At 66.3% G+C, this 56,269-nt stretch carries 51 protein-coding genes, 1 other RNA gene and 2 pseudogenes; 14 read left to right on the top strand and 40 right to left on the bottom strand.

Features of this window, described 5'->3' with window-relative positions:
• Positions 1-237: 237 nt before the first annotated feature.
• Positions 238-621 carry a YkgJ family cysteine cluster protein gene (locus A7D17_RS04060; RefSeq protein ID WP_064507932.1) on the top strand — a complete coding sequence of 128 codons (384 nt, stop codon included), beginning with the start codon at positions 238-240 and terminating at the stop codon, positions 619-621.
• A gap of 78 nt (positions 622-699) precedes the next feature.
• Positions 700-948 (top strand): hypothetical protein, encoded by a 249-nt coding sequence (locus A7D17_RS23895; RefSeq protein ID WP_153041890.1) that lies wholly within the window; start codon positions 700-702, stop codon positions 946-948.
• 270 nt (positions 949-1,218) lie between these two features.
• On the opposite strand, the gene A7D17_RS22490 is transcribed toward A7D17_RS23895, so the two are convergent.
• The 5 genes from A7D17_RS22490 to A7D17_RS04080 form a co-directional block, all read right to left on the bottom strand.
• Entirely contained in the window at positions 1,219-2,373 is a 1,155-nt protein-coding gene (locus tag A7D17_RS22490) for an AAA family ATPase (RefSeq protein ID WP_082861722.1), read from the bottom strand.
• An 89-nt stretch (positions 2,374-2,462) separates the two neighbouring features.
• Positions 2,463-3,365, bottom strand: coding sequence for an alpha/beta fold hydrolase (locus tag A7D17_RS04065; RefSeq protein ID WP_064507933.1), 903 nt, complete (start codon positions 3,363-3,365; stop codon positions 2,463-2,465).
• 169 nt (positions 3,366-3,534) lie between these two features.
• Positions 3,535-4,704 (bottom strand): Fic/DOC family N-terminal domain-containing protein, encoded by a 1,170-nt coding sequence (locus A7D17_RS04070; protein WP_193395309.1) that lies wholly within the window; start codon positions 4,702-4,704, stop codon positions 3,535-3,537.
• Between the two features lie 115 nt (positions 4,705-4,819).
• Positions 4,820-5,836, bottom strand: a complete 1,017-nt coding sequence (locus A7D17_RS04075) for a 3-oxoacyl-ACP synthase III (protein WP_029218373.1) — start codon at positions 5,834-5,836, stop codon at positions 4,820-4,822.
• A 101-nt stretch (positions 5,837-5,937) separates the two neighbouring features.
• Positions 5,938-6,258 carry a DUF4156 domain-containing protein gene (locus A7D17_RS04080; RefSeq protein WP_064507935.1) on the bottom strand — a complete coding sequence of 107 codons (321 nt, stop codon included), beginning with the start codon at positions 6,256-6,258 and terminating at the stop codon, positions 5,938-5,940.
• A gap of 386 nt (positions 6,259-6,644) precedes the next feature.
• On the opposite strand from A7D17_RS04080, the gene A7D17_RS04085 reads away from it, so the two are divergent.
• Together A7D17_RS04085 and A7D17_RS04090 are read left to right on the top strand one after the other, a co-directional pair.
• The gene (locus A7D17_RS04085; protein WP_064507936.1) at positions 6,645-7,106 is read left to right on the top strand and encodes an XAC0231 family protein; all 462 of its coding nucleotides are present in this window, start codon (positions 6,645-6,647) and stop codon (positions 7,104-7,106) included.
• Positions 7,107-7,132: 26 nt separating this feature from the next.
• Positions 7,133-7,609 (top strand): tRNA (cytidine(34)-2'-O)-methyltransferase, encoded by a 477-nt coding sequence (locus tag A7D17_RS04090; RefSeq protein ID WP_064507937.1) that lies wholly within the window; start codon positions 7,133-7,135, stop codon positions 7,607-7,609.
• A gap of 314 nt (positions 7,610-7,923) precedes the next feature.
• On the opposite strand, the gene A7D17_RS04095 is transcribed toward A7D17_RS04090, so the two are convergent.
• The 6 genes from A7D17_RS04095 to poxB all read right to left on the bottom strand — a co-directional run bounded on the left by A7D17_RS04095 (position 7,924) and on the right by poxB (position 15,468).
• On the bottom strand, positions 7,924-9,147 hold the full coding sequence (locus tag A7D17_RS04095) for an MFS transporter (RefSeq protein ID WP_064507938.1): 1,224 nt from the start codon (positions 9,145-9,147) through the stop codon (positions 7,924-7,926).
• A 104-nt stretch (positions 9,148-9,251) separates the two neighbouring features.
• Positions 9,252-9,908 carry a hypothetical protein gene (locus A7D17_RS04100; protein WP_064507939.1) on the bottom strand — a complete coding sequence of 219 codons (657 nt, stop codon included), beginning with the start codon at positions 9,906-9,908 and terminating at the stop codon, positions 9,252-9,254.
• Between the two features lie 98 nt (positions 9,909-10,006).
• Positions 10,007-10,750 (bottom strand): hypothetical protein, encoded by a 744-nt coding sequence (locus tag A7D17_RS04105; protein ID WP_064507940.1) that lies wholly within the window; start codon positions 10,748-10,750, stop codon positions 10,007-10,009.
• Positions 10,751-10,935: 185 nt separating this feature from the next.
• Positions 10,936-12,282 (bottom strand): sigma-54-dependent transcriptional regulator, encoded by a 1,347-nt coding sequence (locus A7D17_RS04110; RefSeq protein WP_064507941.1) that lies wholly within the window; start codon positions 12,280-12,282, stop codon positions 10,936-10,938.
• Positions 12,267-13,709 carry a sensor histidine kinase gene (locus A7D17_RS04115; RefSeq protein ID WP_064507942.1) on the bottom strand — a complete coding sequence of 481 codons (1,443 nt, stop codon included), beginning with the start codon at positions 13,707-13,709 and terminating at the stop codon, positions 12,267-12,269. Before A7D17_RS04115 ends, A7D17_RS04110 begins: the two co-directional genes overlap by 16 nt.
• Positions 13,710-13,758: 49 nt before the next feature.
• Positions 13,759-15,468: a ubiquinone-dependent pyruvate dehydrogenase gene (gene poxB / locus A7D17_RS04120; protein WP_064507943.1), complete on the bottom strand. Its 1,710-nt coding sequence runs from the start codon at positions 15,466-15,468 to the stop codon at positions 13,759-13,761.
• A gap of 365 nt (positions 15,469-15,833) precedes the next feature.
• Here poxB and A7D17_RS04125 point away from each other — a divergent pair, with 365 nt between their 5' ends.
• Positions 15,834-16,430: an OmpO family porin gene (locus A7D17_RS04125; RefSeq protein WP_064507944.1), complete on the top strand. Its 597-nt coding sequence runs from the start codon at positions 15,834-15,836 to the stop codon at positions 16,428-16,430.
• Between the two features lie 430 nt (positions 16,431-16,860).
• Here the strand turns inward: A7D17_RS04125 and A7D17_RS04130 are convergent, their stop codons facing one another.
• The 6 genes from A7D17_RS04130 to A7D17_RS04155 form a co-directional block, all read right to left on the bottom strand.
• Positions 16,861-17,886 carry an NAD(P)H-dependent glycerol-3-phosphate dehydrogenase gene (locus A7D17_RS04130; RefSeq protein ID WP_064507945.1) on the bottom strand — a complete coding sequence of 342 codons (1,026 nt, stop codon included), beginning with the start codon at positions 17,884-17,886 and terminating at the stop codon, positions 16,861-16,863.
• A 15-nt stretch (positions 17,887-17,901) separates the two neighbouring features.
• Positions 17,902-18,414 carry a protein-export chaperone SecB gene (secB, locus tag A7D17_RS04135; RefSeq protein ID WP_010370592.1) on the bottom strand — a complete coding sequence of 171 codons (513 nt, stop codon included), beginning with the start codon at positions 18,412-18,414 and terminating at the stop codon, positions 17,902-17,904.
• A gap of 109 nt (positions 18,415-18,523) precedes the next feature.
• The gene (locus tag A7D17_RS04140; RefSeq protein WP_064507946.1) at positions 18,524-18,958 is read right to left on the bottom strand and encodes a rhodanese-like domain-containing protein; all 435 of its coding nucleotides are present in this window, start codon (positions 18,956-18,958) and stop codon (positions 18,524-18,526) included.
• 75 nt (positions 18,959-19,033) lie between these two features.
• Positions 19,034-19,456 (bottom strand): hypothetical protein, encoded by a 423-nt coding sequence (locus tag A7D17_RS04145; protein WP_064507947.1) that lies wholly within the window; start codon positions 19,454-19,456, stop codon positions 19,034-19,036.
• A gap of 28 nt (positions 19,457-19,484) precedes the next feature.
• Entirely contained in the window at positions 19,485-19,955 is a 471-nt protein-coding gene (locus tag A7D17_RS04150; protein WP_064507948.1) for a YiiD C-terminal domain-containing protein, read from the bottom strand.
• Positions 19,956-20,219: 264 nt separating this feature from the next.
• Positions 20,220-21,029, bottom strand: a complete 810-nt coding sequence (locus A7D17_RS04155) for a glycosyltransferase family 25 protein (RefSeq protein WP_064507949.1) — start codon at positions 21,027-21,029, stop codon at positions 20,220-20,222.
• A gap of 188 nt (positions 21,030-21,217) precedes the next feature.
• Here A7D17_RS04155 and A7D17_RS04160 point away from each other — a divergent pair, with 188 nt between their 5' ends.
• From A7D17_RS04160 to A7D17_RS04170, 3 genes are all read left to right on the top strand, one after another.
• Positions 21,218-22,012: a uroporphyrinogen-III synthase gene (locus A7D17_RS04160; protein ID WP_082861724.1), complete on the top strand. Its 795-nt coding sequence runs from the start codon at positions 21,218-21,220 to the stop codon at positions 22,010-22,012.
• Positions 22,013-22,115: 103 nt separating this feature from the next.
• Positions 22,116-23,093, top strand: coding sequence for a uroporphyrinogen-III C-methyltransferase (locus A7D17_RS04165; RefSeq protein WP_064507951.1), 978 nt, complete (start codon positions 22,116-22,118; stop codon positions 23,091-23,093).
• The gene (locus A7D17_RS04170; protein ID WP_064507952.1) at positions 23,090-24,355 is read left to right on the top strand and encodes a heme biosynthesis protein HemY; all 1,266 of its coding nucleotides are present in this window, start codon (positions 23,090-23,092) and stop codon (positions 24,353-24,355) included. Before A7D17_RS04165 ends, A7D17_RS04170 begins: the two co-directional genes overlap by 4 nt.
• A gap of 215 nt (positions 24,356-24,570) precedes the next feature.
• Here A7D17_RS04170 and A7D17_RS04175 read toward each other — a convergent pair whose 3' ends face one another.
• Entirely contained in the window at positions 24,571-25,116 is a 546-nt protein-coding gene (locus tag A7D17_RS04175) for a hypothetical protein (protein WP_064507953.1), read from the bottom strand.
• Between the two features lie 185 nt (positions 25,117-25,301).
• Positions 25,302-26,597, bottom strand: coding sequence for an acetyl-CoA C-acetyltransferase (locus A7D17_RS04180; RefSeq protein WP_064507954.1), 1,296 nt, complete (start codon positions 26,595-26,597; stop codon positions 25,302-25,304).
• 88 nt (positions 26,598-26,685) lie between these two features.
• On the opposite strand from A7D17_RS04180, the gene A7D17_RS04185 reads away from it, so the two are divergent.
• Both A7D17_RS04185 and A7D17_RS04190 read left to right on the top strand, forming a co-directional pair.
• Entirely contained in the window at positions 26,686-27,570 is an 885-nt protein-coding gene (locus A7D17_RS04185; RefSeq protein ID WP_064507955.1) for a hypothetical protein, read from the top strand.
• Positions 27,567-28,004, top strand: a complete 438-nt coding sequence (locus A7D17_RS04190) for a VOC family protein (protein ID WP_064507956.1) — start codon at positions 27,567-27,569, stop codon at positions 28,002-28,004. The genes A7D17_RS04185 and A7D17_RS04190 overlap by 4 nt, the downstream gene beginning before the upstream one ends.
• A 428-nt stretch (positions 28,005-28,432) precedes the next feature.
• Here the strand turns inward: A7D17_RS04190 and A7D17_RS04195 are convergent, their stop codons facing one another.
• The 7 genes from A7D17_RS04195 to glnA form a co-directional block, all read right to left on the bottom strand.
• A complete protein-coding gene (locus tag A7D17_RS04195) occupies positions 28,433-29,080 on the bottom strand; it encodes a superoxide dismutase family protein (protein ID WP_064507957.1) in 648 nt (215 codons plus the stop codon).
• Between the two features lie 46 nt (positions 29,081-29,126).
• Positions 29,127-29,735, bottom strand: a complete 609-nt coding sequence (locus A7D17_RS04200; RefSeq protein WP_064507958.1) for a superoxide dismutase family protein — start codon at positions 29,733-29,735, stop codon at positions 29,127-29,129.
• A gap of 806 nt (positions 29,736-30,541) precedes the next feature.
• Positions 30,542-31,969, bottom strand: coding sequence for a nitrogen regulation protein NR(I) (ntrC, locus tag A7D17_RS04205; protein ID WP_064507959.1), 1,428 nt, complete (start codon positions 31,967-31,969; stop codon positions 30,542-30,544).
• Positions 31,962-33,017: a two-component system sensor histidine kinase NtrB gene (locus A7D17_RS04210; RefSeq protein ID WP_064507960.1), complete on the bottom strand. Its 1,056-nt coding sequence runs from the start codon at positions 33,015-33,017 to the stop codon at positions 31,962-31,964. The genes ntrC and A7D17_RS04210 overlap by 8 nt, the downstream gene beginning before the upstream one ends.
• 268 nt (positions 33,018-33,285) lie before the next feature.
• A complete protein-coding gene (locus A7D17_RS04215; RefSeq protein ID WP_064507961.1) occupies positions 33,286-34,728 on the bottom strand; it encodes an ammonium transporter in 1,443 nt (480 codons plus the stop codon).
• Between the two features lie 22 nt (positions 34,729-34,750).
• Complete coding sequence (locus tag A7D17_RS04220; protein WP_002808480.1) at positions 34,751-35,089, bottom strand: P-II family nitrogen regulator; 339 nt, start codon at positions 35,087-35,089, stop codon at positions 34,751-34,753.
• Positions 35,090-35,363: 274 nt separating this feature from the next.
• Positions 35,364-36,773, bottom strand: a complete 1,410-nt coding sequence (gene glnA, locus A7D17_RS04225; RefSeq protein WP_064507962.1) for a type I glutamate--ammonia ligase — start codon at positions 36,771-36,773, stop codon at positions 35,364-35,366.
• 222 nt (positions 36,774-36,995) lie between these two features.
• Between glnA and A7D17_RS04230 the strand changes: the two genes are divergently transcribed.
• A complete protein-coding gene (locus A7D17_RS04230) occupies positions 36,996-37,790 on the top strand; it encodes an undecaprenyl-diphosphate phosphatase (RefSeq protein ID WP_064507963.1) in 795 nt (264 codons plus the stop codon).
• Positions 37,791-38,067: 277 nt separating this feature from the next.
• Positions 38,068-38,736 (top strand): annotated as a pseudogene (locus tag A7D17_RS04235) (META domain-containing protein); the annotation flags it as partial.
• 292 nt (positions 38,737-39,028) lie between these two features.
• Here the strand turns inward: A7D17_RS04235 and A7D17_RS04240 are convergent.
• The 14 genes and pseudogenes from A7D17_RS04240 to A7D17_RS04300 all read right to left on the bottom strand — a co-directional run bounded on the left by A7D17_RS04240 (position 39,029) and on the right by A7D17_RS04300 (position 52,021).
• A non-coding RNA gene (locus A7D17_RS04240) (sX9 sRNA) lies at positions 39,029-39,102 on the bottom strand.
• 43 nt (positions 39,103-39,145) lie between these two features.
• A complete protein-coding gene (locus tag A7D17_RS04245) occupies positions 39,146-39,766 on the bottom strand; it encodes a YbhB/YbcL family Raf kinase inhibitor-like protein (protein WP_064507965.1) in 621 nt (206 codons plus the stop codon).
• 304 nt (positions 39,767-40,070) lie between these two features.
• Positions 40,071-42,143, bottom strand: coding sequence for a tetratricopeptide repeat protein (locus A7D17_RS04250; protein WP_064507966.1), 2,073 nt, complete (start codon positions 42,141-42,143; stop codon positions 40,071-40,073).
• A 57-nt stretch (positions 42,144-42,200) separates the two neighbouring features.
• Positions 42,201-43,187: a YheT family hydrolase gene (locus A7D17_RS04255; RefSeq protein WP_064507967.1), complete on the bottom strand. Its 987-nt coding sequence runs from the start codon at positions 43,185-43,187 to the stop codon at positions 42,201-42,203.
• A 63-nt stretch (positions 43,188-43,250) separates the two neighbouring features.
• Positions 43,251-44,150 carry a 1-acyl-sn-glycerol-3-phosphate acyltransferase gene (locus A7D17_RS04260; protein WP_193395310.1) on the bottom strand — a complete coding sequence of 300 codons (900 nt, stop codon included), beginning with the start codon at positions 44,148-44,150 and terminating at the stop codon, positions 43,251-43,253.
• A 21-nt stretch (positions 44,151-44,171) separates the two neighbouring features.
• A complete protein-coding gene (locus A7D17_RS04265; RefSeq protein ID WP_064507969.1) occupies positions 44,172-44,600 on the bottom strand; it encodes a hotdog fold thioesterase in 429 nt (142 codons plus the stop codon).
• 256 nt (positions 44,601-44,856) lie between these two features.
• Entirely contained in the window at positions 44,857-46,887 is a 2,031-nt protein-coding gene (locus tag A7D17_RS04270; RefSeq protein WP_064507970.1) for a phospholipase D family protein, read from the bottom strand.
• The gene (locus tag A7D17_RS04275) at positions 46,884-47,456 is read right to left on the bottom strand and encodes a YceI family protein (protein WP_005992686.1); all 573 of its coding nucleotides are present in this window, start codon (positions 47,454-47,456) and stop codon (positions 46,884-46,886) included. The genes A7D17_RS04270 and A7D17_RS04275 overlap by 4 nt, the downstream gene beginning before the upstream one ends.
• Positions 47,457-47,459: 3 nt before the next feature.
• The gene (locus tag A7D17_RS04280; protein WP_003488452.1) at positions 47,460-47,936 is read right to left on the bottom strand and encodes a SixA phosphatase family protein; all 477 of its coding nucleotides are present in this window, start codon (positions 47,934-47,936) and stop codon (positions 47,460-47,462) included.
• A gap of 15 nt (positions 47,937-47,951) precedes the next feature.
• Positions 47,952-48,584, bottom strand: coding sequence for a ParA family protein (locus tag A7D17_RS04285; protein ID WP_064507971.1), 633 nt, complete (start codon positions 48,582-48,584; stop codon positions 47,952-47,954).
• Positions 48,585-48,732: 148 nt separating this feature from the next.
• Positions 48,733-49,683, bottom strand: coding sequence for a hypothetical protein (locus A7D17_RS04290; protein WP_239692136.1), 951 nt, complete (start codon positions 49,681-49,683; stop codon positions 48,733-48,735).
• 184 nt (positions 49,684-49,867) lie between these two features.
• Positions 49,868-50,785 carry an AEC family transporter gene (locus A7D17_RS04295; RefSeq protein ID WP_064507973.1) on the bottom strand — a complete coding sequence of 306 codons (918 nt, stop codon included), beginning with the start codon at positions 50,783-50,785 and terminating at the stop codon, positions 49,868-49,870.
• 108 nt (positions 50,786-50,893) lie between these two features.
• Positions 50,894-51,005 (bottom strand): annotated as a pseudogene (locus tag A7D17_RS25175) (penicillin acylase family protein); the annotation flags it as partial.
• Between the two features lie 380 nt (positions 51,006-51,385).
• Positions 51,386-52,021 carry a tetratricopeptide repeat protein gene (locus A7D17_RS04300; protein ID WP_064507974.1) on the bottom strand — a complete coding sequence of 212 codons (636 nt, stop codon included), beginning with the start codon at positions 52,019-52,021 and terminating at the stop codon, positions 51,386-51,388.
• 194 nt (positions 52,022-52,215) lie between these two features.
• Between A7D17_RS04300 and A7D17_RS04305 the strand changes: the two genes are divergently transcribed.
• Positions 52,216-55,923 (top strand): indolepyruvate ferredoxin oxidoreductase family protein, encoded by a 3,708-nt coding sequence (locus A7D17_RS04305; protein ID WP_064507975.1) that lies wholly within the window; start codon positions 52,216-52,218, stop codon positions 55,921-55,923.
• A gap of 197 nt (positions 55,924-56,120) precedes the next feature.
• Positions 56,121-56,210 (top strand): helix-turn-helix domain-containing protein, encoded by a 90-nt coding sequence (locus A7D17_RS24780; RefSeq protein ID WP_239692137.1) that lies wholly within the window; start codon positions 56,121-56,123, stop codon positions 56,208-56,210.
• The last annotated feature ends 59 nt before the right edge of the window (positions 56,211-56,269 follow it).

A 56,269-nucleotide genomic window follows, 5' to 3' on the forward strand; every position in this document is an offset into this window, starting at 1 on the left:
ACCTCGCGCCGTGTCTGCTTGCGCTTGCCGTTGTACTCCGCGTCGCCAAAGCTCAGCTGCATCGAGATCGTCCGCTCGGTTCGTTGATCCATTGTGGCAGTATCAGATGGAGTTGTTCAGACCTTCCTTAGCGGCAGCGGCCTCCTGCCTCTTGCCTCTTGCCTCTTGTATCGCGGCACGGTTCGGTCAGAATGCCGCGCTCCCCACGCGATTTCGCCGCGCCAGGCCCGGCATTCCATGGCACACCCCTGCCTTACCTGCGGCGCTTGCTGCGCCTATTTCCGCGTCAGTTTCCACTGGAGCGAAGCCGATCCCGCATTGGGCGGCAGGGTACCAATCGAACTGACCGACTCCTTGCGTACGCACGAGCGCGTGATGCGCGGCACCTCGCAGTCGCAACCGCGCTGCATCGCGCTGGATGCCGACATTGGCCGCTACAGCCGCTGCAGCATCCACGATCGCCGCCCGTCCTCCTGCGCCGCCGTGCCGGCGTCGCTGGAATTCGGGCAGCGCAGTGCGCAATGCGACAAGTCGCGCCTGGCGCATGGCCTGCATGCGCTGACGCAGGACGATTGGATCGGCGTGGACGATGCGCAGCGCAATCCGCTGCCGGAGGGATAGAAACCAGTATTCAAACTGCTAAGTTGCTAAGACTATCTATTGCTCGTGAAAGACTCGGCGACACTCTTGCAGCCTCTAATGGCCGCCAATACTGGGCTGCAAAGTCACAGAGATGAACGTTGTACCCCGCCCCAGACTTGGAACTATCGCGATCTGAAACCATTTCTTGCCGAATTAACCGTTTGGACGATCTTGATGCCAGATGTAAAACCATTTCCTTTGGATTATCTATTTCGTCAGGTGATTTCGGCATTTTCGATTGAGGAACGTGAAGAAAATCTGCAAATGCTTCCGAGTCTGCCAATAACCAACTCTCTGCCTCCCTGACAGCAAATCTTAGCAAAAATCCAGAAGGTGTTCCGTGAGGAATCCAACGCTGGATTATATCAACAACGCATTTCCCGTCCGTGTCAGCGACACATAAGACGGGAGATATATTTACAAGCCCAAAATATCTCTTCAAAGCGGATTGCAGCTTGGTCACTCCATGCGTGTTTATAACCGGTAAAGCGGGGATCCGTTTAGCAACGTCGGTGACTAGCTTGACCCCCAAAGCGCAACTAAGGGCATCTTCGCCTATTACATACATCTCTGCCATCAGAACAAGCCCATCTGCTCGATTCGTTCGGGCCTTGTTTTAGGCAACAAGACCTCAGCTGGATTCAATCCATTTTCCATGGCTATAACTTCTTCGGCATTGGGCTCACGTATCGTGGTTCCATTTTCGCCGATTTCAAGCAAGAGTACCCAACCAGGATCACTGACTGCCGCTATTAAATTGTCACTATGGGTAGTCACAATTACTTGGCGAGCAGCTTTTTTTCTACTACGCAGAACTCTATCGATCATCAATGGAATATATTCGACAATTGCATCGTTCAGCGATAGTTCGGGCTCTTCTAAAAGAAGCATTCCGTCGCCTTCTTGCAATGCCCAAAGTAGTCCAATTAGGCGTAATGTCCCATCAGAAAATTGCTCTTCGCGCTGCCAAGCGCCATTGACGCGCCAATGGTCGAAGCGCGCCTCCAAATGTGGTGCGCCCGTAACATCATCTTTTCTGAACTGTAGTTGTGAAAACTGAGGAACTGCCACTTTTAGTGCTTCAGCAATACGCTTCAACCGAGCAGTCTGAGTTTTTTGAGGAGTTCTGGCTATCCGCTGCAATAATCCTTGACCGAAAGGATCACTTTCCACCATTCTCCCACTGATTTCCTCTCCAAACTTTAAAAGTTGAGGAACCAAATGGAGGTATGTCGTGGACCCGAAAAATTCGGCAAGCTCACGAAACTTGGCATTATTGTTAATTTGTTCCATATGAGTTTGCGTTAAACGCACCTCATCAGACAGATCATTTGAATCGGGACGCACAATTATTTCCCGATCATTACAAGTGACCACTTCTCTTGTAATAAATACTCTCTGCGCTCCCTTACCCTCTGCCTTGAATGCGAGCGCATAAGTCCATCGCCTTGCCTCAGGATCAAGTGATTCCGCTAACTCGACCTCAATACTAACTTCCGGATCTCGTCTTGCGTGGAGACTGCGGAGCTTAGACATGAATCCGCGCTCCTTAAGTGCTTTTTGCAGTCCGCCACCTTCAACTTGCGCAATCGTCCTCAAAAATCGAAAAACGTCCAAGATATTAGACTTCCCCGAAGCATTTGCACCAATTAAAAATGCGCGCGAAGAAAGGCCAACATCCGCCTCACGGAAATTTCGCCAGTTCTTCAGCTTCAGTCTTGAAATAAGCACTATTTCCTCCGGGCTTCTTCGACTAAAAAATCAGAATACAACTGTCATCTTGTATCCAATTGACTAAAACTTGCAATCACTTTGAAGAATTACAGCGGATTGCGCTCCAGAAACGCACGGATCGCCGGCACCAGCACTTCATGCGTGTCTTCCAGCACGTAGTGATTGGCATCGTCGAACGCGGTGACCTCGGCATTCGGCAGTGCCTTGCGGAAGCCAGCCAGAAAATGCTTGTCGAAACAGATATCGCGCAGGCCCCAGGCGATGAACGCAGGGCGGTCGGCAAACGACGGCAAGGCCTGTGCGGAGCGCTCCAGCAACGACCAGCCCCGGTCGGCCGGCGACAGCGGAATGTCCTGCATGAAACGGATCGTGGAGATGCGATTGCGCCAGTTGTCGTAGGGCGCGACATAGGCGCGGCGCACGGCCGCCGGCATGCGGCGCGACACGCCAAACCATGAAGCACCGGACGAAAACGCATTGAAGGTACGGATGAACCATTCGCCCGGTCGCCAATGGCGGCCCATCGCGATCTGCCAGGGCATCGGCTTTTCCGGCGGCAGCGGGAAGGCCGCGGTATTGGTGATCACAAGGCGTTTGACCCGCGCATGGTGCGACAGCGCCCAACCGAACCCGATCATGCCGCCCCAGTCGTGCACTGCCAGCGTGATCGGCCCGGTGATGCCCAGGTGCCGCAGCAGCGTGTCCAGATCGTCCACGCGCGACTGCAGGGTGTAGTCGTAGCGCGGCTGCGCATCGGGCGCATCGTCCGGCTTGTCGGACAGGCCCATGCCGATATGGTCCGGCACGATGCAGCGGTAGCGATCGGAAAGACCGCTGACCAGATGCCGCCACAGATAGCTCCACGACGGATTGCCATGCAGCATCACGACCACCTCGCCATCGCGCGGGCCTTCGTCCAGATACGACATCGCAACGCCGGGCCGCACATCGAGCCGTTTGGGGGTGAAGGGGTAGCCTGGGTAGTTCATTGATTTCTCGACTGTGTTGAATCCGAGGCAATGTGCCCTGTCGCAGCATCTGCAAATGCAGCGGGATCTCTCTCATGAATACGTTGACGTGCGGCCGTTACGCTCGGCCACGACAGTGACACGCGGACCCCACCGGCGGCGGCGCAACAGAGCGCGCACGTTACATCCGTCATAGCGGCTGCGCGCCTTCGCTGAGGATGTTGAGGTAGGCCTGGTACGCAAAGATGCGATGCCGCTGCTGTCCGGTGAGTTCGTTGACGATGTCCAGTTGCTCAAGGGTGCGTATTGCCGCGCGGATGGTCGGCGCGCTCAGCGACAGCTGCGGCGCAACCTGCGGCACGGACAAGACGACACGGCGTGCAAAGTGCTCGAACACCAACCCGACGTTGCCGGCACGCTGACCCAGCGCCGTGATCCGTGCGCGATCACGTGCCAACAGCGCGAGCAGCCGCTGCGCCGTATCGACAGCCTGTTGCGCTGTTTCCGCGACCCCATCCAGAAAGAAGCCCAGCCACTCTTCCCAATCGCCACGTGTCCTGACCGCATTGAGGCGGTCGTAATACTCGGCACGGCGACGTTTGAAGTACAGGCTCAGATACAGGCTAGGTGCGCGCAATACACCTTCGCTGCAAAGGATCAAGGTGATCAGCAGACGCCCCAGGCGCCCGTTGCCATCGCTGAAGGGATGGATGGTCTCAAATTGCACATGCGCAAGCGCTGCCTTCACCAACGGCGGCATCTGCCCGGGCAAGGCGTGCAGAAACTGTTCGAGCGCAGCCAGCGCTGCAGGCAATGCATCCGGTGGTGGCGGGACGAACTGTGCCAATGCGGGCGACACGCCACCGATCCAGACCTGATTTCGGCGAAATTCTCCCGGCTGTTTGCCAGCTCCGCGTCCGCCCTGCAGGAGCAAGGCATGCACTTCGCGCAACAGCCTCAGCGATAGCGGAAAGTCGTCCTCGCGCAAGCGTCGAAGTCCATGATTGAGCGCGGCAACGTAGTTGGAGACTTCTTCGACATCGTCGATGGGCACACCGGGCGCGGCGTCCATTTCGAACAACAACAGGTCCGACAGCGACGACTGCGTCCCTTCGATCTGGGACGACAGCAATGCTTCCTTGCGCACGTACTGATACAGAAACAGTTCCGGATCGGGCAGCATCAGTGTGATGCCGTCCAGCCGCCCCAGCGCCTGGTCGGCGCGCTCTTTGCGCGCGACCAGCTCGGCCGCGCTGAAATCCAAGGCGGGCTTTGGCGGTAACGGATCCGGGATGAAGGCCTGATAGCGGCTTGCGGCTAAGGCCCCGGAGACGTAATGACCCGTCGTGCGATGTGGCATCGTTTTCCTTACAACCGAGGGCCGGGCCAATAAGGAAACTTTTCTACCACTTTCTTTCCTAAGTGGCGACTCAGTGCGGCAACCAACGCTTATGCCGCGCCTGAGCCAGCAACACTCACCAAACCACTTCCGCCATCGAGCAGTTCAGGCCAGAACCAATCCCCATCAGGGCGATGCGGTCGCCCTTCTTCAGGCGGCCCAGTTCCTTGAGCTTGCTCAACACGATCGGCACCGAGGCCGGACCAATGTTGCCGTGCTCGCCGAAGATGGTCATGACCTTGGCCGGGTCGATGCCGAACGACTTCACGAATGACGCGGTGTGCGGGCGGCTGACCTGGTGGATCACGAACTGGTCCACTTCGTCCACTGCCCATCCCAGCACCTGCTTGGCGGCCAGGAAGGTCTTCTGCGCCAGCTTGATGCCTTCGATCAGCAGCAGGCGGGTGTCGGTGACCATGCGGTCCAGGTTGCCCCGGCACAGTTTGTTCCACTCGGTGGCCGAGCGGGTCACGCCGCCCTTGTAGCGCGGTGCGTCCGGCACCAGCTCCGAGCGCGCCATCACCATCGCAGCGGCGCCGCAGCCCAGGGTCAACGCGGCCAGTTCGTTGCGGAATTCCTCTTCGGTGACATCCGGGGAGGTCATGCGCTCGAGGGTCTTTTCATAGACCAGGTTGGCGGTCTCGCCGTCCACGATCAGGGCGTAGTCGATTTCGCCACGCTCCAGCATGCGCGCAGCGATATCCATGCCGTTGATGAAGGCCAGGCAGGCATTGGCCACGTCGAAGGTGACGCAGTGGTCGCCCACGCCCAGGTTGCCGGACACGATGGAGGCCGTGGACGGCTCCAGGTAGTCGCGGCTCACCGAGGTGTTGACCAGCAGGCCGATCTTCTCGATGCCGATGCCGGCATCGGTCAGCGCCTTGCGCGCGGCCTGGGTGGCGGCGTCGGAGGCCTGGACATCCTGGTCCCACAAGCGCCGTGCATGGATGCCGGCAACGTCACCCAACACGTCGGTCTTGATCCCGAGGCGGTCGTAGGTCGGTTGCAGGCGCTCGTTGATTTCCTTGGAAGTCAGCGTGTGCGGCGCATCAATATGCGCCAGTCCCGCGATGGAGACATTCTGGAAGAGCATCGAAGTAGCGCCATGGCGTCAGGCGAGGGGGCGCTAGTCTAGCTGCTGGCCGGTTTTACCGCATCTTTACAATTGAATCGCCCCCGCCCCAGCCCAACGGTTCAGCGCGGCGGGCAGCGGAAGGCGGTGAAGCGCTGGCTTCCCTCGGCGGGCTGGCCCTGCGCCTGCACGGCATTGGCGTTGGCGCCCGGCGCTTCGTTGCGGGCCAGGGTTTCCAGTTCTTCCTGCACGCGCAGCGGGTTGCGGTTGTAGAAGCCGACCTTGCTCTTGACCGACACCACCACCTCGCCCTGCTGCTGGCAGCCTGCCGGCACCGGGCCTGCGGGCAGCACCTGCACGCCCTTGCCGCTTTGCTCGATCGGCACCCAGGTGCACGCCGCGGTGGTGGTGGCAACCAGAACAGACAGCATCAACACGCGCATAAGTCGTCACACCTCAGGGCAAAGCCGGATTGTGCCGCAGTTGCCCGGCAGCGAAGCGCGTGCCCGGCATGGTCCACACGCCTCATTCAGCACGCCGCAACCGCCACGCGGTCGCCCGATGCCCGCGGCCTTGGGTGCTATCCGGCGTCTGCCGCTGCGTCCGGGTGTCCGGACGCGGACACCGGCGAATCCGAAAAAATCCTTTTAAAACAATGCATTCGAGATGGCATGCGGCTTGCTCTAGCTAATTGGCAATCGATACGCGCGTCGAAAGGCTGACCGGATGCTGAACGAATAAAGAGAAGTTTCGAAACTTCTTGCGCATACCGAAACGGTGTACTACCTTACTACCACACCACTTATCACCCACACCAAGAGACCTCGCCATGAACACCCAGACCCTGCGCATCGCCCTCACCGCCGCCCTGCTTGCCGGCACCTCCCTGGCCGGCTTTGCCCAGGCCGCCAGCCTGACCACGCTGGACACCGTGCAGGTGCGCCCGGCTGCCGACCAGATCGCCCAGCAGACGCTGGAGCGCAACAGCGACATCCGCACCCTGTCTGCCGTGCAGGTACGCCCGTCGGCCGAACAGCTGGCCGCACTGGCAGCCGAACAGGCCGGGCCGCGTGTCGTCACCCTCGCTGCGGTGCAGGTGCGCCCGTCGGCCGAACAGCGTGCCGCGCTGGTCGTGCGCGGCACGGCAGCGACCGCCCAGACCGCCTCCGGTCAGGCGGCCGCCGCGATCGGCGCGCTGATGGGCCAGGTCATCGTCAACCTGCCGGTGCCGCAGCTGCAGCCGTCGCCGGCCGAACTGGAAGCCCTGGTCAGCGCCGCCATCAACCTCTGAGCACGCGCGCAGCTACACTTGCGCGCATGCCAGCACCCGTCCTCGATGTCATCCTGTTTCAACCGGAAATTCCGCCCAACACGGGCAATGTGATCCGCCTGTGCGCCAATACCGGCGCGCGCCTGCACCTGATCGAGCCGCTTGGTTTCGACCTCAGCGACAAGCAGCTCAAGCGCGCCGGCCTGGACTACCACGAATACGCGCCGCTCAAGGTGTATGCAGACCTGCCTAGCGCACTGGCCGCAATCGCGCCCACGCGCGTGTTTGCACTGAGCACCCGCAGCACGGTGCGCTACGACACCCCGCAGTTCGCCGATGGCGATGCGTTTTTGTTCGGCCCGGAAACCCGCGGCCTGCCGGCAGAGGTGCTGGAGTCGATCCCGCCGCAGCACCGGCTACGGCTGCCGATGCGCCCGGACAACCGCAGTTTGAACCTCTCCAACACCGTGGCGGTGATGGTGTTCGAAGCCTGGCGGCAATGGAATTTTGCCGGCGGTCAGTAGCCACGCACCGCACCACCGGCCAGCACGCGGCGGCTGGCGTTGGCATGCATCACGGCCCCGCGCCGTTTCAGTGCACCACGCATAGTACGCAGAGCGTTGCAGACCACGGCTGGAAGGGCACCCGCAGGGTTGCCCCTGCATGCCGCAGCACGTGCTGGCCCTTCGCGATTTTCCCGCGCGAATGCGTGCCCGCCGCCGGTCGCCACCAGCATCGGATCGACGCTGACCAGCGTTAGCGTCGCATTGCCTTGATCAGATGCTGGCCGCCGCGCATGCCTCTCCAACGTTGCGCCCTGCGTGACCGCACGCGCGCATCACGCTGCCGGCTGCAGACCGGTGGCCGCCTGCAACATGCCGCGGCAGCCGGCCCATAGCGCCACCGCCAGCAACGCGATCGCGCCCAGGGTCAGGAACGCGATGCGATACCCGAAGGCATGCGCCAGCCAGCCACCGAACGCCGGGCTCAGTGCTGCGCCAACTCCCTGCACCGTCATCACCGCGCCCTGGCCCACATTGACCCGGCCGGTGCCTTGCAGCAGACGCGCCACCAGGGCTGGCACCACCACGCTTTGCAGCCCGGCGCCCAGGCCATCCAGCACCTGTACCGGAAACACGCCCCAGCCATGGATCACCGAGGCAGCCACCAGCGCGCGCAGCGGCAAGGCCATGAAGGCGATCAGCAACACCCACCAATGCCCGTGCACCCGGATCCAGCGCATCGCCAGCAAGGCCACCACCACCATCGTGGCCTGCGCCACCACAATCGTGGTGGCGGTCAGCGCGCTCGGGTCGCCGGCGTGCGCCGCCACGATCGCCATGCCGTAGAGCGGTAGCATCGCGGCGTTGCCCAGATGGAACAGCCCCAGCGTGACGGCCAGTAGTGCCAACGGGCGGCAGGTCAGCAAGACCCGCCAGCCGCCCAGCGCGTCTGCGCCGTCGGCCTGGCGCAGGCCACGTGCGGCACGGTGATCGATGGCATCGGCCGGAATCGCCAGCACCGCCGCCAGTGCCAGCGCGCCAAACACCGCCGTCAGTGCAAACACCGCCGCAAATCCGTAGCGCCACCCCAACCATCCGGCCAGCACCGCGGCCAGCATGTTGCCGGCATGGTTGGCAACCTGGTTGCGTGCCAGCTGATGGTCAAACCCGCGCGCGTGCACCAACCCCAAGGTAATCCCGGTCAATGCCGGGCCGATGCCGGCCGCCGCAAGCGCCGAGGCGATCTGCGCGGCGACCACACCGGATGAGGTGGGCCGCAGCCAGATCAACGCGGTGGCCAGCAGGATCGCCAGACAGCCGATCACCACCACCGCGCGCTTGCGCCGAGTGGCATCGACCAGCGCACCGGCCGGCGTGGTGGCGAGCATGCCGGCGATGCCGCCCACGCTCATCACCGTGCCGATCGCCGCCACCGACCAGCCCCTGGACTGCAAAAACACGCTCAAAAACGGCCCCAGCCCGTCCTGCACATCGGCCACGCTGAAATGCAGCGCTTCCAGTGCGCGCGTACCACGCGGCCTGGCGTTGGTCATCGGCATGGCAGTGCTCCGCCATGCGATGCAGCGCCGGCACACAGGCCGGCGTGCGCGACAGACCGGCAGGCAACCATCTCAACCGCACACGGTGGCTGCATGTCCGGCTCCTAATGCTTGGGCTTGGCCTTGGGCTTGGGCTTGGGCTTGGGTTTGGGTTTGGGTTTGTGTGCAGGACCGTGCGGCGGATGCGCGATTTGCTTCAGCGTCGCCGCCTTGCCGCCCAAGGCATGGGCATGGATCAGCAGGCCGTGCGGAGTTGCCTTGGTATCGCCCTCGGCAACCAACGGCTTGCCGACCACCAATTGCCTGGCGAACTCGGCGCCGGCGTGCGGCGGAAACCGCACCGTCACCTCGTCATCGAGCAACACGCCATGCACCTGCCCGTGCGGGCCGTGCAACAACCGCGCGATGGTGCCGGCGTGCTGGGTGAGTTGCGGCTTGGGCGGCTTGCCGGCCGGCGGCTTGGGCTTGGACTTGGGTTTTGCGTGCGGCCCGTGCGGGCCTTCGTCGAGGATGCGCTTGCCGCCGTCCGGATCGATCGCCAGGGCCACCAGCATGTCCACATCGCGTGGCTTGAGGCCGCGTACGGTCAACGCACTGCCGGGCTTGAGCGCCTTGAGCAGGGCTGCCGACAGGTGCGGCGGGGTGTGCACCTCGGTGCCATCGGTGAGTAACAGGCCATCGATATCGGCCTTGGGATTGAGCAGAAAACGCGCCAGGGTGCCGCGGGTTTCAGGGAGAAAATCAGGATCGACCCAATGCATGGAGTACTCCGAAGAAAGTGACCGGCAATGCCGGTCGCGCCGCTGGCCGCGCAGCTGCGTGGCCAGCGGAGAGACGAACGAACGAGGACCCTGCCGGCTCAGCGACCGGCAGGCGGCACTGGAGCGCCAGGCGGCAGCGGACCGTCCGGACGCGGCGCGCTGAACAACGCGCGCAGCGAGGCGCGGTCACGGCCCAGCTGGGTGGCTTCGATCGCGCGGCCGTCCGGGGTGGCCACGCCGAAACCGCTCGCGCTCAGTGGCGCACCCACGCGCAGCAGGTCGGTGAACTGCAGTGCCAGGTGTGGCGGCATCCGGACCACGGTGCCATCGCTGACCAGCGCGCCATTGACCTCGCCGGCAGGCCCGTACACCAGGCGCTGGATGGTGCCGTCGGACTGCAGCGGCGTCAGTTGACCGGGAGTCGGCGGCGGCGGTGGCGGCGCGCCGAAGGTGGGCGGGCGATCGACCACCTCGCGGCCGCTACGGCTGGAGCGGATCGAGCTGGCCTGCAGCACCGGCAAGTTGCCCAGCCGGAAGCCCTGTACGACAACGCTGTCGCCTGCGCGCACGGCAGTCTTCACCTCGGTGGACAGGTGCGGCGGGAAGCCCACCTGAGTTCCGTCACGCAGCCATAGGCCGTCGACGTCGCCGTTGGGATTGAGCATGAAGCGCTCGACGCTGCCGCTCACGCTCACCGGCGTAGCAGCGACAGGGGTCGGCGGGGCCGGCGGGCCGCCGATCGGGCCATTGGGAGCCGGCGGCGGTGGCGGCGCGCCGACCTGGGCGGCAGCGGCGCCGATGGTGCAGGCCAGGGCAAGTGCAAGAACGGTCTGACGCATCATGGGGATGTCTCCAGCGCGGCGGAAAGGGGCCGCGTGCCACTATCACAGCAGCAATCGTGCCAACCGATAAACCATTGTTTTATAAAGAAATCACTGCACAAATCAGCGCACTGAGACGTCCTGGTTTCATCCACCCTGTCCGCTTTGGGGACACTCCGGAACCGACAGTGGAGCGTGCGTAGGCCTTACAGTCCGTATTCCTCCAGCTTGCGATAGAGCAGCTGCCGGTGGATGCCTAGCCGACGTGCCGCCTCGGCCCGGTTGCCCTGGCTCTGCGCCAGCGCCGCCTGGATCATCTCCCGCTCCAGACGTGCCACCGCCTCGGGCAGGCTTCCGACGGGCGCCAAGGTCGACGGTGGCGATGGTTCGCCCGCGTCGGCCAGCGCCTCGTCCAGATCGGGCGCATCGATGCTGGTACCGCGACCCAGCACCTGGCTGCGCTGCATGACATTGCGCAGTTCGCGCACGTTGCCGGGCCAGCGGTGTGCCAGCAGCCGTTCCTGCGCCGCCGGCGACACCCCCTGCGCCCGCCCAGTACCGCCGCGCAGGAAGTGCTGCGCCAGCAGCAGGATGTCCTGGCCCCGCTCGCGCAGCGGCGGCAGTTCGATCGGCACCACGTTTAGGCGATAGCGCAGGTCGCTGCGAAACCGCCCGTCGGCCACGCAGGCCGCCAGGTCGCGGTGGGTGGCGGCCAACACCCGCACGTCGACCTTCTGCGGGCCACTGCCCCCCAGCGGCGTCACCTCGCCTTCCTGCAGGAAGCGCAGCAGCTTGGCCTGCATCGGCAGCGGCATGTCGCCGATTTCATCCAGAAACAAGGTGCCACCGTCGGCTTCGCGGATCAGCCCGAGCCGGTCGCCGCTTGCGCCGGAAAATGCGCCCTTGCGGTGGCCGAATAACTCGCTTTCCATCAACTCCAGCGGGATGGCCGCGCAATTGACCGCAACGAACGATGCATTGGCGCGTGGACTGGCGCGATGCAGCGCACGCGCGGCCAACTCCTTGCCGGTGCCGGTTTCGCCAGTGATCAGTACCGGCAGGTCGGAGGCGGCGGCCAGCCCGATGCGTTTGTGCACGGTGCGCATCGCCGGGCTGTGCCCGATCAGTGCATCGTCTTCTTCGGCCGGCTCGCTCGCGTCATCGATCTCGGCTGCCGCGTCGTGCACGCGGCTCGCCAGCGCGCGCTGCACCACCTCGACGATGTCCGCGCGCCCCACCGGCTTGACCAGATGATCGAAGGCGCCCAGCGTCATCGCCTCGATGGTGTTGCCGCTGGACACATGCGCGGTGAGCATCACCAGCGGCACCTGGCGCGCCTGCGCATCGCCCAGGCGCGCACGCAGGACCTCGATGCCATCCATGCCAGGCATGCGGAAATCCACGAACGCCATGTCGATGCCGCCTTCGCTCAGCCGCGCCAGCCCGTCCGGCCCATTGTCGGCACCGACCACGGCATGGCCGAGCGAGCGCAAGGTGGCCTGCAAGGTCGTACGAAACGCCGCATCGTCGTCGATGATCAGGATGCGCGCCATGGCAGCTCCACGATGAAATCGGTCAGCCCGTCGGCGTGTGCGTAGCGCACCTGCCCGCCGTGCGCGCGCGCGATCTCGCGCACCAGCGCCAGCCCGAGCCCGTTGCCGTCGCTGCGCCCGCTGACGAACGGTTCGAACAGCTGCGCGGCAATCGGCTCGGCGATCGCCGCGCCATGGTTGGAGACCCGCAACTGCAGCATGCCATCGGCTTCTGCCGCCTGCAGTGTCACCTCGCTGCCCGGCTCGGCGTGCTGTACGGCATTGCGCAACAGGTTGTGCACCGCGCGCCCGAGTTGCTGCGGATCCAGTGTCCAGCGCAACGGCGCCGCCGGCACCCGCAGGCGGGGTGGTGGCATGTCCGGTGGCAACAGCTCCGGCGCCAGCAGCGCGCCCAACCACGCCTGCACGTCCACCGTCTCCAGTTGCAGACGGATCGGCTGCACCATGCCGAGCAGGCTCTCGACCACCCCATCCAGGCGTTGAATCTGCGCCAGCATGATCTCCGCGTGGGCCGCTGCGTCGGGTGTGGCATCACGCTGGGCGATCTCGTTCTCCACCGCCAGCCGCATCGTGGCGATCGGATTGCGGATCTCGTGCGCCACCGTGGCCGTCATCCGGCCAAGCGCGGCCAGACGTTCGTGCCGCGACAGCTCATCGGCCAGGCGGCGTGTCTGCGCCAGCGCCTGTGCGTTGCGTTGTGCGTAGTCGTTGACCGCCGCGCCCAGCCGATCCAGTTCCGGCGTGCCGGTCGGCGGTATGTGCGGTGTCTGCGTGTCGGCGGCCAATGCCTGCTGGATGCGATGCAAGCGCTGGCTCCAGCGCCGCACCACCACCCCCAGCGCAATCGCCGAGACCGCCACCATCGCGAAGATCAGCAACATGCCGACGACCAGGGGCCGCCAGGCGTCGGCCTTGCTGGCTGGTACCCGCGTCATCGTCCATGCCGCACTGCCCGACATCAGCGGACAGGCGCTGATAAGCAACACTTCGCGGCGACCATCCCGACGGTAGTGCACGGCAGTCTTGTCCTTCACTGCCTGCTGCGCCGTGCCCACGATGGTGGTCCATTCGGCCGCGGGGATATCGGTCTTGTGGTCGCTCCCATCGTAGGTGGGGTAGGCATAGGCAATGAAGCCCCGATGCAGATCCCAGACGCCACCTTCGACACCGGGTGCGTCGGCCAGCACCAGCTGCACCACCACCGCTGCCAGGCCGATTCCATCGTCGCCGGTGCGCGCCGCCTCGCTGGCCCCGGCATACCGTTGCACGATGCGCGTGCATTGCGCGCTCAATTGCTGGCGCGCCTCCTCCAGCCGCACGCCCTCGGTCTGCCGGTACAGGCCGTACAGCATCGTGGCCACGCCCACGCAGGCGGCCACGATGACCACCCAGATCAACAGCAATTGCCGCAGCAGCGAACGAGGCATCGAACGATCCCAGGAAGATCAGGCGGTAGTGTGCAGCGTGGCCGCTGCCTCAGCGCAGATTGGTCTTGACCAGCTGCAACACCTCATCACCGCGCCCGCTCATCACCGCCTTGAGCATGTACAGGCCCATGCCCTTGGCCTGTTCGAGCTTGATTGCCGGCGGCACCGCCAGCTCCTGGGTGGCAATGCGCACATCCACCAGCGCCGGACCGGAATGCGCAAATGCCTGCCGCAACGCGCGCTCCAGCTGCGCCGACTCATCGACGCGAATGCCCAGGATGCCCATCGCATTGCTCATCGCGGCGAAATCCGGGTTGCGCAGCTCGGTACCGGTATCCAGGTAGCCGGCCGCCTTCATTTCCATCGCCACAAAGCCCAACGAGGCATTGTTGAACACCACGATCTTCACCGGCAGGTTCAACTGCGCCAGCGAGATGAAATCGCCCATCAGCATCGCAAAGCCACCGTCGCCAGACAGCGAGATCACCTGACGCCCGGGGAACGCCGCCTGTGCGCCCAGCGCCTGCGGCATGGCATTGGCCATCGAGCCATGGTTGAACGACCCCAGCAAACGGCGCTTGCCGTTCATGCGCAGATAGCGCGCCGCCCACACCGTAGGCGTGCCGACATCGCAGGTGAATATCGCATCCTGATCGGCAATCTGGCTGATCAGCCGGGTGACGAACTGCGGATGCAGCGGTTCGCCCGGATCGGCGGGTACTGCCAGGTCATCCAGCCCCTCGCGCGCGGTGCGATAGTGCTCCAGCGACTTTTCAAGGAAGCGGCGATCTTCCCTGCGCTGCAACTGCGGCAGCAAGGCCGCGATGGTTTCGCCCACATCCGCCGCGATGCCTAATTGAAGCGGCGTGTGCCGCCCCAGCGCGCCCGGGTCGCGATCAACCTGCACGATGGTCGCGTCCTTCGGGTAGAACTGCCGATACGGGAAGTCCGTACCCAGCATGATCAAGGTGTCGCAGTTGAGCATCGCGTGATAGCCGGAGCTGAAGCCGATCAGGCCGGTCATGCCGACATCGAACGGGTTTTCCCACTCCACGTATTCCTTGCCGCGCAACGCATGCACGATCGGTGCGCCCAACGTCTCTGCCAGCGCCACTACCGCATCGTGCGCACCGGCGCATCCGCTGCCGCACAGCAAGGTAACCGCCTTGCTCTGCTGCAGCAGCTCGGCCAGCTGCTGCACATCCTCGGCAGCAGGCAGCACGCGCGGTGCGCGCAGCGCCGGCCATGCGCTGGACAGATGCTTGTCCACCTCCAGCAGCGCGATATCGCCGGGAATCACCACCACCGCCACGCCCTGCTGCAGGATCGCCGTGCGCATCGCACGGTGCAGCACTTCCGGCAGCTGCGCCGGGTTGGTCACCAGCTCCACAAAGTGGCTGCACTCGCGGAACAATTCCTGCGGATGGGTTTCCTGGAAATAGCTCAGGCCGATTTCGGACGAGGGGATATGCGCGGCGATCGCCAGCACCGGTTGCCGGCTGCGGTGGCAGTCGAAGAGTCCGTTGATCAAATGCAGATTGCCCGGCCCGCAACTGCCCGCACACACCGCCAACTCGCCGGTCACTGCCGCTTCGGCGCCTGCGGCGAAGGCGGCCACTTCTTCGTGGCGCACATGCATCCACGCGATCGTCTGCATCTCGCGCAAGGCATCGGTCAGGCCATTGAGGCTGTCGCCGGTCACGCCCCAGATCCGCTCCACACCCGCGTTCTGCAGCGTCTCGGCCAGAAACCGCGCCATTGTCTTCTTCTTCGCCACGATGCAGCTCCGCTATTGATCAACGAGCATGCGATGCTCCCAGCGGGGATGTCAGAGCAGTGTGCTCGTGCACGAAAAGTGCTGGGAAACCCGATGATTCGTGCATTCATGCACATGAGTCTCACATTACGAGCGTGCAATGAATGCCGCGTCACGTTTTACGCGTGCGCTACGCGCATTGCATGACGACCACAAGAAAGCGCAGCTGAATCTGGCGCGATGATTCATCAACTGCTCAGTCCAGAATTCATGTCGCGTTCCATCGAATAACGGAGAATTTACATCTCGGCAGCGAACGGCATCCGCCTCAGCGCCGGCCCAAACCAATAAGTACAGGTATCTCGATCATGAAGACTTCTTTGCTGGCCCTCGGCCTTCTCGCTGCCCTGCCGTTTGCGGCCTCCGCTGCCGAAAACCTCTCCTACAACTTCGTCGAAGGCGACTATGTGCGCACCCCGACCGAAGGTCGCGATGCAGACGGTTGGGGCCTGAAGGCTTCCTACGCCGTTGCTCCGAACTTCCACGTGTTCGGTGACTACAGCAAGCAGAACGCCGACGACAACGACAACGTGTTCGAAAGCTCCAACTCCGACTTCCAGCAGTGGGGCGTGGGTGTGGGCTACAACCACGAGATCGCCACCAGCACCGACTTCGTTGCGCGCGTTGCGTACCGCAAGCTGGACCTGGACACCCCGAACATCAGCTTCGACGGCTACAGCGTGGAAGCCGGTCTGCGTAACGCCTTCGGCGAGCACTTCGAAGTCTATGCCCTGGCTGGCTACGAAGACTTCTCCAAGAAGCGCGGCATCGACATCGGCGACAACTTCTACGGCCGCCTTGGCGCCCAGGTGAAGTTGAACCAGAACTGGGGCATCAACGGCGACATCCGCATGGATGGCGACGGCAACAAGGAATGGTCGGTCGGCCCGCGCTTCAGCTGGTAAGCCGCACGTTTGACTGCAACGCGACTCTCTCTCCCGCGTTGCATCGGAAGCCCGGTCCCCCGACCGGGCTTCTTTTTTGGGCGATCGGTGGAAAGGAGATGCTGCCTTGCTGCGCGGCGGCTGAGTGTCTCCGGCATCGCCTGTGTTCTCAGCGAGTGGCCACTGGCCGGCATGTCCAATGCCAACCGCGCAGAAGCGCCATCACGCCCCGGGGCGAAATTGCAGCCCGCAGCGCGTGGGCACGCCGCACGCGGGTATCACTGATATGCGCTCACCACCGAGGCAGCGAGGAATGCGCCAAGGCGTGCTCCCTCTGTCATTGCGGGTTCGGCGCAGCCATTGACGCCACCACGCTACGCCAAACAAAACGCCCGGCAATGCCGGGCGTTTTGTGTGCATCAATCACTTGCCGCCATCGGCATGCAGATGATCAGGTAAACAAGGTCTGCGGATACTCGGGCTTGCGCTCGCGTGCCAGCAGGCCCTGCAAACCGGCCTCCGGCGTGATCTCGCCATGCAGGACTGCGCGCACGGCATTGGAGATCGGCAGTTCGATGCCGTGCTGCTCGGCCTGGCGCATGACTTCGTCGGCCGTCTGCACCGACTCGACCACCTGGCCGATCTCGCGGATCGCGTCGTTCAAGCTCTGTCCGCGACCCAACGCCAGGCCCAGCCGTCGGTTGCGCGACAGATCGCCGGTGCAGGTGAGCACCAGATCGCCCAACCCGGCCAGCCCCATCAGGGTTTCCGGGCGCGCACCGATCACCGCGGCCAGACGCAACATTTCGTTCAAGCCCCGCGTGATCAAGCCGGCGCGGGCGTTGAGGCCAAGCTGCATGCCGTCGGCCACGCCGGTGGCCACGGCCAGCACGTTCTTCATCGCGCCGCCCAGTTCGGCACCCACCATGTCATCGCCGGTGTAGGCACGGAAGGTGGGGCCATGCATCGCATCGGCCACGATTTGCGCGAACGCGGCATCGTCGCCGTGCACGGTAATGGCGGTCGGCAGGCCAAGCGTGACTTCCTTGGCGAAGGACGGCCCGGTCACCACGGCCAGCGGAACCGCCGGGCCAAGCAGATCGCGCGCCACTTCATGCAGGAAGCGTCCGGAACCCGGTTCGAAGCCCTTGGTCGCCCATGCCACGCCCGCGTTGGCCGGACGCAACGGAGCGATCAGCCGGACCGTTTCGGTGAAGGCATGCGAGGGCACCACCACCAGAATCCAGGTAGCGTCGGCGACAGCCGCCTGCAGGTCGGTGGTGGCACGCAGACTGTCGGGCAGCGGAATGCCGGGCAGGTAACGCACGTTCTCGTGGGTGCGGTCGATGGCATCCACCATCGCCGCATCGCGGCCCCAGAGCACGGTCGGATGACCGTGCCTGGCGAGCAGCGCGGCCAGGGCCGTGCCCCAGGAACCGGCGCCGAGAACGGCGATCTTGTGGGTCGAATCGCTCATCGGCGCAACCGCAGCTTAGGCGTTGCCGGCCGGCTCTGAATCGGCCAGCGAGGTGCCTTCGTTCTGACGCTGACGCAGGGTTTCTGCATACAGGGCTTCGAAGTTGATCGGCTGCAGGTAGAACGGCGGGAAGCCACCGGCCTGGATCAGGTCGCTGACCAGGGTGCGCACGTACGGGAACAGGATGTTCGGGCACTGGGTGCCGAGCAGCACGTCGATCGCCTGCGGCTCCAGGCCGACCAGGCCGAACACGCCGGCCTGCTGCACTTCGGCCACGTAGGCGGTCTTGCCACCAGCGGTGCAGGTCAGGGTCACGGCCAGCACGACTTCGAACGCGTTGTCGTTGAGGCGCTGCACCTTCTGATTGAGGTTCAGCTGCAGCTCGGGCTGGTTGGCGTCATTGAACACGGCCGGCGCGTTCGGCGATTCGAAGGACACGTCCTTGACGTAAATCTTTTCGATGGTGAAGGCGGGGCCAGCAGCGGCGTCGGCCGGCGCAGCGGCGCCGTTGAGGATTTCGTCGGACATTCCTAACTCCAGAAACGGTTCGGTGGATGCAGCGTTGAGTGATGCAGACGTGAAAACGCGAGTATCTCACGCAAGCAATGGGGGCTTGCGAGGCGCCGCACAAGGCGGATCAGCGGCCCTTGATCAGTGGTAGCTCGGCCATCTGCCAGGCAGCCACGCCGCCTTCGAGCCAGTACACCTTCTCGAAGCCGGCTTTCTTCAGCGTCTTGGCCGCGCCTGCAGAGGCGTTGCCGCTACGGCAGACCACCACCACTGGCGATGCCTTGGCGTTGGTCAGCAGCTTGCTGGCCGGGTCGAACTTGGCCAGCGCCACGTTGCGGCTGCCGGCAATATGGCCCTTCTCGAAATCGGCGCTGGGCGACAGGTCGATCACCAGCGCGTCCTCGCTGTTGATCAGGCGGGTCAGCTCGGCCGGCTTGAGTGCGCGGTAGCCGCGGAACAGGCGCGCAACCTCGGTGACGATCAGGGCGATGGTCAGGCCCACCAGGGCCAGCGACAGCATGGGGTTGCGGCCGACAAAGGCCTGCAGCTCTTCGAAATTCACGGGGTCAGGGTCAGTCAAGCGGGCGGGAATTGTCGCACAGCTGGCACGCACGACGGCCAGCGCACACTGGCCGGGCTATTGGCCCTGCCACAGATCGGGCAGGCCGCTGGCCAGCCACCAGCGTTTGCGCTCGGCATCCCAACGCCAGATCTCGATGCTGCGCACCAGCCGTTCGGCCTGGGTATTGCGGTTGATCACCCGCAACTCCACCTCGCGGCGCAGATCACCGCTGGCGTCATCGCCGGTACGCAGCTCGCGGTAGCCGGAAATCTGCACCTGCTCGTAGCGCGAGCGTTCCAGGTCGCTAACCGGGTGGGCCTGGGCATAGGCCGGTTCGATAAACCCCTGCGCGGCGTCGAAATCGCTCCAGCGCACCGCGGCCGTATAGGCCGCCTGGGTGGTTTCCAGCGCACGCGCCTGCGCCCGGCTGCCGGCCGAGGCCATCCCGCTCAGTAGCGCCAACCCCAGCACAAGCACTGCCCCAATGACTGCACGCATCCGCATTCCCCCCGATCCAGCCCGCATCCTACCGTTTCGGGAACGCCACGAAGCGCCCGCTCAAGGTGGCCGCGGCCGTTCCCGAGCCCAGCGCGATCTGCGCGCGCATGCCGATCCGCGCCTTTCCGCGCTGCCGGAAGGTGGCCAGAAACGCCTCCCAGCCGCCCAGTTCGGAGGGCGCCGCGTCGGCCACCAGTTCTTCGTACACCGGTGCCACGTAACGCAGCTGGCTATCGGCCACATAGACGTCGGCGTCGTGGCCGGCCAGTTGCAGCTGCAGCGTCAGCCAACCCCAGCCGGCCAGCGTCATCAGCGATGCCAGGCTGCCGCCGAACGCGTTGGCCTTGTCGTTGACGTTGGCCTGCAGCGGTGCACGCAGGCGCAGGGCGCCGTCGTGCAGTCCATCGACGGCGATGCCCATCGACAGCACCGGCGGCATGGCGATGAATTGCTGCTGCAGCGACTGCAGGGCGGATGCGAGCGTGCACGAAGGAGTCATCAGAAAGGCGGGAAGACGGCGAAGGGCGGCATCATGCCGCAATGTCCGGCGAGCGTCTTGTGCAAGGAGATGACATGCGGTACCGCATGGTGAACGCGTGCAGCATCGCGGCATGACCGGTGGTGCTCAGACCGTGTCAAACCCGCACGCTGTTCGATGGCCAATTGCAGGTCAGGCAACGCTCACCACGTGTGCGCATGTGGCCTGCCTGCGCAGGCGCGATGATTCCGGCGTTTGCAGCGCGCACGCGCTGCATCGGCGTTTTCAGGGGGCAAATACCACCTTGCGGTAGCCCTGCGCCACCCGCAGCAGTGCGGTGGCCTTGGCCTTCCACTGTGCGCTGCGCTGCTTCTGTGCCTGGGTCAACGGTGCGTCGATGGTGCTGGTGAACACGATCTGCTCCGGCGCTGCATGGAAGAACTTGTCCTGGATGCAGGCCGCAGGGGAAAGCTGGTAGGTGGCCAGCTGATGCGCCACCGGCGACTCGTTCCAGCCGAACAGAAAGATGTCGGCCATGGTGTGCCAGCGCGCATCGGCGGCAAGCAGCAAGCGCGCCGCCTCGCGGCTGATGATCAGTGCGCCGGCGCACACCGGCCAGCAATGCTGGTGGCGCGATGGCCGCACCAGGCGCAATTGACGGCCGGCAATCTCGGTCATCTTGGCATCGAGCTTGATCCGGTTGTAGGACGGCTCCAGCCGCACGATGCTGTTGCCGGGCGGAAGCCAGTCGGTGCTGCGCAACAGCGCCGGCAATGCATCGGACAGGTGCATATCGTCTTCGAAGATGGCGGTGTAGGCATCGTCGGAATCGGCGGCGATGCGCCAGGCCGCCTGGTGACTCAGGAAGCAGCCGATGTTGGAGGCGGTCCAGCGACGCGGGCCGCTGCTGTAGCCATCGCCGGATCCTTCCAGCGGGCGCTCACGCACGAACGCGGCAATCTGCTCGGGCGTCAAGGTGGCGCCGTCGAATGCAGGTAGCCGCTCGAACGGCAGGCCCAGTGCCTGGAACCGCGCCGACATCGCCTGCAGCCGGTCGCTGCTGCGCTGCATGTTGATGAGATAGGACTTGATCACGGCGCCACTCCAGCTCGGTTGTCGTGGCGGATCGTGCCGCGATCGGGAGGATTTGCAAGAGGGAACGAAGTGAGATTCAGGTCTCGCAAATGATCCGAGTGCGCCGCACCGCTGTGTACACCCCGTGCGCCTGTGCCCGCCCGGCTGGTCGATCACGCGGATGCTTCGCCCGGCCGCGCACGACAGCGATGCTCTCGCATAATCACCGCATGACCCGCACGGCCACCGCCAGCTGGACCCTGATTTCGCTGCGCCCCAGCGGCGAGCACGCGCCGTTGCGGCGGGCCGCCGCGCGCCACGGCGGGCGCGTGCTCGCGCTGTCGCCATGGCGGCTGCAGACCAACGACACCGCGCCGGCGCGCAGCGCGTTGCAGCAGGCGCTGCAGGCACCCATCGTGGTGTTCACCAGCCCCGCCGCAGTGCAGGCCGCGCAGCGGCTCGCACCCTTGCGCCGGCCGCCGCAGGCGCACTGGGTCGGCGTGGGCGAAGGCACCGCACGCGCGCTGCATGCCTGTGGCGTCGAGGCGGTGACCCGCCCGACCCGCATGGACAGCGAAGGCCTGCTGGCCCTGCCGCTGTTCCAGCCGCCGCTGCACACGGTGGGGCTGATCACCGCGCCCGGGGGCCGCGGCATGCTCGCTCCGGCGCTGGAGCAGCGCGGCGCCCGCATCCTGCGCGCCGAGGTGTATCAGCGCGTTGCGCTGCCTCTGCGCCGCGCGGCGGTGCAGGCACTGGTGGCGGCACTGCCGCGCAGCGTGCTGGCGCTGAGCAGTGGCGAGGCGCTGGCGCTGGTCCTGCAGCAACTGCCAAGCACGCTGGCCGACGCATGGCGGCAACGTCCGGTGGTGGCGTCCAGCGAGCGCATGTGCGCATCCGCGCTCGCAGCCGGATTCGATCACGTGGTGCGCGCCGATGGTCCGTTGCCGGCGCAACTAGCCGAAGCCGCCGCCGCCGCCGTCATGACACCACCGCGACCTTGCTGAACTGCGAACTCAAGCGCGGCTTGCAGGCGTCTGCCGACGCACGCCATGCTGTGGCGGATGACTGCGACGCCCGCGCCAGTGGCGACCATCCGAGGATGTGCGAATGACCGAAATGCCCGCTCCCGCGCGACGCGTTCCCTGGGCCTGGCTGCTGCTGGCGATCGCCGTGCTGGCCGTGGGCATCGCGCTGTTTCTCGGCTGGCGCGCGTGGCAGGGCTATCACGCAGCGCAGTTGCAGGCGGCACAGGCGCAGCAACAGCGCTGGGACGGCACGCAGCAGCTGCTGGAAACACTGCGACGCGATCAACGGCTGGCCAACGAGCGCCTGCAGGATGCGGCCGCCACCAATCGCGTGTTGCGCGACGAGATGCTGGGCCTGAGCCAGCGCAGCGCGCTGCTCGAAGAGACCGTGCAGAAACTGGCCGATCCCAACCGCCACGGCGCCCAGGCGCTGCGGCTGGATGAAGTGGAACTGCTGCTGCGGCTGGGCCAGCAGCGACTCAGCATCGCTGGCGACGCCGATGGCGCACGCCGTGCGTACGCGCTGGCCAATGGCGCGCTCAACGGCATCGACGATCCGGGCTATCTCAATCTGCGCCAGGCACTGGTGCAGGAACGCGACGCGCTGGATCGCCTCGGTGCCGGCCCGCAGGCCCAGGTAGGGCAGACCCTGGACGGCATTGCCGCCGATCTGCAGCGTCTGCCGGAGCAGACCGCGCAGGCCAGCGACGCGGCGCGGCCGTGGTGGCAGAAAGTGCTGGCGCCGTTGGTGGAGATCCGCCCCAGCCGCGGCGACGCGCTGCTGACCGGGGGCGACCGCCACGCTGCCGGCGACGCGTTGCAGATCGAACTCAGCCTGGCCCGCGCCGCCGCCGAGCGTGGCGATGCGCAGGGCCTTGCCCAGGCGCTGCGCCGGGTGGACACCTGGACCACCCGGCTGTGGCCGGATTCACCGCAACGGGCGCAGGTGCGATCGCGCCTGCGTGCCTTGCAACAAGCGCCGCTGCGTCCGCAACTGCCGGAACTGGGCACCACCCTGCTGCAACTGCAGGCCATGCGTGAAGGGAGATCCACCCAATGAAAGTGTTGCGTACCGTGCTGATCCTGTTGGTTGCCGTGGCGCTGGGCGTGCTTGGTGCGCAGTGGCTCTCGCACCAGACCAGTTACGACCTGGGCAATGTGGTGGTCAGCGTCGGTGGCAACGACTACCGCGCCGCGATGCCGCAGGCGGTGTTGATCCTGATCATCGCGCTGCTGGTGCTGTGGTTGTTGTGGACCTTGATCAGCCTGCCGTTCCGCGTGTGGGGCAAGTACCGGCGCAAGAAGGGCCGCGCGCGCCTGATCGAAGGCCTGCGCGCCGCCGATCACGGCCAGTGGCAGCGCGCCGAGCGGCTATTGGTCAATGCCAGCGAAGACGAGGAAGTCAGCGGCATTGCGCTGGCCAGTGCGGTGCGGGTGGCCGATGCGCGCGGCGACGAGACGGCAGCCAATGCGCTGGCCCAACAGTTGGCCGAGCGCGATCCCACTGCGCATGCCCTGTTGCAGGGCGAACGCCATCTGGCACGCCAGCACCCGATCGAGGCGATCAATGCGCTGGATGCCGCCGGCGCGCAGCCGCTGCCGGCGCGCGGCCTGCTGCTGCGCACCCATGCGCTGACCCAGATCGGGCGCGCCGACGAGGCCTACGGCCAATTGGGCGCACTGCGCCAGCAGGCAGTGCTGGCACCGGAGGCCTACAGCGCGCTGGAGGCCACACTGGCCGAACAGACCCTGCTGCAGGCCGGCGATGCCAATGCGCTGGCCGAACGTTGGGAAGCGCTGCCCAAGCCGCTGCGCACCCACCCGGCGGTGGTCGGCGCCTATGCGCACCGCGCCGCCGTGCTGCATTGGGACGATGCCGCCGTGCACAGCCTGGAACAGGCGCTGGATACGCACTGGGACGAATCGCTGGTGCGCCTGTACGGGGTACTGCCGCTGGAAAAATATGATTCGCGCCGTGCCAGCGCGCAGCGGTGGCTGACCCAGTCTCCGGACAGCCCGGGCTTGCTGTTGACGCTGGCACGCCTTGCGCGCCACCAACAACAGTGGTCGCAGGCCGAAGAGTTCCTGCATCGCGCGCTCGCCAATGGTGCCGGCAGCGATGCCTGGGAAGAGCTGGGGCACGGGTTTGCCGCCGCCGGCGACCTGCTGTCGGCCCAGCATTGCTACGCCAATGCGCTGCGTGCGGCGCGCGGCGAGCCGGTGATCGAAGGCATGCCGCAGCAGTCGCTGCGCGGGCCACTTGTCGCGGTCGGCACCACGCCTGCGGCCGATCCGCTCGCACCGGACGATCGCCTGCCTTGACGGGCGTGCGCCGCTCCCGGCCGGGAGCGGCGTAGGACAGCGTTGGCGGGTTGGCATTGGCGGGTTGGCGGACTGCTAGGCCGACGCATAGGAGCGTCTGGCCGCTGCCATAGCTGCCTGCACACGCACTCACCCAGCCGGTGCGCACGCATGTCGGGGAACGGCTTGGCGCGTGCAGCCCTCCATAGGTTTAACGTGCTCGACGCCAGATCCGATCAGTTGCCGCGCCAGGCCGCAGGTGGTGGCGGTGGCAGCTCCTGCAGAAACGCATCGCAGGCTCCGAGATAGCGGGCCTGCCGATGACCGATCGATCGCGGCGACAACACCCGCGACCCCAGCCTCCCCACCAGCAGCATCGCCGCCATCACTGCACTGCCGATCACCCAGCGGAACTCGCTGTGCAGCGACAGTCCGCACACCAGCAGCGCCAGCACCGAGGCCAGCGCCACAGCGACATAGCGCACCCGACGGCGCTCATGCAGGCTGCACAAGGTCAGCACATGCCCGCTGCGCTTGCGCAGCGCGATCGCCAGGATCAGATACGGCAGCACGCCCAGCAGCAGCGCCGCGTAGATCACCGGGTGGTGCCAATGGAAGATGTAGCGACGTGGCGGCATGTCGGCCGGCGCATTGCACTTCACGCAGCGCGGCGGCAGGTTGGCGCCCGGCGTGCACACTAGGACGTCGCCCTCGCGCCACACATCGCCCTGCACCGGCGTCAGGTACAGGCTGGGTGGCTCGTGCTGCGTATCGTTCGACATCCATGCGTCCTTGCAGGTTGGGGATGTGAGATCCGGGATTCGGGATTCGGGATTCGGGATTCGGGATTCGGGATTCGGGATTCGGGATTCGGGATTCGGGATTCGGGATTCGGGATTCGCAAGAGCGGGTTTCGCCTTTGCAAATCCCCATTCCCGAATGCCCAATCCCACGCTGCGCAGCAGCGTCAGCGCTCGACGATCGCCACCACGCCCATGCCGCCGGCGGTGCAGATCGAAATCAGCGCGCGGCCGCCGCCGCGCTCTTCCAGTTGCTTGGCGGCGGTGGCCACCACACGCGCTCCGGTGGCGGCGAACGGGTGGCCGGTGGCCAGCGACGAACCCAGCGGATTGATCTTGTCCGGATCGATGCGACCCAGCGGCGCCTCCAGGCCCAGCCGGGTGCGGCAGTAATCCTCGCTTTCCCAGGCGCGCAGCGTGCACAGCACCTGCGCGGCGAAGGCCTCGTGGATTTCGTAGATGTCGAAGTCCTGCAAGGTCAGGCCCTGGCGCGCCAGCATCTGCGGCACCGCGATGGTCGGCGCCATCAGCAGGCCCTCGCCATGCACGAAATCCACCGCCGACACCTGCGCATCGCGCAGATAGGCCATCGGGGTATGGCCATGCGCCAGCGCCCAGGCCTCGCTGGACAGCAGCACTGCGGCGGCGCCATCGGTGAGCGGGGTGGAATTGGCGGCCGTCAGCGTGCCGCGGCCGGAAGTCTTGTCGAAGGCCGGGCGCAAGGTCGCCAGCTTTTCCAGCGAGGTGTCGGCGCGCAGGATGTTGTCGCGCGACACGCCGCGGAACGGGGCGATGAGCGAATCGAAGAAACCGCGCTCATAGGCCGCGGCCAACTTGTGGTGCGAGGCCACCGCCCATTCGTCCTGCGAGTCGCGCGAGATGTTCCATTCCTTGGCCATGTCCTCGCAATGGTCACCCATGCTCTTGCCGGTGCGCGGCTCGGCCACGCCGGGGAATTCGGGCTTGAGCTCGCTCAGCTTGAAGCCGCGCAGCAACGCCTTGAGTTTGTCGCCGGTGGCCTTGGCACGGTTGGCAGCCATCAGCCGCGCGCGCAATTTCTTGCCATAGACGATCGGTACTTCGGAGGTGGTATCCGAGCCGCCGCCGATGCCAGAATCGATCTGCCCCAGCGCGATCTTGTTGGCGATGGTGATCACCGAATCCAGGCTGGTGCCGCAGGCGCGCTGCAGGGTGATGCCCGGCGTCAGCGGGGACAGGCCGGACGACAGCGCCGCCTCGCGGGCCAGGTTCCAGTCCGAGGAGTGCTTGATCACCGCTCCCATCGCCACTTCGCCCAATTGCTGGCCATGCAGGCCGAAGCGCTCGACCAGCGCGCCCAGCGTGCGCACCGACATGCCCAGGTTGCCCACGTCCGCGTATGCGGTGTTCTGACGGCAGAACGGGATACGGACGCCGCCCAGAATGGCGACGGGACGGGCTGCGGGCATCGGTTGACCTGGCATGGAGGACTCGGGGACATGGCCTGCACAGGGCCGGCAGGCATAATGGCCGCAGTGTAGCTTCGACCCCGTGATGGGCCAACCGCGAATCATGAGCAAGACCGAACACGGCGTGACCGCCATGGGTGTAATGGCGCTGGAATTGACGGGCGGCACCGCCCCCGAGCGCGGCGCCCTGGCGCCCGAGCAAGCCGGCATGCTGGCCGAACGGATTGGCCGCGACCTGGCGCAGTGGATCCCCGAAGTGCGCGAGCTCGAGCTCAGCGTGGCCATGGCGCACTTCGACCCGGCGGAAGTGCTGCGGCCGGGCTGGCCGCTGCACCGCCGCCTGGAGGAACTGCATGCCCGCGCCCCGGGCCGCGACCAGGGCCCACGGGTGCTGGCGTTCGGCGCCGATGCGCAGGGCGAGATTCCGTTGCCGTTCCAGGCCGATGCGCAGCTCACCGGCGGCGGGCTGCGCGTATTGCCGTTCCTGCTCACCGGCGACCCGCAGATCGTGGTCACCGTGGCCGAGGCGATGGAAGAGGTGCTGTTGGCCCAGGGCATGGCCCAGGCCGACACCGCGCTGCTGGCGCAGGAGAGCTTCGGCGCGCGCATCGAACATGCCCGGTATCTCACCGCGCACGATCTGGCCGCGATGATGTCGATGCAATACGACAACCAGGGCCTGGCACCGCTGTGGCCGCTGATCGAAGCCGCCCTGCTTGCGCCCACCAGCGAAGAGTGGCTGGAGCAGGCGCCGGAGCCGGTCCTGCGCTACGTCGATGGCGAAGTGCGCATTGCCCTGTTCGATCCGGCCGGCTGGTGCGATTACTACGCGCACGACCGCGAACACTGCGAGCGCCTGCGTGGGGTCTACGAACACTTCCTCTCGCGCCAGCGGCAAATGGCCGCAGTGCTGGAGGCGCACGGGCTACCGGTGCTCTACGTGCATGTGGAGCCGGATCAGGATCCGCGTCAGGCATTGTCTGCATGAGCACCCCGCCGGTGTCCGCGGCCCCCGCGTTAGAGGGCGTGCTGGAGACCGGCGTGTATGTGGCAGAGCTGGAGCGCGCCTGCGCGTTTTACGCGCGCGTACTTGGCCTGCAACCGATGCACCGCGATGCGCGCATGGCCGCGTATGCGATTGCGCCCGGCCAGGTGTTGCTACTGTTCCTGCAGGGAAGTACGTCGGGCACGGTGACACTGCCGGGCGGGACGATTCCGCCACACGACGGCAGCGGGCGCGCCCACTACGCATTGGCGATCGCCACTGATGCATTGACCGATTGGGAAGCGCATTTGCAGGCCTGCGGCGTGTCGATCGAAGGCCGCACGCAATGGCCCGGTGGCGGACAGAGCATTTACTTCCGCGATCCCGATGCGCACTTGCTGGAACTGGCAACGCCGGGTCTTTGGCCAAATTACTGACCGCGGTTGGCAACATCACGCATCGCAATGCGACCCGCTGGTCCCCGGATCTACGTATCAGTGCTACGTGATGGTTACAACATCATTCTCTACCCAGTTGAAGATTGTTTGCTGGGTGTGGCTGCTCCAGCGCGTATCCATGGGTATATACGGTTGATGCCGCAGCCGTCACGCGCTGACGCATCAAACTCGGGGTTAGCGCCTCAATGTACGATCCGCCAACGCATCTTTCGCTGAGAAGCGCTGCCACGTCCTAGCAGCATCAGCTGCTTTAAAAAACCGTAAGCCGCATGCGGCCTTTCTTGCCAGCAAATCATTATGTCCGGTGGAGTAGAGCGCACCGTCGCCCGCCACGCAGATGCTTACCGTAACCGTGTGCATTCCAAACACAGACGCGACGGCGATCGAACACCGCCGCGTCCATGCACTTACTTGGTGGCAGCCTGCGCGTTGTCGGTGGTGATCACGCCGCAAGCCAGACGGCCACCCGCATTGCCGGTAGGCTGGGTTTTGTAGTCGTCGGCGTCGGCATGCACGATCACGGCATGGCCGGCGATATCGAACTGGTCGGCCTTGCCGAGATTGACGTTGCTCGATACCGGTCCGTCGATGCTGGCATTGCCTTGGGCGTCGGCGGTGATGTTGGGCATGTCGCCGCCGTGATGCGGGTCGGCGCTGACGTTGCCATGGTCGGATTGGGCCGGATTGAAGTGTCCGCCGGCACTGCTGCCATCCGGCGCGCTGCAGTCGCCCTTTTCATGGATATGGAAGCCATGTTCGCTGTTGGGCTTCAGCCCGCTGAGCTGACCGGTAACGCGCAGCGCCCCGTCTACGGTCTTGAAGGTTACCGTGCCCTTGACCTCATTGCCCTTGGTCGGCTTGAGTTCGGCGGTGGCCGTCGTGGTGGCCGCCGCTTCGGTGACCATGGAGGCGGCATGCTCGCCACCATGCGCCGTTTCGGCAGGCGTGCCCGCCTGCGGCGCGGGGGCGGGATCGGCCGGTGCGGGCTCCTCGCGCTTGCATGCGGTCAATGCCAGGGCGGTAGCCAGAAACAACGTGGTGGGAAGAATACGCATGGAAAGCTCCTGTAGAGACCGCGGATACGGCCATGGATGCCCCGACTCAGGGCTGCGAAGGGGCTGAACGCCACTGGGTGACGCGAATGACGCCGCAGGCTAGCCGTGCGCCGGCATTGCCGCTGGGCTGGCTGCGGTAATCGTCGGCATCGGCATGCACGACCAGGGCCTTGCCGACCACGTCGCTGGGCGCGCCGTCGCCCAGGCTGATGCCGGAGAGAATCATGTCCAGATGCGCGACGCCGTCGGCATCGGCGCGCAGGTTGTCCATGTCGCCCAGGTGATGCGCGCCGTTACCGGCCCGCCCGTGCGGCGCCCCGGCAGGATTGAAATGCGCACCGGCGCTGCTGGCATCGGCGGCGCTGCAATCGCCGCGCTCATGGACATGGAAGCCGGCGACCGCGCCGGCACGCAGCCCGCCGACTGTGCCGGTGATACGGATGCCCTGCAACGCAGGCACCAACACTACCCGGCCGCTGACCAGACTGCCCGATGCCGAGGCCAAGGCGGCTTCGGCCTGTTGCACCGGGCGCACCGGCACGACACGCGCAGCCGGCGGCGGCGGCGGCGGCGTGGGAGGCGCCGGTGGCGTGCTGCTGCAGGCGGCCAGCGCCAGAGCGGTGAGGGCAACGATCGTGGACGACCGGTAACGCATCGAGCTGTTCTCCTGATCAGGTTGGGAACCTATGCGGGTGCATGTTCACGTGTCATGAAATGCACCTGCGGACGCGCCGAAGTTTACGGGGTTGGCCTGGGTGGTCGGTGTTGCTGATGCTGGCGGCGGTTCGCGCGATGCAGGATGCGGCGACACTGCGATCTGGCGGCGTTTGACGCGTCGCCTGAAGAGTGACCGCGGGCGGCAGATGGACGGATGCGTGGTGTTCGTCGGTCGTCGGTCGTCTGTTGGTGTTGGTGTTGGTGTTGGTGTTTGTGCTGGTTCTGGTGCTGGTCTGAGTTTGGCGCCAGGCGTTCTTGGCGGCCGACTGTTGCTTGGCACAGGGACCCTCACCCCACCCCGCTTCCGCGCCCCCTGCCCGCACTTGCGGCGCGGGCGCTCCAAGTCACGCGCGCCAATGACGCGCAAGCTGCGCCTTCTCGCCTCGCAGGGAGAAGGGCTCGACGCCGGATGGGGTCTGATATGCGATCGCGGTAAGCCTGTCCCACGCCCCGCAGTTGTCCTTCTCCCCTCGGCACATTGTTCTCCTTTATGGGGAGAAGCTGCCCCGCAGGGGCGGATGAGGGGACGGGCGACGCTGGTGGAGCTTGAGTGCACGAAGGCTTCGCCCGGTACCCTCACCCCTGGGCTGCACAGGGTCTAATGCGCTACTGCGGCCTGCATCGCGTTCGCTGCCTCTTCTCCCGCAGGCAAACGATGGCGCGCAGCGTCCGATGGCGCTTTAGGCACCTGACAGTACCGGCAGTGACAAGCGCGCTGCCACGCGCCTGCAGACATGTTCGATATCAGCGCCGCTTGCGCCCCGGCCCCAGCTTGCGGGTGACGGTATTGCGGCCCAGCCCCAGGCGCGCGGCAGCTTCGGCGCGGCGGCCCTGGGTCAGTTGCAGGGCGGCTTCGAGCAAGGTCTTGTCCAGGCGTTCGCGCGCTTCGGCATGCAGGCCCTGGGCGCCTTCGCTCAGGCGTTGCGCGGCCCAGCTAGACAGCATGTCGTCCCATTGCCCGGCGCTGCTACGGCCGGTGCGCTGGCGGCCGCGCGCCAGCGCGGCATCCACATCGATCACATCGATGATGTCGGCAGTGGCCAGTGCGGCCAGACGCCAGCAAACGTTTTCCAGTTCGCGCACGTTGCCGGGCCAGTCGTAGTGGCGCAGTGCCTCAAGCGCGGCCGAAGACAGCCGCTTTGGCGACATGTCGAGCTTGCGCCCGGCCATGGCCAGGAAATTTTCCGCCAGTTGCGCGATGTCGCCGCGACGCTCGCGCAGCGGCGGCAGTTGCAGGCGCACCACGTCCAGCCGGTGCAACAGGTCGGCGCGGAAGCGGCCCTGTTCGACCAGCGCCTCCAGGTCCTGGTGGGTGGCGGCGATCACGCGCACATCGACCCGGATCAACTCACGTCCACCGACGCGGAAGAATTCGTTCTCTGCCAGCACGCGCAGCAGGCGCGTTTGCAACGGCAGCGGCATGTCGCCGATTTCGTCCAGGAACAAGGTGCCGCCATCGGCCTGTTCGAAGCGACCGATATGGCGTTTGGTGGCGCCGGTGAAGGCGCCGGTTTCGTGCCCGAACAGCTCGCTTTCCAGCAATTCGGCTGGAATTGCGGCGGTGTTGAGCGCCACGAAGGGTTTTCGCGCGCGTGGCGATTCGTTGTGCAGCGCGCGCGCGACCAGCTCCTTGCCGGTGCCGGTTTCGCCGTTGATCAGCACCGACAACGGTGCCTGCGCCAGGCGGCCGATGGCGCGAAACAAAGCCTGCATCGCCGGGGTATCGCCGATCAGCGCGGCCGAGCCTTCGGCCAGCGGCGTGCCGATGAGCTCGTCGACACCGGCATCGGCGTCGGGCAGCGCGCGGGCGGCCAGCGCCACCGCATCGTCCAGATCGAAGGGTTTGGACAGAAATTCGTGCGCGCCGCCGCGGAAGGCGCCGGCGGTGCTGGCGACATCGGTATACGCCGACATCACGATCACCGGCAACTGCGGGTGCCTGGACTTGAGCTTGTCCAGCAGGGTCAGGCCGTCTTCACCGGGCATGCGTACATCGGTGAACAGCAGGTCCGGCGTGGGCCGCATCGACAGCGCCTGCAGCGCGGCGGCAGCGCTGTCGAAGCCATCGACGGCGTATCCGGCGTCGCGCAGCGCAGTGGACAACACGAAGCGCACCGAACGGTCGTCGTCGACCACCCAGATGTGGTGGGATACGGCGGCGGCCTCAGCCATGCAGATGCTCCTTGTCGTGATCGCCGGCCAGCTCGGGCAGCAGCAGGGTGAAAACGGTATGGCCCGGACGCGAGCGGTAGGTCAGGGTGCCGTGGTGTTCGCGCGAGACCTGCTGGGCCAGCGCCAGGCCCAGCCCGCTGCCTTCGGCGCGGCCGCTGACCAGCGGCAGGAACAGGTGTTCGGCCAGTTCTTCCGGCACGCCACCGCCGTCGTCGATGATCTCCAGCCGCAGCGACATCGCATGCACGCGGTCGCGGATGCGCTGGCCGTGTTCGACGCGGGTGCGCAGGGTTACCCGGGTGGCGCCGGCCTGGAAGGCATTGCGCACCAGGTTCCACACCGCCTGGGTGAGCCGGTCCACATCGCCGAGGATGTCCGGAATGCTGGGGTCGTAGTCGCGTTGTACCTGCACCGACCAGCCACCCTCGGCCTCGGCCAGGCGCAGCACCCGCTCGAGTACCACGTGGATGTTGAGGCGGTCGTGCGGGCGCAAGGGCGAGGGCGAAAGCAGGCGTTCGAGCAAGGTGTTGAGGCGTTCGATCTCGGTACCGATCAATTCGATCAGCTCACGTTCGTCCTCGTCGCGGCCGCCCGAGCGGCGCGCCAGCAGCTGGGCGGCCCCCTTCAGGCCGGCCAACGGGTTACGCAGTTCGTGTGCCAGGCCCTTGAGCGCAGCGCTGAGGGCATTGGGCAGGGCATGGGTGGGGTCGAGCGCAGGAAATTCGTCGACCGGATGGGTCTCCAGCAACCAGCCACCGTCGTCCAGCCGCGACAGCCAGCCTTCGGCAAAACGCGGAGCGTCGTTGGGCAGGCCCAACGCCAGCCGATGCAGGCGCAGCACGTCGCGTTCGTCGTTGAGCAGGAAGCGGGCCAATGCTTCGCCCTGCACTTCCAGGGCGGCCAGCGGTTGATCGACCAGACGCCGTGCGCTGACGCCGAGCCAGCGCGCGAAGGCCGGATTGACGCCCAGCACGCGGCCCTCGCGGTCGGCCCAGGCCACCGGGGTACCCAGGCTGTCGAGCGACGGGATGGAGGTCGTCATCCGCATTGCACCAATTTAGTGCAAGCAGCATCGGCGTGCGCGGATGGCGCGCCAAACGAAGCTTGCGTTGAAGACGGTTGCCAGGCCGGTCGGCGGTGAGCTGCTCCGACCCGACGCGCATCCGCGCCGACAGTGACGGGCGAGGGGCTGGTCATGCAGGCACCTTGGCAGTGGATCCGCAGCACCACCGGCCGCGGAAGAAACCGACCCGGCACAGGCCGCGCCGGCCGGGTCGTTACGCCACCCGCGGCGATGTCGCCGCGGGTGTGCATGCTCAGGACTCGTACGCGGCTTCGCCGTGCGAGGTGATGTCCAACCCCTCGCGCTCGGCTTCTTCGGTGACACGCAGGCCGAACACCAGCTTGGCCACCAGGAACCCGACCACCGACACCACGCCGATCCAGCCCACGGTGATGCCCACGCCCAGGGTCTGGATACCGACCTGGTGCACGATGTCGTAATCGCCGCCCTTCTGGCCGCCCAGCGAGGCCGCCGAGAAGACGCCGGTGAGGATCGCGCCGATGATGCCGCCCAGGCCATGCACGCCGAACACGTCCAGGCTGTCGTCGGCACCAAGCAGGCGTTTCAGGCCGGTGACGCCCCACACGCACAGCACGCCGGCAGCCAAACCAATGACGATGGCGCCGAACGGGCCCACCGTGCCGCAGGCCGGGGTGATGCCGACCAGGCCGGCGACCATGCCCGAGGCCACGCCCAGGGCGGAGGACTTGCCCTTGATGATCTTCTCGGTGAGCGACCAGCCCAGGATGGCGGCCGCGGTGGCCAGCAAGGTGTTGAGGAAGGCCAGCGCCGCACCGGCATTGGCTTCCAGGTTGGAACCGGCGTTGAAGCCGAACCAGCCCACCCACAGCAACGAGGCACCCACGAAGGTCAGGGTCACGTTGTGCGGCTTGATCGCCTCACGCCCGAGCCCGGCGCGCTTGCCGACGAAGTAGGCGCCGACCAGGCCGGCGATACCGGCGTTGATGTGCACCACGGTGCCGCCGGCGAAATCCAGCGCGCTCAGACCGAACAGGTACCCGCCGGTGGCCCACACCATGTGCGCCAGCGGCAGGTAGCCGAAGGTGAACCAGATCACCGAGAACAGCAGCACCGCGGCGAACTTCACGCGCTCGGCGAAGGCACCGACGATCAGCGCGCCGGTGATGCCCGCAAAGGTGGCCTGGAAGGCGACGAACACGTATTCCGGCAGGCTCACGCCCTTGGTGAAGGTGGCCGACAACGTGTCGATGGTGACCCCCTTGAGCAGCGCCTTGTCCAGATTGCCGATCCACGCGCCTTCGCCCGAGAACGCCAGGCTATAGCCATACAGCACCCACAGGATGGTCAGCAGCGAAAAGACTGTAGCGACCTGGATCAGCACCGACAGCACGTTCTTGGCGCGCACCATGCCGCCGTAGAACAGCGCCAGGCCCGGCACCACCATCATCAGCACCAGCAGGGTGGAGGTCAGCATCCAGGCGACGTCGCCCTTGTTGACCACCGGTGCGGCCTCGGCGGCCGCGACCGGCGCCGGTGGCGGTTGCGCGGACGGCAACGGCTCGGTGGTAACCGGCTCGGTCGGCAACGGGGTGACCTGCGCACCGGACTGCGCCTGCGCGCTGCCCATGCCGCCCACCATCAGCGCGCTGAACAGCATCAGCATGCACACGCTGTAGAACCGGGCTTTCCACCCGGCAAAAAGAGCTGTCTTCATACGAACTCCGGAGGGGGTGGACTCAGAGTGCATCGGCGCCGATCTCGCCGGTGCGGATACGCACCACTTGCTCGATCGCGGTCACGAAGATCTTGCCGTCGCCGATCTTGCCGGTGCCGGCGGCGTTCTGGATTGCCTCGACCACCGCGTCCAGCCGGTCGTCGGTCACCACCGTTTCGATCTTGATCTTGGGCAGGAAGTCCACGACGTACTCGGCGCCGCGATACAGCTCGGTGTGGCCCTTCTGACGCCCGAAGCCCTTGACCTCGGTGACGGTGATGCCCGACACGCCAGCGGCGGACAAGGCCTCGCGGACCTCGTCGAGCTTGAACGGCCGGATGATGGCGGTGATCAATTTCATGCGCATACCCCGAAAGGTGGAAGGAACCGGCCGGCATTGCGCCGACCGGCGGTGTCATTCACCTGGATGCCAACCCCGGCATCCAATCGTTCGCAGAACGCGCAGACCTCGGCCGATGCCATGCATCCGCCTCGTGGGAGAGGTCAGGCCCGCGCGGTGCGAACGGTGTGCTCTCTCGTACCCCCGGGCTCCCCGGCGGTGCCAGGGAGCCATCGAACATGTGCGGCGATGGCGGAGGTGGGAGGGGGGGCCTCCGCCATCGCCGCGGTGGAACTCAGTTGCCGTAGTACAGCTGGTATTCCAGCGGGTGCGTTGCAGCGCGGAACTTGGTGACTTCCTGCATCTTCAGCGCGATGTAGCCGTCGATGAAGTCGTCGCTCATCACGCCACCGGCCTTGAGGAACTCGCGGTCCTGGTCCAGCGCTTCCAGCGCCTGGTCCAGGCTGGAGCAGACCTGCGGGATCAGCTTCTCTTCTTCCGGCGGCAGGTCGTACAGGTCCTTGTCGCTGGGTGCGCCCGGGTCGATCTGGTTCTTGATGCCGTCCAGGCCGGCCATCATCAGCGCGGTGAAGGTCAGGTAGCCGGACTGCAACGGATCGGGGAAGCGCATTTCGATACGGCGCGCCTTCGGATTGGTGACCCACGGAATGCGGCACGAGGCCGAGCGGTTACGCGCCGAGTAGGCCAGCATCACCGGTGCTTCGAAGCCCGGCACCAGGCGCTTGTAGCTGTTGGTGCCGGAGTTGGCGAACGCGTTGATCGCACGGGCGTGCTTGAAGATGCCGCCGATGTACCACAGCGCCAGCTGCGACAGGCCGCCGTAGCCGTCGCCGGAGAACAGGTTGGTGCCGCCCTTGGTCAGCGACTGGTGCACGTGCATGCCGCTGCCGTTGTCGCCGACGATGGGCTTGGGCATGAAGGTGGCGGTCTTGCCGTTGCGGTAGGCGACGTTCTTGATGATGTACTTCATCGTCAGCAGCTCGTCGGCCTTTTGCACCAGCGAGGAGAACTTGGTGCCGATCTCGCACTGGCCGGCGGTGGCCACCTCGTGGTGGTGCACCTCGGTCTCGATGCCGACCTGCTCCAGGGTCTTGATCATTTCCGCACGCAGGTCGTGCAGGGTGTCGGTCGGCGGAACCGGGAAGTAGCCGCCCTTCACGCCCGGGCGGTAGCCGCTGTTGCCGCCGTCATACTTGGCGCCTGTGTTCCAGGCCGCTTCTTCAGAACCCACCTGGAAGAAGGTGTGGCCCATGTCGTTGGCAAAGCGCACCGAATCGAAGATGAAAAATTCCGGCTCTGGGCCGAAGAAGGCCTGGTCGGCGATGCCGGAGGACTTCAGATAGGCCTCGGCGCGCTTGGCGATACCGCGCGGGTCGCGCACGTAGCTCTGCATGGTGGCCGGGTCGAGGATGTCGCAGGTCAGCACCACGGTCGGATCGGCGAAGAACGGATCCAGGTAGGCGGTACCGGCGTCCGGCAGCAGCACCATGTCCGATTCGTTGATGCCCTTCCAACCCGCGATGGAGCTGCCATCGAACATCTTGCCTTCTTCGAACAACGCCGGCTCGATGATGTTGGCCGGAAAGGTCACGTGCTGCTGCACGCCACGCATATCGACGAAGCGCAGGTCGACGAACTCGACCTTGTTGTCCTTGATCAGCTTTTCAACATTTTCCACGGACATCGGAAGAAACCTCGGATTGGAGTGAAGTGGCTCGTGGGCGGTAGTACAGCAGGGACCATGCCAAGCTGCGGCACTTCACAAGTCGTTGATTTTGCTGACATCGGTCGAGATCGCTGCCATTGCAAAACACCATCTTGGTGCAAATCAACTCCATGTTGCACCGATATGGTGCATGCCGCAATGCACTATCCTTTCGCCTCCCCCGCACTCCTCTCCCGCCCGATGTCCGACCTCATTTCCGCCCTGTTGCTGGGCATTCTCGAAGGCCTCACCGAATTCCTGCCGATCTCCAGCACCGGCCACCTGCTGATCGCCGAACAATGGCTCGGACGCCGCTCGGATTTCTTCAATATCGTCATCCAGGCCGGTGCCATCCTGGCGATCTGCCTGGCGCTGCGGCAGAAGCTGTGGACCCTGGCCACCGGCCTGGGCGAGCGCGCCAACCGCGACTACGTGCTCAAGATCGGCGTGGCCTTCATGGTCACCGCAGTGGTCGGGCTGATCGTGCGCAAGGCCGGCTGGCAGCTGCCGGAAACCATCCATCCGGTGGCCTGGGCACTGCTGATCGGCGGTGTATGGATGCTGGTGGCCGAGCATTTCGCCGGCAAGATGCCCGAGCGCGACGTGGTGACCTGGAAGGTGGCCATTGCCGTGGGCCTGGCGCAGGTAGTGGCCGGTGTATTCCCGGGCACCTCGCGCTCGGCGTCGGCGATCTTCCTGGCGATGCTGCTGGGCCTGAGCAAGCGCTCGGCGGCGGCGGATTTCGTGTTCATGGTGGGCATCCCGACCATGTTCGCGGCCAGCGGCTACGCGCTGCTGGAGATGTACAAGGACGGTGGCTTCGGCAGCGAAAACTGGACCGATGTGGCAGTGGCCTTCGTGGCAGCCACCATCACCGGCTTTGTCGTGGTGAAGTGGCTGCTGGGCTACATCAAGAAGCACCGCTTCACCATATTTGCTGTGTACCGCATCCTGCTCGGCGCGGCCTTGCTGCTGTGGTTGCCCGCCGTGGCCTGAGGCAGCACCGTTGCCATGCCCCTGCCCGTCGCCGCGTGCGGCGGACAGGGCGCATGCGCGAGCAGTGACGCCGGTCATTGCCCTGGCCGCCGGCTGGCGGTATCACTGAGGCATCGACCACCAGGAGCCACCCATGCGTGCCGTGTTCTTCGCCCCGGCCCTGCTGGCGGCGGGCGTGACGGCCTGCGGCTCGGGCACACCGCCTGACGTTGCCGACGCCGCGCATTCCGGACCGGAAGCCGCCGCCGCGGCCGTGGACGCAGCAGCTGCCGAGGCCGCCCCGTTGCGCGCGGCCCTGCAGGCCCGCCACTGGCAACTGCTGCAGGCCAACGATGCCCACGGCACCGCCCTGGTCAGCCTGTTCGTGGCCGGCAGCGCGCCGCTGCAACTGGATTTTGGCGATCAACGCATCCACGTCAGCCAGACCTGCAACGCGCTGGGCGCCAACTACAGCGTGGCAGCCGCGCAGCTGCAGATCGGCCGGGTGGTCTCCAGCAAGCGGCTGTGTGCGCAACCGCGGAAAATGGCGCAGGAGCACGCCGCCAGCGCGCTCTTGTCGGGCCGCTTCGCCGTGGCGCTGGACACCACCCAGGCCACGCCGCAGCTACGCCTGACCCGCAGCGATGGCACCCGCCTGCTGTTCGGCGGCGCGCCCACGGCCGACACCCTCCACGGCGGCCCCGGGCAGACGCTATTGCTGGAGGTGGCGGCCGACACCGTGCCCTGCCCCGCCGACCCGGCGCGCGCGTGCCTGCAGGTGCGCGAGCAAACCCCGCAGGGACAGCCGGCGACCGCACAGTGGACACCGCTCGACGGCAGCATCGAAGGCTTCGAGCACGAGGCCAGCATCCGCACCGTGCTGCGTGTCACCCGCTATCCCGCGGCATCGGGCTCTACGGGCGCGCCGGCGTATGTGCTGGATCAGATGATCGAGGCGAGTGGGTAGGTTGGGATTCGGGATTCGGGATTCGGGATTCGGGATTCGGGATTCGGGAAGCGGGAAGCGGGAAGCGGGAAGCGGGAAGCGGGAAGCGGGAAGCGGGAAGCGTACGAGCAGATCGCCGGGCGCGTCCGGCGGCAAGCGGTTGTGTCGTTCACTCGCAGGCACATCGGATGCGCCTGCGCAGCAGAACACCCAGGACGCGTCCAGCACTAAGAGGCCGGGTCTTCGCAATCGACGATCACATGGCGAAAGCGACCGCGTAGTCGCTGCGCGGCCGCATTACCGCTTTCAGAGCGGCTAACAGAAAAACCTAGCGAGCGGTCGTCAGGTGGGGACGGCGCGGAGGAACCGGGTATACGTGCGGTGCACCGAGTACCCGCTACGCCCGCCTGGCGGCCGCGCAGCCGCGTTGTCAGCTGCCTTGGCGCAGCGACGGGTTCAGCGTGTAGGTGCCGTGCAATGCGGCCTCGGCCAGTACGTGGCCCTGCATCGCCGACAGCAGGTCGGCGGCGGTGAACGGGGTCGGCAGCGGTAGCTGCGCCACATCCAGCGCGAATACGCGGAAGAAATAGCGGTGCGTGCGCAGGTCGTTGAATGGCGGGTATGGGCCGTCGTAGCCCAGATAGTCGCCGGCCATGTCGGGATTGCCGGCAAACCATTGGGTGTAGGAGTTCAGGCCCTGGCGGGCGCCCGCCGAGCCGGCCGGCTGAGGCTTGCCCTTGGGCACGAATCCGTCGCTGCAGCTGCCGGCGGCAATCGCATGCACGTTGGCGGGGATATCGGCCATCGCCCAATGCACGAAATCGGTGCGTGGCTGTTCCACCGGAATCTGCACGTCCTCGCGCCCCACCGTCTCCGGCACCGTGGGCACATCCGGGTCCAGGCACAGCAGCGCGAACGACTGCGTGCCGGCCGGCACCTCGCTCCAGGCAAGCTGCGGGTTACGGTTGGGGGCAAAGCCTTCCGGGGTGCCGGCGGCAAATTCCGCCGCAATCGGCTTGCCGTTTTCGATGCTGGTACTGGTCAGACGCATGCTCAGGTCTCCGTGGATCGAGGGTGCCCAGCGTGCCTGGATCGGCGCATCAGCGGAAGCCGCCGCCGTGGAACCGTGTGTGGCGCGGCCGGCGCAGTGACGCGCAGGCGTTGTCAGAAGCGTCAGCCGGGCAGGGATCGCCGGCATCTTGATCGACCCCGGCATCCTTGCGTGCCGCGCCGCCGGGATGGTTGGACTTCCGTAGGAGCAGACCTGGCCGCGACGGGCTGCGCCGGAACTGGTAGGCCGGGTCCGCTCCTACAACAGCACCGCGCTTGCGGAACGGCAAGCGGCGGGCCATGCGTCAGTCCTGCGGGTAGCCGAAGCGCACCGCGATCAGGGTGAGCAGGTCGAACTGGGCGCCAAGCACACTGCGGTAATCGCGCCAGCGCCCTGCGGCCAGGCGGGCCGGGCCGCGGGGTTCCACCAGCGGGAAGCGCAGCCCGAAGGCCTGCTCCAGCGCGTCGGAAATGCCCTGCGGGTCGCTCTCGATACCGTCCAGCCGGATGATCCGATGCGGGTACAGATCGCGTTCGTGCAGCACCGCCAGTTGCTCCAGCGCGGCCAGCAGCCAGTCGGTGGCCTGCTGCGGCGATTGCAGCGCCAGTGGTGCCGGGGCACCGGCCGAGAGCCAGTCCAGCAGCATGTCGCGCGGGTCGCGCAGCGCGATCGCCAGGCGCCCCTCGGGCAGATGCGGGCGCAACGCGGTGAGCAGGCTGTTGTCCCACCACAGCAGCCAGTCGATGACGTTGCCGTCGTCGATGCCGCGGCGCGGCAGCTGTGCCTTCCAGCCTTCCACCAGCGCCATCGGCGCGAGCTCGCCGGAAGCCAGCTGCTCGATGGTGCGGTAGCTCTGCAGCGCGTCCGACGGCGGGGTGGTGCCATAGCGGTCGCCGCGTACCAGCGGGGTGGCGGCATCCATCACCGCGATCAGGCGTTCGACATGCGAGCCGGGCACGCCCCAGACGAACAACGGGCGCGCGGTGACGGTGTCGGGAATGGTCCCCAGCGCCGGCCACTGCATCGGCTGCCTGGCGGCCTGCGGCGGCAACGGCAGCCGGTGCTGGGCCTGCTCGCGCTGGAACTGCATCCAGGTCGCCAGGGCCGCGTCGGGTTGCCCGGCACGGTCCTGCACGTTGCCCAGCCATGGCCGCAGCACGGTCTGCTGCGGCGCCGGCAGGGAGTCGATCAGCGATTGCACGCAGGCGATCGCCGCCGGCGGGTCGCGCTCGAGCAGGGCTTCGACGATGCGCTGCTCGCCGCTGATGCGGCCCGGCTCCACGGCCACGATCTGGCGCGCCACCATTTCCGCTTCCTCGGCATGGCCCTGCATGTCGTACACGCGCATCAGCGCTTCCAGCGCCGGCAGGTGCTCGGGCATGGCCAGCAGCCAGCGCTCGATCACCGCCTGCGCCTGCGGCCCGCCGACCGGCTCCACCGCCAGGCGGGCCAGCCACAGGTCATGCGCATTGGCCGAAGTGGCCAGCGCCGCATCCAGGGTGTCGCGCGCGTCGTCCACCGCGCCCAGCCGCTCCCAGGCGGTGAGCAGCGCATGCAGGGTGCGGCGGTCGGCCGGCCAGTGCGCCAGCGCCAGACGCAGGTGCGCTACGGCCTGGTCGGGGCGCCCGGCCTGCAATTCCATCTCGCCGGCAAGCCGGCGCATGGCCGGGATGTCGCCGCCGGGCTGGGCCAGCACGCCCTGCATCGCGGTCAGCGCATCGTCCAGGCGCCCCTGGCGCTGGGCCAGCTGGGCGATGAAGGCGCGCAGCGCGGTGCCGGGCGGATTGAGCTCCACCACGCGCTCGAACGCGCGCTCGGCAAAGGCGAAGTGTTCCTTCTGCAGGTAGGCAAAGCCCAATGCGAACATCACCCGTGCATCGTCGGGCAACTGCTCGGCGGCGCGGGTGAGCAGCGACAGCGCGCGGTCGCTCTGGCCGCGACGCATTTCCACCACGCCATCGACCGCCAGCAACTGCGGGTGCTCCGGCGCCAGCCGCGCAGCGGTGCGGCTCAGCCGCTCGGCTTCGTCCAGATCGCCGCGCGCCACCGCCAGATGCGCCTGCATCACATAGGCGTTGAACTGGTTGGGGTCCAGCGCGGTGCTGCGCGACAGCGCGACATCGGCGGCGGCCAGATCGCGCGCGGCCAGCAGCAGGCCGGCACGCAGCAGGTGCAGATCGGCGTCTTCCGGGGTCAGCGTCAGCGCGGTGTCGATACTGGCCAGCGCCAGCGCCGGCTGACCTTGCTGCTGCAGGGCCAGCCCGAGCCAGCGGTGCGGCTGCGCATCGTCCGGCGTGCTGGTGGCCCATTCGCGGGCCAGCGCCACCGCATCGTCGGCCGCATTGCGGCGCAGGGCTTGGAGAATGGCGTCTTGCATGGCGGCGGTGTGTCCCGGACAAACCGCTATTGTAACGATGCGCGCCGTGGCGCCGACCTACCGGGTGGCGGCCAGCCGCTCGGCCACCCAGCGTTCGGCAAAGCCGTCGCCACGGGCGTTTTCCAGAAAGCCGCAATGGCCGCCCCAGCGCGCGATCTCCAGCTGCGCATGCGCCGGCAGGCGCCAGGCAGCGAAGTCTTCGAACGGAATCACCGGGTCGTCTTCGGCCATCAGGATGTCCGAGGGCACCTGCAGTCCGGCCAGGCGCTCGCCGGCGATCGAGTAACTGTCGAAATAGGCTTCCAGCGAGCCATGCCCGGTGTGTTGCACCGCCAGCCAGGCCATCAGCTCGCGCATGTCCAGCGCCAGGGTGGCGTCGTCGTAGCCGTGCTGGTCCGGGAACAGCTGGCGCTTGCGCAACAGCGATTCGCGCCATTTACGACGGAAATACCAGTCGTAGAATTGCGGGCCTTTTTCCAGCTGGGTCATCGTCGCCGCCGGATCCAGCAACGGACACACGGCCGCCACCCGTGCCAGCGGCAGACCGGCGGCCGGCGCACGCAAGGCCAGCCGCAGCGCGAAATTGCCACCCAGCGAATACCCGGCCGCCAGCAGCTGCGCCGACGGAAAGCGCTGCCACAGATCGCAGGCAGCATTGACCACCTCGTCGATGCGGTCGGAGTGGAACAGGTCCACGTTGAGATGATGGGTGCCGCCGTGGTCGCGGAAATTCAGCCGGAACACCTGGTAGCCCAGGCCAAGCAAACGCGCGGCGGTCAGCCGCATGTAGTTGGAGTCGGCGCTGCCTTCCCAGCCGTGCAACAGCAACACGGTGCCGCGTACCGGCGCATCGCCGGGCGGTACGCTCATCCAGCCCTGCAGGCGCACGCCGTCGCCGCCGTCGAGAATATGTTCGCTGGTGACCGCGCCACTGGCAGCCAGCAGCTGCCGGCTGCGCAGCCGGCGCAAGGCGCTGCTGCCCAGCACCGATTGCACGTGCGGATTACGCAGCCAGCGCGGCGGCTGGTAGTCGGAGGCGTTCAAGCGCGCGCCGGGCCGGATAGTGGCGCGGTGGCCATGGGGGCGATGCGCGCGTGCATTGCCGGCTCAGGACTCCATCGCGGCAATGATGCGTTGCCGCGAGGTCTCGGCCAGGCGGCGGCGGCCTTCGATATCGAAAGCCCCGATCGGCTCCAGGAAATGCACTTCCGCCAACCGCGACGGCTCGCCCAGCAGGCGCACGATATTGGCGAAGAAACTCTCGCGCTCGCCGAAGGCCACCACCGCCTGCGCATTGCCGCGCGCGCCGTAGCGCAGCGCCACCGGCTGCACCGGCACGCCAGCTTCCACCGCGGCCTGGAAGATGCGCGCATGGAACGGACCCACTTCGGTGCCGCCGCGGGTGCGCCCTTCCGGAAACACGCCGACCGGCTTGCCGCTGCGCAGGCGCTGCAGCATTTCCTGCAGCACGCCGCCCAGCGATTCGGTGCTGCCGCGCTGGTGGAAGATGGTCTGGCCCTTGGTCGCCAGCCAGCCCACCAGCGGCCAGCCGGCAATCTCGCGTTTGGCCACAAAGCCCATCACGCGTTGGCTGTGCAGCATGGAGATATCCACCCAGCTGACGTGATTGGCCACGAACAGCGTCGCGCCCGACAGCGGCGTGCCCATCCGGCGCAGGCGGAAGCCGAAGATGCGCATCAGGTTGCCCTGCCACCAGCGGATCATCCGCTCGTCCAGGGTGTCCTCGCGCCCGGTACGGATGCGCGCCAGCGGCGGCGTCACCACGCACAGCATGGTGATCGGCAGGCAGAGGCACAGATGCAGCAGCAGCAGCGGCACCCGATACAGGTACCGGAACCAACGCAACGCGCCGCGAGCGTCGCGCATGGCGTCCAGGGATGACTCGCTCATTCGACCAACGGGACCGGTAACAGGGGAAGAAGGCACGTCTATTGTGACAGCAGCTTGGCGGCGGCGCAGTGCCGGCAACGGGTGGCGCTGTTCCACCCATGCCGTTGCCGGGCCTGCTCAGCCATGGGTGCGTGCCACCACCGCCAGGGTCAGCCGCGAGACGCAAACGCGCTTGCCGGCCGGATTTTCGATGACGATATCCCAGACCTGGGTGCTGCGCCCCACGTGCACCGCGCGCGCGGTGCCGGTGACCAGGCCCTCGGTGGCCGCGCGCAAGTGGTTGGCATTGATCTCCAGCCCCACGCACATCTGGCTGGTCATGTCCACGCACAGGTTGCCGGCGCTGCTGCCCAGGGTTTCGGCCAGCACCACCGAGGCGCCGCCATGCAGCAGGCCATACGGCTGCTTGGTGCGCGCATCCACCGGCATGGTGGCGCGCAGCCAATCGTCGCCGGCCTCGGTGAACACGATGCCCAGATGCTCGATCAGGGTATTGCGGCTGGAAGCGTTGAGGGCGGTCAGGTCGACGGGGGCGCGGAAGGTCATGGATTGGGGATTGGGGATTGGGGATTGGGAATCGGGAATCGGGAATCGGGAATCGCCACAGCGTTTGCGGGGCCGGGGCCTGATGCAATGCGGTGGCGGGGTGGTTCACGCCGTGACGGTAACAGGCCGGGCGGGTCGTTGCTTGTCGGACGCTGGCGGGATCGGTGCCACCTGCGGTGATCTCAGGGCCAATGACGGCTGGTGCGGGTTCTGGGGCTGCACGCGGTGCCGGTGCACGGTTCCGGCAGCGTGGTGGTCAGAGAATCGGCACCAGACCGGCGCCGAAGGCGGTGAGCATGCGCACCAGCAGCCACTTCGGCCCCACGTTGACCTCGGGGAAATCGCCGACCGCCACATAGCACTGGCGGAATTGCGGGTCCTGCCGCTTGAGCGGGAATGGGCAGCCCGGGCCGGGCTGGAATTCGTAGTTGGTCGCATAGCGCCAGGGCCAGAAATCCAGCACCGGCAGGGCTTCGGAGACCTTGCCCACGCTGTAGTTCAGGCCGCTGAGCACCGGCGGTTTTTCGCGCGGGGCCACGGTCCAGGCGTTTTCCGGGCTGATATCGCGCTCGATGCTGGCGGCCAGCGCCTGCGCAAAGCGCGCATCGTCGATCACCACCGCCGCCTCGGTGTTGTAGTTCTCGCTGCGCGGATCGAAGTTGTGCGTGCCGATTACGCCGATGCGGCGGTCCACCACCAGCGACTTGGCATGCAGGCCCATGCGTGCGCCGGCACGGGTCACCGGCAGCGGCTTGTTGACCGCGCGCGTACCCAGGAACGAGGGCCGGGTTTCGGTACGCAGCACGCGACGATCGACCTCGCTACCACCGCGCGCACGGCCGCCGCCACTGCTGCCGCGCAGCGTGCTCGCCGGTGCCCGCGCTGCGTCGCCTTCGCCACTGCCACTGCCACTGCTGCCACGCACCGCATTGCCGGCGGCGCTGCCACCGATCAGGCGATTGTCGCGGCTGTCTTCGTTGATGTCGGAGGCAGGATTGAGCGGGTCCGGCACCAGGTTGGCGTAATCCACCGGCGCATCCAGCGGAAATGGCTTGAACTCGTAAACGTTGAAGCCCAGCTCGCGCATGTTGCGGCGTTTGAACTTGTACGACAGCGCATACACGATGGGGTTGTCGGTGGCGGCCAGGCTATTGGTGGACACCACGATGCGCGGCGGCTGCGGGCGCGCGCGCAGGCTGCGGAAGATCGCCTGGGCTTCGTCGGACAGCACCAGATACGGTGTCTGCAACAGCACTTCCTGCTGCGCACCGGCGATCAGGCCATCGAGCTCCGGCGCGGTGGAGACCGCCTTGGAGGCGTGCTCCCGGCGATGCTTCTGCGGCAGGTCGGCCACGTAGAGCACACGCTGTACCGACATCGCCGGCGTGACGAAGGCATCGCGCACGAACTGCGGATCGCGCGCCTCCTGGTCCACCCGCGCCACCCGGTCCGGGCGCCGGAACTGCACCGGCGGCATCTGGGGGGCGCCTTGTTCCAGCAGCAGCCGGCCCACATCGTTCAGGCGTTCGGCCGGCACGCTGCGCCGCGCACGCCAGAACGCATCGAAGTTGGCCGCCATCGCGCGCACTTCCGGCCCGGCCAGAATCACGTCGCGGTCGCGGAAGTTGTATTCGCTGTCCCAGTCGTAATAGTCGTCCTGGTAATTGCGCCCGCCAACCACGCCCAGCACGTCGTCCACCACCAGCAGCTTGTTGTGCATGCGCTGGTTGAAGCGCCGGAAACAGCACAGCACGCTGCCGGCGTAATCGAAGTAGTTGAGTTTGACCTTGCCGAAGGTGGGGTTGTAGATGCGTAGCTGCAGGTTTTCGTGAGTGCTGGCCAGCGCGCCGAGAATCTGCAGGTCGGCGATCGCCGAGAGCTGGTCGATCAGGATGCGCACCTTGACCCCGCGCCTGGCGGCGTCGGTCAAGGCATCCAGCACCATCCGGGCGCTGTCGTCCTTGTCGAAGATGTAGGTCTGCAGGTCGATGCTGCGGGTGGCACTGCGGATCAGGTTGAGCCGCGCCACCAGCGATTCTTCGCCATGGTCGACGATGGTGGCGTAGTGCCGCGGCACCGCCGGCGTAGAGGCAGTGATGGCCTGCCCGCCCAGCGCGCGCAACGGCGAAGGCTGGGCGCAATGATTGGCCTGGGTGCATTCCACCACGGTGCTGCGTGCAGCGGCAGCGACACCGGCGGCGCGGTTGCGCTCGGTTTGCGACAGGCCGGCGCATCCCGTGCCGAGCAACAACGTTGCCAGCACCAGCGTCCTGGACAAAAACTTCACGGGCGCCGCGCCTCCTGCAGCCGCCCACGCAGAATGAATGTCACCCTGTCGCCCAGGGCCATCTGCCACGCATTCATTCCGTAACGTCCACGCAGGACCGTACCTCGGCTGATCACGTCGCAATCATAGCCCGGCCGCGCGCATTCAGCCGGTGCCACATGCAGGGTCTCGATGTGGGTGATTCCGCGGATGGTCAGGTTGCCGGTGATATCGCCGCCGCCCTTGACCACCTCTTCGGCGTAAGGCAACGACTCGAATTCCACTACCGGGTAGCGCGCTACGTCGAAAAAATCCTCGCCCCGCATCCAGCTGGTGTAGCGGTCCTTGCCTGGAATCTCCACCTGGGTGGCGTCCAGCCGGAAGCGCACTTGCATGCGCCGGTCCGGCAATTCCACCAGCTCACCGCGAAAACGCGGGAAGAACCCCTCCATCTTCATGCCGAACCGGGTCTTGATCTCGAACCCGAAGCGCGACTGCACCGGATCGATGACGTGCACTTTCTGCTGCGCCAGGCAGGGGAGCGCGACCCAGAGCGCGAGCCAGGCGAACCAGCGCAGCGACGATGACACGGATCAAGGCCACCAGAAGGCGGTCAGACGGGCGATTCCAGGCTCGATGGTGGCGTCCAGCGGCAGGGCCAGCAAGGCGATCGAGGCCGTTGGCATGCCGCGGTAATCACCGGTCTGGCCGCTATGCATCAACGCCGCCAGCCGCTCCAGGCCCGGGTTATGGCCGACCAGCAACAGGCGCTCGGCCTCGCGGTGTTCGTCCACCAGGCTGGCCAGGGTGCCCGGGGTCGCTTCGTAGATGCGTTCGTCCAGACGTTGTTCGATATAGCCGGTGAGCTCGAGCACCGCCTCCAGGGTTTCGCGCGCGCGCCGGGCCGGCGAGCACAGCACCCGGTCGGGCACCAACCGCTGTTCGCGCAGCCAGCGCCCGGCCGCCTCGGCCTCGGCGATGCCATGTGGCGACAGCGGACGATCGAAATCGGCCTGACCGGTGTCGGCCGGCTCGGCATGGGCGTGTCGCAACAAGATCAATTCGCGCATGGGAACTTTCCGGTTCTAGGACTTCTTGAGCCACTTCAACAGCGGCTCCCAGTCCTGTTGATGGTCGCGCACCTGCGCCGAGCGGTAGTCGAACAAGCTGCGCCCCAGCCCGGCCATGACCACGTAGGCCTGGGTGTCGCGCAATTGGGTCACCAGCGGATACGGCCAGCTGCCGATCATGTCGGCGGCCTGTTGCGAGGTCTGGGTCCACGGGCGGGCGCGGTTGAGCACCAGGCCCACCGGCAACTTGCGCTGGTGCACGCGCGGCACCTTGGCCAGCGTGTTGAGAAAGCCCACCACCGCTTCGATATCCAGCGCCGAGGACAGCACCGGCACCACGATGGCATCGACATGGTCCAGGAAACCACCCAGATCATCTGCCATGGCCCCGGCCGGCGCATCGATGATCAGCGTATCGGTGCCTTCGGGCACCGCGGCCTGCCAGTTGCGGCGTTTGGTGGCATCGATCGGCAATACCGCGCTGTCCAGACTGGCCCGGCGCTGTGCCCAGCGCGTGGACGAGCCCTGTGGATCGGCATCGGCCAGTACGGTGCGCTGGCCCTGCAAGGCCGCATGTGCGGCCAGATTGGTGGCGATCGTGGTCTTGCCGACGCCGCCTTTGGAGGCGGCCACCAGGACTGTCTTCATGCACGCCTCGCTTCCGGGAGCTGGCCCGCAGCGTACACCGCGACAAGGTGAGGAAGTAGTCGAAACGCGTTAAACGCGATGCGTGCTTTTGTCATCGCAGTGCAGCATCGGCGCATGGTTCAGCCGCGCTGCCTGTTGCCCAAGCGGCTCATGGGCGTGCGCCTTCTGGCTGCCAGTCCGCCGGAGGGGCCAGGGAAACACCGTGACGCTTCAGCAAGGCGCGCAGTACAGGCACCTCACCCTGCACTAGAGTCAGCTCCAGGTCGGATACTGCCTCGGCTTCGGTGCGCGTAAGACGTTGAAATTGATGTCGCAACCATTGCAACTCGCGCGCGTGCGCCTGCCAGCGCTCGGCCTCGCTGCCAGTGCTCAATGCCGCCATCCCCATGGAGCCGAGCAACGCAGTCACCATGGTCGACTCGTCGCCGGCGAGCTTGGTGAAGAGAGACAAGCACTCATCGCGCAACGCAGATCCGGTGACGGGCAGCGCGCAGCGGCCAGTCAGATGGATTAACGAGGGGACTGCACGCTCCATCCATGCCCCCATGACAAAAACCATCGCCATTTCGCTTCCGGTCGTCGGGCGGCCTTGGGCCTGCAGTGTGGCGCGCAAGCGTTCCGGCTGCAGCAGCGGCCATTGCGTATCGGCATACACAGCGTGCAAGACTTGCCCAAGCTCGCGGGCACCGCTGTCGAAGTGGTCGGCACGCACGACCGCTTGCCAGGCGCGTTCGGCCGCCACGCCGTCGCTGCGCCTGCGGGCAGCCGCGTAGGCCTGCAGATGGACATCGGCATTGTCGGCGTCGGCCTCCTCCAAAAACGCAAGCGCGCCTTCAGGGTCGCAACGTAGCTCCCGCGGGCAGCCGTAGGATTCCATCCGGGCCACCAGCAGGTCGCGCGGCCGCGCATCCAGGGCACGCTGCAACAAGGCCCGTTGTGCCGGGGCATAGCGAGTGCCTGCCTGCGGTGTCTCGGCCGCATCGTCGCCTCCCGCCCAGAGCAGGCCGGACACATACAGTTCCCGGGGATGGCCGGTGGCCGCCAAGGCCTGGAGCCGCGTCTGCATGACCTGCTCAACGTGCTGCTTCCACTGCTTCAACCGTGGATCCTTGGTCGGATCCGTCACGTCCGAACCTGGTACCGGCGCGGCATGTGCGAGACAGACCACATTCCCCCATAGCAGCAGCGCCCTAACCATCCAACGTGATACTCGCATTCCTGCTCCCCTTCCCTGTAATGGCGCGCCATGCCGCGGGACAGCATTTCATGCGGCTGAGGGCGTATCAAGCCACCAGCCGCGCCAGCAGCCAGGACCAGGCCGGCAAGGTCAGCAGCGACAGCAGGATGCTGTAGCCGACCATGGCAGCTGCCAGCCTGGGGGCCAGCCGATGCGAGATGGCCAGCGCGGCGGCGGTGATCATGGTGGGCATGGCCGATTCGAGCACGTTGGTCTGCAGCACCAGTCCGCGAAGGCCGAGCGCCCAGGACAGCGGCAGCGCCAGGATCGGCATCACCGCCAGCTTGAAGATCAGCCCCACCGCGAGCGGCTTGAGTTCGTCGGCGGGCAGACGCAATTGCAGCGAAAAGCCCACCGCCAGCATCACCAGCGGCAACATCGCATCGGCCAGGCTCTTGAGACCTGCGCCGATCCAGGCCGGTGGCTGCGCGGGCATCAGCGTCAGCGCGAACAGCAGCGCCCACAACGGCGGGAACTTGAGGACACGGGTCAGTATGATTTTTGCGGTGGGCGGCGTATCGCCGCTGTAGCGCGCCAGCACGTACAGGCCGAAGGTGGACAGCAGCACGAAGGTGCCGAACTGGTCGTACACCACCGCGTACGGCAGGGCCTGGTCGCCCAGCAGCGCGCGCACCATCGGAAACCCGATGAAGCTGGAGTTGGTGAACACCACGCACATCAGCAGCGCGGCGTACTCGGCGCGGCCGATGCGCAGCAGTCGGCTGCAGCCCCACAGCAGCGGCACGATGATCGCGGTCAGCAGCCATGGTGTGGCGATCACCCCGGCGAGCGAGGCGTCCAGGTGCAGGCGCGGCACGTAGGTCAGCACAGAGGCTGGCAGACAGATGTACAACACGATGCGGTTGAGCACGTCGGCGCTGTTGTCCGGCAGCACCTTGAGCCGCGCGAATACCAGACCAAGCCCCAGCATCGCCAGGATCAACGCAAATGCATCCACCGCCATGGCTGATCGTGTCTGTTGGAGAGCGATGCACAGAATCGCACAGCGCCGGGTCCAGGCATTGGGGGGGAGGAGTGGAGGAGATCTAGCGTGGCGTCGCGCTCAGGCGAGGAACGCGCCGGCCAGATGGCCAGGCCCCTTGACGGCGCAACAGATCGAGCCGTAACAAGCGGTCGCGCGCGCCATCGAATCCCTGCACGAAGAACGCGTCGCCATCGGTGCGCAACGACACTTCCATCGTTTGCCTATGCCGAAGCCAGTCTGTCGAAGGCGCGGTGCCCTCGCCACTCGCGGGACACGCCGTGACCCATCGCGGGAAGCTCGATGGCGGCATCCATGCCGCCAACGGTCCCGCAATGGGCGAGGACACCGCACCAGGCAGGTTGCTGGCTGCTTTATTGAAAGCCCTGCAACCGACCACCTGGACGGGTCCTGGCCCGCTCACCGGCGCGGGACCTTAAGCGGTATGGCTGCCGCGTAAGGGCTGACAAGGACGTTCTTGCAGCGTGTCCGGCGATGGTGGGCGGGCACGGACCCTGCAGCAAACCTGCAGACCACTGCACGGCATGCGCTGCAGGCGATCCCTGCAGCGCGGTCAGGCGCTTACGGAAACGCCGGCGGGTTGGCCTGCCAGGCCGCATGGACTTCGGCCAGGCTGGCGCGCTCAGTCTCGCGCCAGTCCGGCAGCAGGCTGGCGTAGTTGGCGGTGCTGCTCCAGCGGTCTGGCCAGGTCCGAACGGCGGCGGCATACCACTCGGTCGCCTCCTGCTTGCGTCCGGCCCGCCACAGGGCCAGGGCGGCCGCCGTCGGCAGCCACTCCGGCGTGGCCGGGCGGCCGTTGGCCAGGTTGGCCCACTGCTGTAGCGCCTTGTCCGGCTTGTCGGCGCGCAACAGGTCCCAGCCATAGCTCCAGGTGATCGTGCGGTATTGCTGGCTGCCGTTGGAGACCAGGGCCAGCGCGCCCTGGTACAGCTCGTCGCCCAGCTGCGTGCGTCCGCCGGCGTAGGCCAGCGAGGCCAACTGTGCGCGGGGCTCGGCGGCGCGTGCGTCACGCTGCACCATCGCGGCCAACCTGTCGACAACAGCATCGCCCTGCCCTTGCACGGCCACCACCGGTTTGGTCGTGGCACGGTCTTCGTCGAAATAGAACTCCTTGGGCTTGGGCAGGTTTTGCGCCTGCGCCAACGACCACACGCCTCCAAGCAGGGCCAGTGCGGCCCATGCGTATTTCCTTTTCACTGTGTTTTCCCCTGACAGCAAACGACCCTTCCCGTTCCCATCCTACCCGCAGCACGGCGGCTGCGCATCCGCATGCGAACGGGCGCGTGAAGGCTGACTGTTACACTTTGCGCCGCCGTTTTGGAATCCGACGGGCGGGTCAGATAGTTTCAAATGACACGCACCGGGTCCCAGCCACCCTTTCCGGGCACGCCATGACCAGTACTGCTGCACTTTCCTCTCCCGACTCTGCCAACACGCCGGAGCTCGGCCGGGTGGATGCGGACTACACGCTGGAGCACAAATACACGCGCGCCGACGGCCGCATCTACCTGTCGGGCGTGCAGGCGCTGGTGCGGCTGCCGCTGATGCAGCGGCTACGCGACCAGGCCGCCGGCCTGGACACGGCCGGTTTCGTCAGCGGCTACCGCGGCAGCCCGCTGGGCGGGCTGGACCTGGAACTGTGGCGCGCGCGCAAGCATCTGGACGCGGCCAGGGTGACCTTCACCCCCGGCCTCAACGAGGACCTGGCCGCCACCATGGTCTGGGGCACCCAGCAGACCAACCTGTTCCCCGGCGCCAAGGTGCAGGGTGTGTACGGCATGTGGTACGGCAAGGGCCCGGGCGTGGACCGCAGCGGCGACGTGTTCAAGCACGGCAATGCCGCCGGCACCTCCCCCTACGGCGGCGTGCTGGCGCTGGCCGCCGACGACCACGCCTGCCGCAGTTCGACCCTGCCCCATGGCTCGGAAGACGAATTCGTCAGCGCGATGATGCCCATCCTCAACCCGGCCGGGGTGCAGGACATCCTGGACATGGGCCTGCTCGGCTGGGCGATGAGCCGTTACACCGGCCGATGGATCGGCTTCAAGACCATCGCCGAGACAGTGGAATCGTCCGCCTCGGTCGAGGTGAACCCGTTTGCGCGCACCATCGTGCTGCCGGAGGACTTCGCGCTGCCGCCGGGGGGCTTGAGCATCCGCTGGCCTGACCCGCCGGTGGACCAGGAGATGCGCCTGCATCGCTATGCAGTGGCCGCCGCGCAGGCGTTCGCCCGCGCCAACGGTATCGACAAGGTGGTGCTGGATTGCCCACAGGCGCGGCTGGGCATCGTCACCACCGGCAAGAGCTACCTGGACGTGCTGCAGGCACTGGAATACCTGGGCCTGGATGCGCGCGCCTGCGCGCAGATCGGCATCCGCGTCTATAAGGTCGGCATGACCTGGCCGCTGGAACCGGTGGGCATCAGCGCATTTGCGCGTGGGCTGGAAGACATCGTGGTGGTGGAGGAAAAGAAGGCCTTCATCGAGCGGCAGATGAAGGAGCTGTTCTACAACTGGCCGGCCAGCGCCGGCGCGCGACCGAGCATCGTCGGCAAGTACGACGAGCACGGCGCGTGGATTCTGCCCTCCACCGGCGAGTTGACCCCGGCCACCATCGCGGCGGTGATCGGCAGACGCATCCAGCGCCTGCTGCAATCGAGCACGATCAATACCGATTCGATCGAGCAACGGTTGCGCTGGATGGAAGCCAAGGAAGCGGAAATGGCGCTGCCTCGTGCGCAGTTCCCGCGCGTGCCGCATTACTGCTCCGGCTGCCCGCACAACACCTCCACCGCGGTGCCGGAAGGTTCGCGTGCACTGGGCGGCATCGGTTGCCACTACATGGTGACCTGGATGAACCGCGCCACCGATACCTTCACCCATATGGGTGGCGAAGGCGTCACGTGGTCCGGGCAGGCGCCGTTCACCGATACCCCGCATGTGTTCCAGAACCTGGGCGATGGCACCTACTTCCACAGCGGCTCGCTGGCGATCCGGCAGTCGGTCGCCACAGGCGTCAACATCACCTACAAGATCCTCTACAACGATGCGGTGGCGATGACCGGCGGGCAGCCGGTGGACGGCACGCTCACCGTGCCCGACATTGCGCATCAGTTGCGCGCCGAAGGCATCCATGAGATTGCGGTGGTCAGCGATGACATCGGCAAATGGACGCGGCGGCGTGACCTGTTTCCGCCTGAGGTCGCGTTTCACGATCGTGGTGAACTCGATGCCGTGCAGCAGCACCTGCGCACGGTCAAGGGCGTGTCGATCCTGATCTTCGACCAGACCTGCGCCACCGAGAAGCGCCGTCGCCGCAAACGCGGCAAGCTGATCGACCCGCCCAAGCGGGTGATGATCAATTCGCTGGTGTGCGAAGGCTGCGGCGATTGCGGCGAGAAGAGTTTTTGCGTATCGGTGTTGCCGAAGGAAACCGAATTCGGGCGCAAGCGCCAGATCGACCAGTCCAACTGCAACAAGGATTATTCCTGCGTTTCGGGCTTTTGCCCGAGCTTTGTCACCGTGCATGGCGGCGCACCGCGCAAGGGCAAGCAACGTGATGCCAGCGCATTGCTGGAGACGCTTCCAGCGCCGCCGCAGCGCACGGCGCTGGAGCAGCCCTGGAACATCCTGATCACCGGCGTCGGCGGCACCGGCGTGGTGACCATCGGCGCGCTGCTGGGCATGGCCGGGCACCTGGAAGGCAAGGGCGCCACCGTGCTGGACCAGACCGGCCTGGCGCAAAAGGGCGGCGCGGTGACCACGCATATCCGCATCGCACGCCAGCCCGACGACATCCACGCGGTACGCATCGCTGCCGGCGAAGCGGATCTGGTGCTGGGTTGCGACATGGTGGTGGTCAACGATTATTGGGCGCTGTCCAAGGTGCGCGATGGCCGTACCCAGGTGGTGCTCAACACCTATGAGGCGATGCCCGGCACGTTCACCACCCAGCCGGATCTGCAGTTCCCCGCCGCGCAGATCATCGCCGGCGTGCGTACCGCACTGGGCGGGCGCGATCCGTTGCTGCTGGATGCCACGCAACTGGCCACTGCCCTGCTGGGCGATGCCATCGCCAGCAATCTGTTCGTGCTGGGCTACGCCTGGCAGCATGGGTTGGTACCGTTGTCGCATGCAGCGCTGATGCGGGCGATCGAACTCAATGGCGCGGCGGTGGCGATGAACCAGCAGGCCTTTGCCTGGGGCCGCCTGGCGGCAGTGGATCTGCCGGCCGTGCAGCACGCTGCGGGCCTGGCCGGCGCACCTGCACCTGCCCACCTGCAAGGCGACACGCCGGCTGCACGCGCGCCAGGCAGTTGGGAAGACCACGACCTCAGCGGCCAGAGTGCGCCGCGCGCGTTGACGCAAACCGATGGCGGCACGCTGCATGGGCAAGTCGATGCACCGGCCGCCCCGCTCGATGACGAACAACTGGCGTCCTCGCTGGACGAGGCCATCGCGCGTCGCATCGCGTTCCTGACCGATTACCAGGATGCGGCCTACGCGCAGCGCTATCGCGCACTGGTCGAACGCGTGCGCAGCCACGAGACGCTGCGTGTGCCCGGCAGCAGCGCACTGACCGAAGCGGTTGCCCGTTACGCCTTCAAGCTGATGGCCTACAAGGACGAGTACGAAGTGGCGCGGCTGTACACACGCGGCGATTTCCAGCGCCGGCTGCAGCAGCAGTTCGAGGGCGACTACACGGTGCGCTTGCATCTGGCACCACCGTTGCTGGCGAAGAAGGATGCGCAGGGCAACCTCATCAAGCGCGAGTACGGGCCGTGGATGTTCACCGCCTTCAAGCTACTGGCGCGGTTGAAGTTCCTGCGTGGCGGCAAGCTCGACGTGTTCGGCTACACCGCCGAGCGGCGCGGCGAACGCCAACTGATTGCCGACTACAGTGCGACCGTGGAGCTGCTGCTGGAACGCCTGGATGCCGACAACGTGGGCCTGGCCGCGCAGATCGCCAGTATTCCCGAACATATCCGCGGCTATGGCCACATCAAGCATGCGCACCTGCAGGAAGCCAAGGCGCGCGAAGCAGCGTTGCTGGCGCAATGGCGCAATCCGAAGGCGTTGCATGTGGTGCAGGCGATTTGATGTCGCCGAACGACGACATCAACTCCGTGTAATCGATCGATGACATCCGAATGGGGCGGCCATGTAGGGCACCAATCGTCGCGTTAATGTAATCGATCGACGACATTGCACCATGTTGCCGATCGCTTGCATTTCCGCCATGGATACCGTCCGCACCCCCCGATATCGACAACATCGTCCGCGCCAAGCGTAAGCGCTTGGGCTGGGATCAGGCTCGTCTGGCCCACGAAATCGGCGTGAGCCGGCAATGGGTCGTCGATATCGAAAAAAGGCAAGCCGCGCGCTGAGCTGCAGCTGATCCTACGCGCGCTGCTGGGGCTGGGGCTGGGGCTGGAGTTGATGCTGG

Origin of the sequence: Xanthomonas floridensis, from assembly GCF_001642575.1 — a bacterium.
Classification (GTDB): domain Bacteria; phylum Pseudomonadota; class Gammaproteobacteria; order Xanthomonadales; family Xanthomonadaceae; genus Xanthomonas; species Xanthomonas floridensis.

What these genes read in the sequence shown, in the direction of transcription:
- A7D17_RS04060 (WP_064507932.1), top strand. Translation starts at nt 238, where the DNA reads ATGGCACACCCCTGCCTTACCTGCGGCGCTTGCTGCGCCTATTTCCGC.
- A7D17_RS23895 (WP_153041890.1), top strand. Translation starts at nt 700, where the DNA reads ATGGCCGCCAATACTGGGCTGCAAAGTCACAGAGATGAACGTTGTACC.
- A7D17_RS04065 (WP_064507933.1), bottom strand. Translation starts at nt 3,365, where the DNA reads ATGAACTACCCAGGCTACCCCTTCACCCCCAAACGGCTCGATGTGCGG.
- A7D17_RS04070 (WP_193395309.1), bottom strand. Translation starts at nt 4,704, where the DNA reads ATGCCACATCGCACGACGGGTCATTACGTCTCCGGGGCCTTAGCCGCA.
- A7D17_RS04075 (WP_029218373.1), bottom strand. Translation starts at nt 5,836, where the DNA reads ATGCTCTTCCAGAATGTCTCCATCGCGGGACTGGCGCATATTGATGCG.
- A7D17_RS04080 (WP_064507935.1), bottom strand. Translation starts at nt 6,258, where the DNA reads ATGCGCGTGTTGATGCTGTCTGTTCTGGTTGCCACCACCACCGCGGCG.
- A7D17_RS04085 (WP_064507936.1), top strand. Translation starts at nt 6,645, where the DNA reads ATGAACACCCAGACCCTGCGCATCGCCCTCACCGCCGCCCTGCTTGCC.
- A7D17_RS04090 (WP_064507937.1), top strand. Translation starts at nt 7,133, where the DNA reads ATGCCAGCACCCGTCCTCGATGTCATCCTGTTTCAACCGGAAATTCCG.
- A7D17_RS04095 (WP_064507938.1), bottom strand. Translation starts at nt 9,147, where the DNA reads ATGCCGATGACCAACGCCAGGCCGCGTGGTACGCGCGCACTGGAAGCG.
- A7D17_RS04100 (WP_064507939.1), bottom strand. Translation starts at nt 9,908, where the DNA reads ATGCATTGGGTCGATCCTGATTTTCTCCCTGAAACCCGCGGCACCCTG.
- A7D17_RS04105 (WP_064507940.1), bottom strand. Translation starts at nt 10,750, where the DNA reads ATGATGCGTCAGACCGTTCTTGCACTTGCCCTGGCCTGCACCATCGGC.
- A7D17_RS04110 (WP_064507941.1), bottom strand. Translation starts at nt 12,282, where the DNA reads ATGGCGCGCATCCTGATCATCGACGACGATGCGGCGTTTCGTACGACC.
- A7D17_RS04115 (WP_064507942.1), bottom strand. Translation starts at nt 13,709, where the DNA reads ATGCCTCGTTCGCTGCTGCGGCAATTGCTGTTGATCTGGGTGGTCATC.
- poxB (WP_064507943.1), bottom strand. Translation starts at nt 15,468, where the DNA reads ATGGCGCGGTTTCTGGCCGAGACGCTGCAGAACGCGGGTGTGGAGCGG.
- A7D17_RS04125 (WP_064507944.1), top strand. Translation starts at nt 15,834, where the DNA reads ATGAAGACTTCTTTGCTGGCCCTCGGCCTTCTCGCTGCCCTGCCGTTT.
- A7D17_RS04130 (WP_064507945.1), bottom strand. Translation starts at nt 17,886, where the DNA reads ATGAGCGATTCGACCCACAAGATCGCCGTTCTCGGCGCCGGTTCCTGG.
- secB (WP_010370592.1), bottom strand. Translation starts at nt 18,414, where the DNA reads ATGTCCGACGAAATCCTCAACGGCGCCGCTGCGCCGGCCGACGCCGCT.
- A7D17_RS04145 (WP_064507947.1), bottom strand. Translation starts at nt 19,456, where the DNA reads ATGCGTGCAGTCATTGGGGCAGTGCTTGTGCTGGGGTTGGCGCTACTG.
- A7D17_RS04150 (WP_064507948.1), bottom strand. Translation starts at nt 19,955, where the DNA reads ATGACTCCTTCGTGCACGCTCGCATCCGCCCTGCAGTCGCTGCAGCAG.
- A7D17_RS04160 (WP_082861724.1), top strand. Translation starts at nt 21,218, where the DNA reads ATGCTCTCGCATAATCACCGCATGACCCGCACGGCCACCGCCAGCTGG.
- A7D17_RS04165 (WP_064507951.1), top strand. Translation starts at nt 22,116, where the DNA reads ATGACCGAAATGCCCGCTCCCGCGCGACGCGTTCCCTGGGCCTGGCTG.
- A7D17_RS04170 (WP_064507952.1), top strand. Translation starts at nt 23,090, where the DNA reads ATGAAAGTGTTGCGTACCGTGCTGATCCTGTTGGTTGCCGTGGCGCTG.
- A7D17_RS04175 (WP_064507953.1), bottom strand. Translation starts at nt 25,116, where the DNA reads ATGTCGAACGATACGCAGCACGAGCCACCCAGCCTGTACCTGACGCCG.
- A7D17_RS04180 (WP_064507954.1), bottom strand. Translation starts at nt 26,597, where the DNA reads ATGCCAGGTCAACCGATGCCCGCAGCCCGTCCCGTCGCCATTCTGGGC.
- A7D17_RS04185 (WP_064507955.1), top strand. Translation starts at nt 26,686, where the DNA reads ATGAGCAAGACCGAACACGGCGTGACCGCCATGGGTGTAATGGCGCTG.
- A7D17_RS04190 (WP_064507956.1), top strand. Translation starts at nt 27,567, where the DNA reads ATGAGCACCCCGCCGGTGTCCGCGGCCCCCGCGTTAGAGGGCGTGCTG.
- A7D17_RS04195 (WP_064507957.1), bottom strand. Translation starts at nt 29,080, where the DNA reads ATGCGTATTCTTCCCACCACGTTGTTTCTGGCTACCGCCCTGGCATTG.
- A7D17_RS04200 (WP_064507958.1), bottom strand. Translation starts at nt 29,735, where the DNA reads ATGCGTTACCGGTCGTCCACGATCGTTGCCCTCACCGCTCTGGCGCTG.
- ntrC (WP_064507959.1), bottom strand. Translation starts at nt 31,969, where the DNA reads ATGGCTGAGGCCGCCGCCGTATCCCACCACATCTGGGTGGTCGACGAC.
- A7D17_RS04210 (WP_064507960.1), bottom strand. Translation starts at nt 33,017, where the DNA reads ATGCGGATGACGACCTCCATCCCGTCGCTCGACAGCCTGGGTACCCCG.
- A7D17_RS04215 (WP_064507961.1), bottom strand. Translation starts at nt 34,728, where the DNA reads ATGAAGACAGCTCTTTTTGCCGGGTGGAAAGCCCGGTTCTACAGCGTG.
- A7D17_RS04220 (WP_002808480.1), bottom strand. Translation starts at nt 35,089, where the DNA reads ATGAAATTGATCACCGCCATCATCCGGCCGTTCAAGCTCGACGAGGTC.
- glnA (WP_064507962.1), bottom strand. Translation starts at nt 36,773, where the DNA reads ATGTCCGTGGAAAATGTTGAAAAGCTGATCAAGGACAACAAGGTCGAG.
- A7D17_RS04230 (WP_064507963.1), top strand. Translation starts at nt 36,996, where the DNA reads ATGTCCGACCTCATTTCCGCCCTGTTGCTGGGCATTCTCGAAGGCCTC.
- A7D17_RS04245 (WP_064507965.1), bottom strand. Translation starts at nt 39,766, where the DNA reads ATGCGTCTGACCAGTACCAGCATCGAAAACGGCAAGCCGATTGCGGCG.
- A7D17_RS04250 (WP_064507966.1), bottom strand. Translation starts at nt 42,143, where the DNA reads ATGCAAGACGCCATTCTCCAAGCCCTGCGCCGCAATGCGGCCGACGAT.
- A7D17_RS04265 (WP_064507969.1), bottom strand. Translation starts at nt 44,600, where the DNA reads ATGACCTTCCGCGCCCCCGTCGACCTGACCGCCCTCAACGCTTCCAGC.
- A7D17_RS04280 (WP_003488452.1), bottom strand. Translation starts at nt 47,936, where the DNA reads ATGCGCGAATTGATCTTGTTGCGACACGCCCATGCCGAGCCGGCCGAC.
- A7D17_RS04285 (WP_064507971.1), bottom strand. Translation starts at nt 48,584, where the DNA reads ATGAAGACAGTCCTGGTGGCCGCCTCCAAAGGCGGCGTCGGCAAGACC.
- A7D17_RS04295 (WP_064507973.1), bottom strand. Translation starts at nt 50,785, where the DNA reads ATGGCGGTGGATGCATTTGCGTTGATCCTGGCGATGCTGGGGCTTGGT.
- A7D17_RS04305 (WP_064507975.1), top strand. Translation starts at nt 52,216, where the DNA reads ATGACCAGTACTGCTGCACTTTCCTCTCCCGACTCTGCCAACACGCCG.